The 50,566-nt window shown below is 43.7% G+C and carries 39 protein-coding genes, 1 tRNA gene and 1 pseudogene; 21 read left to right on the plus strand and 20 right to left on the minus strand.

What is annotated here, in order from left to right:
* Nucleotides 1-1,781: tetratricopeptide repeat protein (locus V7K97_RS07790; protein ID WP_334800272.1), on the minus strand; the 1,781-nt coding region annotated here is incomplete at its 3' end.
* Nucleotides 1,782-1,883: 102 nt separating this feature from the next.
* On the minus strand, nucleotides 1,884-2,327 hold the full coding sequence (locus V7K97_RS07795; protein WP_334800273.1) for a hypothetical protein: 444 nt from the start codon (nucleotides 2,325-2,327) through the stop codon (nucleotides 1,884-1,886).
* Between the two features lie 220 nt (nucleotides 2,328-2,547).
* On the opposite strand from V7K97_RS07795, the gene sat reads away from it, so the two are divergent.
* The 5 genes from sat (at nucleotide 2,548) to ureG (ending at nucleotide 8,181) form a co-directional block, all read left to right on the plus strand.
* On the plus strand, nucleotides 2,548-3,726 hold the full coding sequence (sat, locus tag V7K97_RS07800; protein WP_334800274.1) for a sulfate adenylyltransferase: 1,179 nt from the start codon (nucleotides 2,548-2,550) through the stop codon (nucleotides 3,724-3,726).
* A 179-nt stretch (nucleotides 3,727-3,905) separates the two neighbouring features.
* A complete protein-coding gene (locus tag V7K97_RS07805) occupies nucleotides 3,906-6,143 on the plus strand; it encodes a caspase family protein (RefSeq protein ID WP_334800275.1) in 2,238 nt (745 codons plus the stop codon).
* A gap of 197 nt (nucleotides 6,144-6,340) precedes the next feature.
* The gene (ureE, locus tag V7K97_RS07810; RefSeq protein WP_334800276.1) at nucleotides 6,341-6,784 is read left to right on the plus strand and encodes an urease accessory protein UreE; all 444 of its coding nucleotides are present in this window, start codon (nucleotides 6,341-6,343) and stop codon (nucleotides 6,782-6,784) included.
* A complete protein-coding gene (locus V7K97_RS07815) occupies nucleotides 6,759-7,451 on the plus strand; it encodes an urease accessory protein UreF (RefSeq protein ID WP_334800277.1) in 693 nt (230 codons plus the stop codon). The genes ureE and V7K97_RS07815 overlap by 26 nt, the downstream gene beginning before the upstream one ends.
* Before the next feature lie 133 nt (nucleotides 7,452-7,584).
* Nucleotides 7,585-8,181, plus strand: a complete 597-nt coding sequence (gene ureG / locus V7K97_RS07820) for an urease accessory protein UreG (RefSeq protein WP_334800278.1) — start codon at nucleotides 7,585-7,587, stop codon at nucleotides 8,179-8,181.
* Nucleotides 8,182-8,976: 795 nt separating this feature from the next.
* On the opposite strand, the gene V7K97_RS07825 is transcribed toward ureG, so the two are convergent.
* The 5 genes from V7K97_RS07825 to V7K97_RS07845 form a co-directional block, all read right to left on the minus strand.
* Nucleotides 8,977-10,860 carry an ABC transporter ATP-binding protein gene (locus tag V7K97_RS07825; protein ID WP_334800280.1) on the minus strand — a complete coding sequence of 628 codons (1,884 nt, stop codon included), beginning with the start codon at nucleotides 10,858-10,860 and terminating at the stop codon, nucleotides 8,977-8,979.
* Between the two features lie 438 nt (nucleotides 10,861-11,298).
* Nucleotides 11,299-13,533 (minus strand): glycoside hydrolase, encoded by a 2,235-nt coding sequence (locus tag V7K97_RS07830; protein WP_334800281.1) that lies wholly within the window; start codon nucleotides 13,531-13,533, stop codon nucleotides 11,299-11,301.
* A 126-nt stretch (nucleotides 13,534-13,659) separates the two neighbouring features.
* The gene (locus V7K97_RS07835; RefSeq protein ID WP_012408256.1) at nucleotides 13,660-13,890 is read right to left on the minus strand and encodes a NifU family protein; all 231 of its coding nucleotides are present in this window, start codon (nucleotides 13,888-13,890) and stop codon (nucleotides 13,660-13,662) included.
* A 579-nt stretch (nucleotides 13,891-14,469) separates the two neighbouring features.
* Complete coding sequence (locus V7K97_RS07840) at nucleotides 14,470-16,254, minus strand: ATP-binding protein (RefSeq protein WP_334800283.1); 1,785 nt, start codon at nucleotides 16,252-16,254, stop codon at nucleotides 14,470-14,472.
* Between the two features lie 172 nt (nucleotides 16,255-16,426).
* Entirely contained in the window at nucleotides 16,427-16,663 is a 237-nt protein-coding gene (locus tag V7K97_RS07845; protein WP_334800284.1) for a hypothetical protein, read from the minus strand.
* 594 nt (nucleotides 16,664-17,257) lie between these two features.
* On the opposite strand from V7K97_RS07845, the gene lepA reads away from it, so the two are divergent.
* From lepA to V7K97_RS07860, 3 genes are all read left to right on the plus strand, one after another.
* Nucleotides 17,258-19,069: a translation elongation factor 4 gene (gene lepA, locus V7K97_RS07850; protein WP_334800285.1), complete on the plus strand. Its 1,812-nt coding sequence runs from the start codon at nucleotides 17,258-17,260 to the stop codon at nucleotides 19,067-19,069.
* Nucleotides 19,070-19,578: 509 nt separating this feature from the next.
* Nucleotides 19,579-20,766, plus strand: a complete 1,188-nt coding sequence (locus V7K97_RS07855) for a glycosyltransferase family 4 protein (RefSeq protein WP_334800286.1) — start codon at nucleotides 19,579-19,581, stop codon at nucleotides 20,764-20,766.
* A 284-nt stretch (nucleotides 20,767-21,050) separates the two neighbouring features.
* Complete coding sequence (locus tag V7K97_RS07860; protein ID WP_334800287.1) at nucleotides 21,051-22,094, plus strand: cyanophycinase; 1,044 nt, start codon at nucleotides 21,051-21,053, stop codon at nucleotides 22,092-22,094.
* Between the two features lie 823 nt (nucleotides 22,095-22,917).
* Here V7K97_RS07860 and V7K97_RS07865 read toward each other — a convergent pair.
* Nucleotides 22,918-24,180, minus strand: a complete 1,263-nt coding sequence (locus V7K97_RS07865; RefSeq protein WP_334800288.1) for an HhoA/HhoB/HtrA family serine endopeptidase — start codon at nucleotides 24,178-24,180, stop codon at nucleotides 22,918-22,920.
* Between the two features lie 195 nt (nucleotides 24,181-24,375).
* Between V7K97_RS07865 and V7K97_RS07870 the strand changes: the two genes are divergently transcribed.
* Together V7K97_RS07870 and fba are read left to right on the plus strand one after the other, a co-directional pair.
* The gene (locus V7K97_RS07870; protein WP_334800289.1) at nucleotides 24,376-25,278 is read left to right on the plus strand and encodes an ATP adenylyltransferase family protein; all 903 of its coding nucleotides are present in this window, start codon (nucleotides 24,376-24,378) and stop codon (nucleotides 25,276-25,278) included.
* Between the two features lie 288 nt (nucleotides 25,279-25,566).
* The gene (gene fba / locus V7K97_RS07875; protein ID WP_094348068.1) at nucleotides 25,567-26,646 is read left to right on the plus strand and encodes a class II fructose-bisphosphate aldolase; all 1,080 of its coding nucleotides are present in this window, start codon (nucleotides 25,567-25,569) and stop codon (nucleotides 26,644-26,646) included.
* Between the two features lie 298 nt (nucleotides 26,647-26,944).
* Here the strand turns inward: fba and V7K97_RS07880 are convergent, their stop codons facing one another.
* Nucleotides 26,945-27,757 carry a carbon-nitrogen hydrolase family protein gene (locus V7K97_RS07880; protein ID WP_334800290.1) on the minus strand — a complete coding sequence of 271 codons (813 nt, stop codon included), beginning with the start codon at nucleotides 27,755-27,757 and terminating at the stop codon, nucleotides 26,945-26,947.
* A gap of 416 nt (nucleotides 27,758-28,173) precedes the next feature.
* On the opposite strand from V7K97_RS07880, the pseudogene V7K97_RS07885 reads away from it, so the two are divergent.
* Nucleotides 28,174-28,257 (plus strand): annotated as a pseudogene (locus V7K97_RS07885) (MarC family protein); the annotation flags it as partial.
* Between the two features lie 154 nt (nucleotides 28,258-28,411).
* Here V7K97_RS07885 and trxA read toward each other — a convergent pair.
* The 5 genes from trxA to V7K97_RS07910 form a co-directional block, all read right to left on the minus strand.
* The gene (gene trxA, locus V7K97_RS07890; protein ID WP_334800291.1) at nucleotides 28,412-28,735 is read right to left on the minus strand and encodes a thioredoxin; all 324 of its coding nucleotides are present in this window, start codon (nucleotides 28,733-28,735) and stop codon (nucleotides 28,412-28,414) included.
* Between the two features lie 352 nt (nucleotides 28,736-29,087).
* On the minus strand, nucleotides 29,088-30,251 hold the full coding sequence (locus V7K97_RS07895) for a GuaB3 family IMP dehydrogenase-related protein (protein ID WP_334800292.1): 1,164 nt from the start codon (nucleotides 30,249-30,251) through the stop codon (nucleotides 29,088-29,090).
* A gap of 345 nt (nucleotides 30,252-30,596) precedes the next feature.
* On the minus strand, nucleotides 30,597-31,166 hold the full coding sequence (locus tag V7K97_RS07900) for a YdcF family protein (protein WP_334800293.1): 570 nt from the start codon (nucleotides 31,164-31,166) through the stop codon (nucleotides 30,597-30,599).
* A 540-nt stretch (nucleotides 31,167-31,706) separates the two neighbouring features.
* Nucleotides 31,707-31,780: transfer RNA gene (locus V7K97_RS07905), tRNA-Arg, on the minus strand.
* 33 nt (nucleotides 31,781-31,813) lie between these two features.
* The gene (locus V7K97_RS07910; protein ID WP_334800294.1) at nucleotides 31,814-32,902 is read right to left on the minus strand and encodes a tocopherol cyclase family protein; all 1,089 of its coding nucleotides are present in this window, start codon (nucleotides 32,900-32,902) and stop codon (nucleotides 31,814-31,816) included.
* A 32-nt stretch (nucleotides 32,903-32,934) separates the two neighbouring features.
* On the opposite strand from V7K97_RS07910, the gene V7K97_RS07915 reads away from it, so the two are divergent.
* A complete protein-coding gene (locus tag V7K97_RS07915; RefSeq protein WP_334800296.1) occupies nucleotides 32,935-33,564 on the plus strand; it encodes a J domain-containing protein in 630 nt (209 codons plus the stop codon).
* Nucleotides 33,565-34,058: 494 nt separating this feature from the next.
* Nucleotides 34,059-34,253 (plus strand): hypothetical protein, encoded by a 195-nt coding sequence (locus V7K97_RS07920; protein WP_334800298.1) that lies wholly within the window; start codon nucleotides 34,059-34,061, stop codon nucleotides 34,251-34,253.
* Nucleotides 34,254-34,272: 19 nt separating this feature from the next.
* Here V7K97_RS07920 and V7K97_RS07925 read toward each other — a convergent pair whose 3' ends face one another.
* The 3 genes from V7K97_RS07925 to V7K97_RS07935 form a co-directional block, all read right to left on the minus strand.
* Nucleotides 34,273-34,968 (minus strand): LapA family protein, encoded by a 696-nt coding sequence (locus tag V7K97_RS07925; protein ID WP_334800299.1) that lies wholly within the window; start codon nucleotides 34,966-34,968, stop codon nucleotides 34,273-34,275.
* Between the two features lie 173 nt (nucleotides 34,969-35,141).
* On the minus strand, nucleotides 35,142-35,762 hold the full coding sequence (locus tag V7K97_RS07930) for a flavin prenyltransferase UbiX (protein WP_334800301.1): 621 nt from the start codon (nucleotides 35,760-35,762) through the stop codon (nucleotides 35,142-35,144).
* Between the two features lie 17 nt (nucleotides 35,763-35,779).
* Nucleotides 35,780-38,137 carry a ribonuclease R family protein gene (locus tag V7K97_RS07935; protein WP_334800303.1) on the minus strand — a complete coding sequence of 786 codons (2,358 nt, stop codon included), beginning with the start codon at nucleotides 38,135-38,137 and terminating at the stop codon, nucleotides 35,780-35,782.
* Between the two features lie 1,035 nt (nucleotides 38,138-39,172).
* Between V7K97_RS07935 and V7K97_RS07940 the strand changes: the two genes are divergently transcribed.
* Together V7K97_RS07940 and V7K97_RS31965 are read left to right on the plus strand one after the other, a co-directional pair.
* The gene (locus V7K97_RS07940; protein WP_334800304.1) at nucleotides 39,173-40,057 is read left to right on the plus strand and encodes a hypothetical protein; all 885 of its coding nucleotides are present in this window, start codon (nucleotides 39,173-39,175) and stop codon (nucleotides 40,055-40,057) included.
* 73 nt (nucleotides 40,058-40,130) lie between these two features.
* On the plus strand, nucleotides 40,131-40,763 hold the full coding sequence (locus tag V7K97_RS31965) for a hypothetical protein (protein ID WP_442936863.1): 633 nt from the start codon (nucleotides 40,131-40,133) through the stop codon (nucleotides 40,761-40,763).
* Nucleotides 40,764-41,104: 341 nt separating this feature from the next.
* Here the strand turns inward: V7K97_RS31965 and clpP are convergent, their stop codons facing one another.
* Nucleotides 41,105-41,716 carry an ATP-dependent Clp endopeptidase proteolytic subunit ClpP gene (clpP, locus tag V7K97_RS07950; RefSeq protein WP_334800305.1) on the minus strand — a complete coding sequence of 204 codons (612 nt, stop codon included), beginning with the start codon at nucleotides 41,714-41,716 and terminating at the stop codon, nucleotides 41,105-41,107.
* A gap of 441 nt (nucleotides 41,717-42,157) precedes the next feature.
* On the opposite strand from clpP, the gene V7K97_RS07955 reads away from it, so the two are divergent.
* The 6 genes from V7K97_RS07955 to V7K97_RS07980 all read left to right on the plus strand — a co-directional run bounded on the left by V7K97_RS07955 (nucleotide 42,158) and on the right by V7K97_RS07980 (nucleotide 47,947).
* Nucleotides 42,158-42,340 carry a hypothetical protein gene (locus V7K97_RS07955; protein WP_334800315.1) on the plus strand — a complete coding sequence of 61 codons (183 nt, stop codon included), beginning with the start codon at nucleotides 42,158-42,160 and terminating at the stop codon, nucleotides 42,338-42,340.
* Nucleotides 42,341-42,519: 179 nt separating this feature from the next.
* Nucleotides 42,520-44,577, plus strand: a complete 2,058-nt coding sequence (locus tag V7K97_RS07960) for a thioredoxin domain-containing protein (protein ID WP_334800306.1) — start codon at nucleotides 42,520-42,522, stop codon at nucleotides 44,575-44,577.
* 99 nt (nucleotides 44,578-44,676) lie between these two features.
* Nucleotides 44,677-45,279 (plus strand): molybdenum cofactor guanylyltransferase, encoded by a 603-nt coding sequence (locus tag V7K97_RS07965; protein WP_334800307.1) that lies wholly within the window; start codon nucleotides 44,677-44,679, stop codon nucleotides 45,277-45,279.
* A 236-nt stretch (nucleotides 45,280-45,515) separates the two neighbouring features.
* Entirely contained in the window at nucleotides 45,516-46,472 is a 957-nt protein-coding gene (locus V7K97_RS07970; RefSeq protein WP_334800309.1) for an HNH endonuclease, read from the plus strand.
* 524 nt (nucleotides 46,473-46,996) lie between these two features.
* Nucleotides 46,997-47,221, plus strand: a complete 225-nt coding sequence (locus V7K97_RS07975; protein WP_334800310.1) for a hypothetical protein — start codon at nucleotides 46,997-46,999, stop codon at nucleotides 47,219-47,221.
* A 99-nt stretch (nucleotides 47,222-47,320) separates the two neighbouring features.
* Nucleotides 47,321-47,947: a chloramphenicol phosphotransferase CPT family protein gene (locus V7K97_RS07980; protein ID WP_334800311.1), complete on the plus strand. Its 627-nt coding sequence runs from the start codon at nucleotides 47,321-47,323 to the stop codon at nucleotides 47,945-47,947.
* 77 nt (nucleotides 47,948-48,024) lie between these two features.
* Here the strand turns inward: V7K97_RS07980 and V7K97_RS07985 are convergent, their stop codons facing one another.
* Nucleotides 48,025-49,524: a family 10 glycosylhydrolase gene (locus tag V7K97_RS07985; protein WP_334800312.1), complete on the minus strand. Its 1,500-nt coding sequence runs from the start codon at nucleotides 49,522-49,524 to the stop codon at nucleotides 48,025-48,027.
* 456 nt (nucleotides 49,525-49,980) lie between these two features.
* Nucleotides 49,981-50,385: a photosystem II protein Psb27 gene (gene psb27 / locus V7K97_RS07990; RefSeq protein WP_334800314.1), complete on the minus strand. Its 405-nt coding sequence runs from the start codon at nucleotides 50,383-50,385 to the stop codon at nucleotides 49,981-49,983.
* Nucleotides 50,386-50,566 lie beyond the last annotated feature (181 nt).

Below are 50,566 nucleotides of genomic sequence, written 5' to 3' on the forward strand. Positions count from 1 at the left end.
TCATCACGTCGGTCAAGGAACTGCAAAACATCGCCGATAGCTTGTAATGTATTGGCTTCCCCCAAGCGAGCGCCGATGTCGCGGTAAAATGACAAAGCGGTTTCGTAGCGTTGTAATGCTTCATCACGTCGGTCAAGGAACTGCAAAACATCGCCGATAGCTTGTAATGTATTGGCTTCCCCCAAGCGAGCGCCGATGTCGCGGTAAAATGACAAAGCGGTTTCGTAGCGTTGTAATGCTTCATCACGTCGGTCAAGGAACTGCAAAACATCGCCGATAGCTTGTAATGTATTGGCTTCCCCCAAGCGAGTGCCGATGTCGCGGTAAAATGACAATGCGGTTTCGTAGCGTTGTAATGCTTCATCACTGCGTTTGAGGAACTGCAATACATCGCCGTACACCTTGAGTAAATCACTGTAGCGTTTTAATTCATCTGGATTTTCTGGCTGTTGCCACTCTTGATCTAAACGCTTATATAATGTCAGACGGGCTGGATAGTAGTAATTTTTTTTTAAAAATTCGTCGCAGTCATCATGATTGTTTTCACGATCATAAACGCTAGAAAAAGCCTGAACATATTCCCCAAGTTCACAGTGATGATGAAAAACTTCTAGATATTCCGCCACATCATCGAGTTTATCTGTAGATAAAAGTTCCGGTTTCCGGCGTTGTTCGTAATAGGCGATGGCGCATTGATGCGCTTCTGGTGAAGACGAGTTTTGTAAATAGCTTTGAATTAACGGTTGAAAATAAAACTTCCACACCCCTTGCTGTTTCTTCTCTTGTAACAGAGAACGTTTTGCTAGTTGTCGCAGTTGTATTTCTACCTGACTCTTCACCTCATCTGGAGAAGAAGAGGCAAAACCTAACCCTCCACCCCCCTTCCCTTGTAGGGAAGGGGGAGAATTCAAAGCCTCTCTCCTCAGAGGAGAGAGGTTTGGAGAGAGGTTTTCCAAGTCCTGTGATTCTACTTGTTCTTCATTAATGAAGCCAGACATCGCCATTGCTGCTGAACAGTCAAAGGGTAAGCGATACACGCTTAAATACTGCAACAGAGTTTGTAACCTGGGTTCTAAACGCTGAAGACTCGCATCTAAGATTTTAGCAATACTCGCCTCTGGATCATCTCGGTGCAAGCCTAATATCTCGAAAATATCCTGTTTCAAAACACTAATATTCGCCTCTTCTCCCTCTTCAGCTTTCAGCAACCCCGCCACCAGCTTCAATAACAAAGGATGTCCATCAGCACTATTGACAAAATCTGCTAAATTTGAATCTGAACCTTGAATTTCTAAAGCTTGTAACAACGCCACCCCTGCATCTGTGGAAAGTCCATCCAGTTTTAACCATTGACTTTGGTTTAGGGTATTGTTTGGTAGCGTTGGTTGTTCGCGGCTATTCACCAAAATCTTACTTTCACTGCTAGAACCGAACCAACGCCATAAAAATTGATCATAAGCCTGATCTCGCCATTGTCCATCATTGTGCAGCAAAGTTTCCAGGTTATCGAACACCAGCAAATATCGTTCTGTTTGCAAACAATCACAAACCGCAATTAATAAATCTTCTGGTTTTTCCGGCGCTGGTTTCTCCAACTTATCCAATAGCCAGCGTCCCCACACAGCAAAAGGATACGCATCACTAAAAGTTGCCCAAATCGTTTGGGAAAAACTCGCTGCAACTGTTTCACATAATTTAGCAACTAATGCCGACTTTCCATAACCTCCTGTAGCCGTCACACCAATTAGACGCACATTACCTGAATGTAACCATTGCTGCATTTGGTCAAGTTCAGCAGTCCGCCCTTGCCAATAGCTAGTTTCTGGATGCAGTAAGTTAATAATGGGACTTGAATTTATCCGTTGTTTTACGGACGACTCCAGTCAACCCTGTGGCGGAGTGCCATGATAATGTATTGTATTGCCAAATTGATTAGTGTTGTTCTCACCCGTTTTAGTTTGATAATTCTGTCCACCATAGTTGTACTGATTCTGGCTGCTGTTATCTTCCACGCGATGAATATTGATTTCATCAGCAATTTTTTGGACATCTGTGGCAAAGTTGCCGTCAGCTTTCATTACATCCAGGAGATAAACCGCTACTCGCTGTAACGCTTCCTGATTACCTTGTTCAACATCGGTTAAAGCATCCTTAGCGCCAGGATTACCACTGAGTCTTTTCCGAATCGTCTGATACAATTCGTCAATCTTCTTCAGTCCCGTCTCAGTAAACTTTTCACCTAACTTACCTACACTCGACTCAAAGAACTTGCCAAAAGCAACTTTTGCGATCGCTTCCGCTGCTGCTAAAGTAATAAGGCTAACCATATCTTGGTAAATTCCTCAACCAACAACTATATTTTATATTTTGTTCTACGTTTAATTACAGTCTCAAGTATCTAAATTCCACAAATCTTTTAAAACAAACGATAAAGATAAGGGGAATAACTACAAAGCAATGCCCAAAGTCTTTATCTCTACGTACCAGTATTTGATAAGTTAGTACATAATCTGAAACAATAACAGTAAAAGCAAAGAGGGGATTACGTTGAGTCACAATCCAGATGCCATAGCGCCCCACGGTGGACAGTTGGTTAACCGGATCGCCACACCAGAACAAAGAGCAGAGTTTCTCTCAAAAGCCGACTTTTTGCCGCGAGTGCAACTTGACGATCGCGCCGTTTCTGATGTAGAAATGATTGCGATCGGTGCTTTCAGCCCGTTGACGGGTTTCATGAACCAGGAAGACTACGATCGCACTGTGACAGAAATGCGACTAGCTAATGGTATTGTGTGGTCAATCCCCATTACACTATCGGTAAGCGAAGAAGTAGCTTCTCCCCTGAAAGAAGGTGACTTAATCCGTCTGGATAATTCCAGAGGTGAATTTATCGGAGTTTTGCAACTCACCCAAAAATATAACTACGACAAAACCCGCGAAGCAATAAAAGTCTACCGCACTGATGATGTCAATCATCCCGGCGTGCAGGTACTCTATAACCAAGGTACTGTACATCTGGCGGGTGATATTTGGCTACTGGAACGCGAACCTCATCCCCAGTTTCCCACTTATCAAATTGACCCAGTTGCTTCACGGCAACTATTTCAAGACAAGGGTTGGAAAACCATCGTCGGCTTTCAAACTCGTAATCCCATCCACCGCGCCCATGAATATATTCAAAAGTGCGCTTTAGAAATCGTTGATGGTCTATTTTTGCACCCATTAGTCGGGGCGACAAAAGAAGATGATATTGCTGCTGACGTGCGGATGCGCTGCTATGAAATTTTGCTGGAACATTACTACCCCTTAGACCGGGTAACTTTGGCAATAAATCCCGCCGCAATGCGCTATGCCGGACCTCGTGAGGCAATTTTCCATGCTTTAGTCCGCAAAAACTATGGCTGTACTCACTTTATCGTCGGACGGGATCATGCTGGCGTTGGTGATTATTACGGCACTTACGATGCTCAGTATATATTTGAAGAGTTTGCACCAAGTGAATTGGGCATTGTGCCGATGAAATTTGAACACGCTTTTTACTGTATGCGTACTAAACAGATGGCAACATCTAAAACCAGTCCCAGCAGGCCAGAAGAACGCATTCACCTATCGGGGACAAAAGTCAGGGAAATGCTGCGGCGTGGTGAATTACCTCCGCCAGAATTTTCCCGTCCAGAGGTGGCGGCAGAGTTAGCGCGGGCAATGCGGATAGAAGTATCGGTATAGGACATTGGGCATGGGGCATGGTGCATGGGGCATGGGGCATTGGTTATTTCTCCCTCATCTCCCTACTCCCTACTCCCTACTCCCCACACTTTGATCAAGCAAACACCATCTGTAACTTTACACTACAGAGTTCAGCCCTGTAAGCTGCTAGCTAATGGGCTGAAAACTAATAGCTAATTATGAAACGGCGCACGTTTTTACACAGAATTGGCTCAATACTCGCAGTATTGGGGGTAACTGAAGCTGATTGGTTAACTTTGGGAAATCGCTATTACTACGCTTTGGCAGAACCAAATCAGCGCAAGTTGGCATTGCTAATAGGTATTAACCAATACCCACAAATTCCCGCCCTCAGTGGTTGTCTGACGGATGTGGAACTACAAAAAGAACTTTTGATTTATCGCTTTGGTTTCCAAGCTTCAGATATCTTGACTTTAACTGAAGAACAAGCTAGTAGGGAATTCATTGAGGCAGCTTTTTTGGATCACCTCGGTAAGCAAGCTAGATCCGGCGATGTAGTCGTCTTCCACTTTAGCGGCTATGGCAGTCGTGTTAAATTGGAAACATCGCCAGAGACAATGCAAAATGCTCTGGTGCCAGCTAATGGAAGTAAAGATTCACAGAATAAGCAAATAGTCAACTATATATTAGAAGAAACTCTGCTGTTATTATTGCGATCGCTCCCCATAAACCGAGTAACAGCAGTATTGGATACTAGTTATTATGTGCCAAGCCCAATATTAGGATTAAAAAGTCGCGCCCTTCAGGAATCAGTAGAAGCAAAGTTAGCAGCTGAGGAACTCGACTTTCTCCAACAACTTAAAACTCAGGAGTTACTCAACAATCCTGTCGTCTTAGCAGCTACCTCAAATCCCAAGCAGTCGGCGAGAGAAGGACTCTTTTCTGGTTTTAGTGCTGGGTTATTTACCTACGCATTGACACAGTATTTATGGGAATTTACCCCAGCCACGAGAATTCAAGTCGCCCTCTCCCATGTTGAAAATTCTCTATCCAAATTGGGTAGCAAACAGCAGCCAGCGTTATTAAGTAGTCAGAAAAATCCATATCTGGAAAACCTCTCTCCTCTTAGGAGAGAGGCTTTGAATTCTCCCCCTTCCCTAGTAGGGAAGGGGGCTGGGGGGTTAGGTTTCCCGTTAGCTCCAGACAGTATCATTGGTGCAGAAGGGGTGGTGACAGCTATTGAAGAAGACGGCAAAACAGTCCATCTGTGGTTGGCAGGATTACCCCCACAAGTGCTGCTATACTATGGGGTGAATTCTCGATTGACTCTAGCAACAAGAGAAGAATTAGTATTGCGATCGCGGACTGGATTAACAGCAAAAGCGCAAATTGCCAAAATTGAAGGTGCAAATTCCCTACAAGTCGGGCAACTCGTCCAAGAAGCAGTCCGGGTTTTACCCCGAAATGTTAATTTAACAATAGCTTTGGATACTGGATTGGAAAGAATTGAGCGGGTAGACGCCACAAGTGGCTTTGCCGCATTTGCCCGGATGTCTACCGTAGTAGCAGGGGAACAACCGGCTGATTATCTATTTGGTAAGCTACAGCAAACACCTAGTCATTATGGTCTATTTTCTCTTGGTGGCGAGCTAATTCCCAATACCACGGGGGAAGTAGGAGAAGCAGTAAAATTAACAGTGCAAAGGTTAGCGCCAAAATTATCAACTTTGTTAGCAGCCAAGTTATGGCGACTCACAGAAAATCAAGGTTCTTCCCGCTTGGCTCTCAAAGTAACCTTAGAAATAATTAGTGATGTATCGCCTCACGTCGTCATCCAGCGCGAAACAGTCCGAACTTTCAAAACTGAAACTTCGATCAAAAAATCACTCCCCACTCCCCACTCCCCATTACCCCTTATCCCCAGAGGGGACCCCACCTTCCCCACTCCCATTGTCCCTATCGGTAGTCGAATGCGATATCGAGTGGAAAACCAGAGCGATCGCCCAGTATATTTAATCTTGGTAGGATTAAACAATAATCATACAGCGATCGCTTTCTACCCTTGGGAAACCCCTCAAGAACCAAACACTGCGGACACCAAGCCCCTGCTTAAAGAAGTCGTCATCGCTCCAGGTGAAACCCTCACCTTCCCTCAAACTAATGCTGCTTCCCAATGGGTAATTTCCGGGCCAGCTTCTGAGTGCGAACACCAACTGATTTTTACTACCGCCCCCTTTAGCGGAACTCTCGCTGCCTTGAACACTGCTAAGTATTCCACAGCCGAAGAAGGGCCGATTAGCCCATTGTTGAATTCCTTAGAGGTTGCACAAGCCTTGCTACAAGATATACATAACGCTAGCCCCCTCAAAACGGAGATGAACGGCACAGCAGCCGAGTCATATATATTGGATGTGAATAATTGGGCAAGTCTTAGCTTTAGTTTTCAAGTAGTGTAGGCTAAGAGGATGTTTTAAAAGTTCTCTGCTCAGTAGCAAAAAGTTTTAGATTCCCCTAAATCCAGGCCAGATGCAACAAGAGTGGCTCGCTGCCCAACGCAGTGGCTCCCCGATAAATTGGGAGACTTTGATTCTTCCCCCTTTTGAAGGCTATCCAACTGCTTTAATGAAAAGTGGAACTTCAGGCGAAACTTTGTATGCTGACATTTACCCAACTTAAACCACCTAATCAAGATGCCACGGTGACTTTGACTCTGGCGCTGACAGCAGAAGAACGCACCCGCAGTCGTCATCGCTTTGAAGCAGATGGTAAGGTTGTGTTTTTACATTTACCTAGAGGAACTGTCTTACACGATGGCGATATTCTGCGAGAAGAAACCCATAGCAGTTTAATCAGAATTACTGCCAAACCAGAACTAGTGCTGACTGCCTTTGCCCAAGCTCCACTATTATTATTACGGGCGGCATACCATCTAGGAAATCGCCATATACCTGTAGAAATTACTCCGACTTATTTACGTTTGTCCTCAGATTCAGTTTTACGCACGATGTTGGAACAATTGGGGTTAGAAGTGAAAGAGGAAATTTTACCGTTTCAGCCAGAACTGGGAGCTTATGGACAACACCATCATGCTCAGTGATAGCCATTTTTTGAGTATTTTACAACTGGCTAGCCCCGCTTTACCTGTGGGAGCATATAGTTATTCTGAAGGCTTAGAAATGTTGGTAGAAAATGGTACGATCGCTAACCAGATACATCTCAAACATTGGCTAGAAGCAGAGTTGCTCTACGGGGCAATTCGGTTAGAGGCGGCGGTGATGGTACGATCGCAGCAAGCGGCAAAAATAGGTGATGTTGATTCGCTATGCCGTTGGAATCTGTGGTTATCGGCTGCTAGAGAAACAGAAGAGTTACGCGCCTCTAGTTGGCAGATGGGGCGATCGCTCATCCAATTACTTGGTAAACTAGATACACAGATTGTGCCTATTGTCAATGCTATTGGTAATCCTTGCAATTATGCGATCGCTTTTGGCATTGCCATTGCCCATTGGCAAATCAGCATTAAAGCCGCATTACTGGGATATCTGCATAGTTGGGCAAGTAATTTGATTACTGCTGGTGTGAAACTTATTCCCCTTGGACAAACAGCAGGACAGCAGTTATTGCTAGATTTGCAACCATTATTTAGTGCTGCGGCGTTAGAAATTCTCGCGTTGGAGGATGATCGACTCGCCTGCTGTAGTTGGGGTTTGTCACTGGCGAGTATGCAGCATGAAACGCAGTATACAAGGTTGTTTAGGAGTTAGTCATTGGGCACTTGTACTGAGCGTACCCCTGCGGGGATCTTGCTACGCGTAGCGTCTCCAAGAGTTGCCGTTGGCGCAGCCTAAGAAGAGAAGTATTGGGCATGGGTCAGAGTAGACAAGGATAATATAAATAATGAATGCATTTAGAGTGGGGGTTGCTGGACCAGTGGGTTCGGGGAAGACGGCTTTGGTGGATGCTTTGTGTAAGGGGTTGCGTGAGCAATATCAGATTGCGGTGGTGACGAATGATATTTATACTCAGGAGGATGCTCAGTTTTTAGTGCGTTCTCAGGCGTTGGCTAGCGATCGCATTTTGGGTGTCGAAACTGGTGGTTGTCCTCACACTGCCATCCGCGAAGATGCTTCGATGAATTTGGCAGCAATTGAACAATTAGAAGAACGTTTTCTTGATTTGAATTTAGTCTTTTTGGAAAGTGGTGGCGATAATTTGGCTGCTACTTTTAGTCCCGAATTAGTAGATTTAACGATTTACGTCATCGATGTTGCAGCAGGCGATAAAATTCCCCGCAAAGGTGGTCCCGGCATCACTAAGTCTGATTTGTTGGTAATTAACAAAACTGACTTAGCACCCTATGTTGGTGCAGATTTAAGTGTGATGGAACGAGATGCTAAAAAAATGCGCGGCGATAAACCTTTTATTTTTACTAATTTAAAAACTCAGTCTGGGCTTGCAGATGTAATTAACTTTGTTTGCACAAATATCTGTTAAGGGACTGACAATTAACAATTCCAAATTCCAAATTCCAAATTCCAAATTAAAGACATTTCAGACGAACGCGAGTGCGTCTCCAAGAGTTGAGGAGTGCGGTCTTCTCCCTTGGCGCTAGCCTCTCCCAATGTGAGAAGACCGCGCTGCCTTGTCTCTATGATTCGTTTCTTTGGATAATTTATTTCTTGGAAATCCCTAAAAAGAATTTTATAACCCAATACAATTCAGTTAAGCAATTTTTTCCTCCTCCTTCTTCTCTCTCCGTGTCGCGCCAGTTGCTTCAAGTCGGGGAACCCGCCCAACGCACTGGCTTCTCTGCGCCTCTGCGGTTCGTAAAAAAAATGACTTTGACTCATAGTACTAGTGGTCTGTCCCATTAATTTTGCGGGGTTATAAAAGTTCGTAGTAAGGACTTTAGTCCTTGATTTAAGCGATAAATCGCTCACTACAAACCCTTCATAACTAAGGGGATAGACTACTAGCCTTAACCCAAGCGTATTGTTTTATAACCCACGAAAAATTAGATCCCCGACTTCTTTGAGAAGTCGGGGATCTGGACAATGGGAATTTTCACAACTCATTTAGGATTGCTATAGACACGGTTTATCAGCCTTTTTACTCGACAGTTGAGGCTTAACTCTTTGTCAAAGTCAATTTTTTTAACGAACCACATTCGCGTTAGCGTCTCCCCTTCTCCCAAAGGGAGAGGCTAACGCCAAGGGAGAAGGACGCAAAGAAAGAGAAGAAACAAATGCTTAACTGAACTGTATTGGTTTATAACCGCCCTTTTAACTATCAAGTCCGTAGATGACGACTTCGCACACGTTCGGCACTACCAGTAGGAATTGCAGCAATTAATTTTTGCGTGTATTCCTCTTTGGGTTCCAGGTAAATGCTTTCAGCTGTGCCTTGTTCAACAATTTGACCGCGATTCATAACTAAAATGCGATCGCTCATAAATTTCACCACACTTAAATCGTGAGAAATAAAAATATAAGTAAGCTGAAACTCTGACTGTAACTCTTTGAGGAGATTTAATACCTGCGCCTGTACTGAAACATCCAGCGCTGAAACTGATTCATCGCAGATGATAAACTTAGGATTTAATGCCAAAGAACGGGCTATACAAATCCGTTGGCGTTGACCACCAGAAAACTGATGAGGATAGCGGTTAATCGCATCTGCACTCAACCCTACCCGTTCTAAAAGTTCAACAACTCGCTGGTGTCGTTGTTGCTTGGTTTTACCAACAGCGTGAATTAACAACGGTTCCATCACCGCATCCCCAACCTTCATTCGTGGATCTAGTGAACTAAAAGGGTTTTGGAAGACTATTTGCATTTCCCGCCGCAGTTTTTGCAACGCTTCTCCTTTGAGGCTAGTAATATCTTGTTTCTCAAAGATAATCTGACCACTCATCGGTTCAATTAATCGCAACAAGGTTCTGCCAAGGGTGGTTTTACCACAACCAGATTCTCCCACTAAACCTAGTGTTTCTCCTGGTTTGACATCAAAGGAAACGCCATTAACAGCCATATTGTAGCGTTTTGTTCCACCAAATACCCCACGCACTGGAAAACCAACTTTCAAGTTGCAGATTTGCAACAGGGGTTCCAATTCATTAAAGTTTGCCAATCTTGCAGCAATCTCTTCAGTGGTGACTTCTATGGGTTGTGCGGGTTCTTTCGCCTGAATTATTACTTGTCCCGTTGGTGTCTCTTCTGCACTCATGTAGTCGGAAACGGTGAGTAATTTTTGGGGACGGCGGTCAAGTGAGGGGCGACAAGCGATCAAACCCTTAGTATATGGATGTTGGGGACTGCTGAAAATTTGCTCAGAAGTGCCGGATTCGACAACTTTGCCTTTATACATCACGGCTACTTCGTCAGCAATTTCCGAAATTAGCCCCAAGTCGTGGGTGATGAAAATCATTGCCATATCACGACTTTGTTGTAATTCTCGAATTAACTCTAAAATTGTGGCTTGTACCGTCACATCCAAAGCTGTAGTTGGTTCATCGGCAATTAAGATTAATGGGTTGCAAGAAATTGCCATTGCAATCATCACCCGTTGCAACTGACCCCCAGAAAGCTGATGGGGGTAACGTTCTAGCATGGCTTCTTTGTGTTCTTTAACCAACTGTGGCAACTTTGATGCATCTAGTTTCGAGGAATTGCTGTTGGTTTGATGCCAAGTTTCGATATACTGTTGCTGGATCTCTTCATCGCTAGGTAGAAGTTTAACCTCTTGTAGACCTGCGATCGCAATTTGTCGTGCTTGGGCTGCTGACACATTTTGATGGCGCATAATTGCTTCTGTTAGCTGAAACCCGATGTTATAAACCGGATTGAGCGAACTCATCGGTTCTTGAAAAATCATGGCGATGTCGCCACCCCGATGTAACTGCATTTGCTCAGGAGGCAATTTTACCAAATCAATGGCGTTACCATTCTCCTGGGGGCGAAACCAGATTTCACCGCCAGTCACTATACCGGGAGTTTGCAATAAACCCATCACAGCTAGTGCTGTCACTGATTTACCACTCCCCGATTCTCCTACTATTCCTAGAGTCTCACCTCGATGCAGCACAAAGGAAATACCATCTAAAGCTCTGACGCTATTGCCATCACTGGGAAATTCAACTTGTATATTGCGAACCTCTAGGACAGTTTCTCTCATAGGAGTTTGGTATGAATCTTAACTTAAAATTATTTGGATTTTAACAATAGTTTTGATATATATGTAGGTGAATTTGGTTTTATACTCGTTGGCAGTTTTTCACTGCTTAGACCTTAACTTATATCTTGCACCTAGCCCTGGCGATTAGAAATCGCGGCTATACAAACTTTCGTCCGCCTACACGGACTAACGCAAAATTAAGGGTTTGAAACCCGCGTAGGTGGTCACTGAGCTTGTCGAAGTGCGGGTTTTGCTTGTGTAGCCGCGACTTCTAGTGCAAGAGTACAAGATATGAGTTAAGCACAATTGACAAATCATATACTTCCACTATGTGCTTTTCAAAAATCTTTGCAACAGATGAATCGGCTTGAGGGGCGTACATCTATACGCCCCTAATAAATATTTCGTGAAATGGTATAACCCCAAAAATATTAAGTTCTAAGGCACCTCAATGGGAATCAAAGCATTTTCTGGCAAATAATTGCAAAAACGCCCTTCATCTGCCAGCACCAAAATTAGGCGCAGGGAATAATCAGGTGGAACTTGCAAATCTGCCCACGGCACTGCCAACTCTAAACAATTATTTAAAGCTACTTGAGCGCGGCTGAAACGTGGCTGCCATTGATAATTGTCTCCAGCTTCCCGAAACTGAATCGATTGTGTCAACAAGTTAACTTCTAAAAGATGGTGGAAAAGGTAATTGAGTGGGGCTGCATCTGGTACATCTGCCAAGGGAACTGGGCTATTGACCATTGTTTTTTCGGGATAAAACCACAGCAAATTCAACTCTGCTGGAAAACCCCGTCCTGGTGCAACGCCACTTTTAAAGTCCAGCCGCAAATAGAAATTCAGGTGATCCACTCCATACCAAAGTCGTTGGATGACGCTGCTATTGTGCATTGTCCCCCGCGCCCCACCGATTTCTATGCGTCCAGCTTTATCCCAATCTTGTTCATCACCCTTACCATCGATGACGGGATGAATAAACCCTTGTGGTACATGGTTTGGCTGTGCTTGGTGGCTTTCAACTGGTTGCTTGAGATAGGGCGGTACAGGTTCATTTAATGCCTTGTAAATGCCAAATAAGTGTTCTCGAAACAATCGGTCAAAAATAGCATCTTGATTTGAGGAGTGTCCTGCACCAAACCACCAAAACCAGTCAGAACCCTCTGCGGCATACAATGCTTCCCACGCTTCTGGGTTGTTTTCTTCCGTCGCTTCGGGATGACTTGCGAGGATTTTCCTAGCTTGTGTCAAGTAATCCCAAGCACGATTTTTGGCCGGATCGCCGATCCAAGTGGTGAAACTGCCATCCACCCAAGAACCACTATGTAGTTGCTCTCCGGCAATGGTGGCTGTGGCTGGAAATTCTTCCAGAAATTCGGAGACAGTAACGAGTTTGAGGTGGGGTTCATCACTCAAACTTTGATATAAAGCTTCTAGGAAGGGTTTGCCATCTTGGGGATAAAATTCCCAGCAATTCTCCCCATCTAAGGCGATGGTAACTAGCCAAGGTTGTTCACTTTGACTCTCTCTTTGCATTTTAGCGATCGCTTGCAAATGTCCCACTAAGTCTGCTGCTGCCTGTTTTGCTGGCATCGAACTATAAGTAAAGCCAATCAAATCTGATAATCTGTGGTCACGAAATACAATTGACAAATCACCCTCTGCGGTTTGCAGGCGATAGGGTCGATACAACAGTTCTGGTTGCTGCACATTCCCCGCCCCATCCCGATGAAAAAAGTGTTTTAGCGTCCACCCTAGAACGGCTTCATCTGAGCATATCCACTTAAATCCTTGGTTAATAATATGTGGCAGTATTGCCGGACTTACTGATTGTTCCGAAGGCCACAAACCACGAGGTATCTGTCCAAAGCGTTCTTGATAAAAGTTCCAAGCTTTTCGCAAGTGGCGGGGAATATCTTCTGCCCACTGAAAACGCTGCTGAGGTAGTGTCATATTAGGCACAGCTACCCGACCGGAATTAGTATCAGCTAGCAAGGGTAAAATCGGGTGAGTGTAAGGGGTGGTGGTAACTTCTAACTGCCCCGCCTCCTGCATTTTTCGATGTTGGGGGATAATGCGGCTGAGGATTTCTCGTTGTTTGGAATAAATGCGCTGGCGATCGCTTAAAGTAAAATTCCGTCCCTGTTTTAACCAAGTAGCAATTTCTGGGTCATCCCAAAACAACGGATCAATCCAAGCCAAATTGTGCCAAGCTAGCAAATCACCATAATCTGGCAATTCCCAATTTGCCAAACACCAAGCTTGCCCTTTTTCCTGCCTTTGCTGATATAACTCAGAATAGCGGGGATGAGGGTCAATCAGGGTATGGTGATTGGCATCGAAAAAGTGTTGGATAATAAACTCACGCTGTTGCTGGGTGAGTTGTTCATCTGGTGTCAAGCTGGCTGTGAGATAAGGGTCAAAAGCAGTGCCAGCAACATAATCTTCCAGTTGCAATATCAGCGATGGAACTAAATTCACCGTTTGGTGTAACTTAGGATAGCGCTCTAAGAGCAATACCAAATCCAAATAATCTTTAGTCCCATGCAAACGCACCCAAGGTAGACGGTAGTGCTGACTCGAAGATAGCGAAACGTCACTACCAGGAGATTTGTAAAGTGGCTGATGTTGATGCCAGATAAAAGCAATGTAGAGAGGATGGGACATAGTGAGTGATCAGGGGTTAGGAATTGGGGATTAGGTATTAATGATAAATTATGAATGAAAAAATCCATTCTTCCCTAGTCCCTAGTCCCCAGCGATGCACTGAGCTTGTCGAAATGTCCCCAGTCCCTAGACTACTTGCTCAATTTCTGCAATTTCGGGAATCATTTCCTTCAGGCGGCGCTCAATACCCATTCTCAGGGTCATTGCCGAACTGGGACAAGAACCACAAGCACCTTGCAACCGCAGTTTTACCACAGGACCATCAAGTTCTACTAGTTCCACATTGCCGCCATCAGACATGAGATAAGGGCGCATTTCATCTAAGACTGTTTCAACGTTGTCAATTGTGAGTTCCATAGTTTTAGACCTGCTAAGTTAGTGACGGGCATTGGGAATGGGGCATTGGGCATTGGGCATTGGGCATTGAATAATAATCATTCCTGTGCCAGATGCGCCGTTACTCATTAACCATTATCCAAAATTTTATTTTCCAGCTTTGTTAAATCGATCCTAAATCTAATTGCCGCTAGATAGTCAGATGTCAGTTTTTAATGACTTTTGACTAAACTACTACTGGTTTTAGCAACTTGATATTAGATTCACTGAAACAAAGTTTTCGTGTGAGCCTCCTACTCTACTCTAGCCTTTAGGTTAGGCTTTGCAGTCCGACAAAAGGCAGGATTTAACGCTCGTAAGTACATATCCGTAAAAAAGGGTTAAATATCTATTTTTCGTAGATTGAGTAGAGCAGAGCAAAAGCCAACATTTAGGCGTTTCTTATGTTTTCTTCTTTAACCCAATCTCTAATTATACAACACTTTGGGCTAGAGACAGAATTTTTCCCAATCTCCAATGCCAAATTTAGTTATTAAAGGAAAAATCTAAATCTAAAATCGTTCGACTGAACGCTTACGCCGAAATCTAAAATCCAAACTCCTAACTCCTAACCCCTAACTCCGTACTGTTTGTTGAGTCGCTATCGCCAGATGAAACCATGACTGGTTGTTGATATAGTGGCACTGTAAATGTGACTGTTGAGCCAAGTCCTTCGCCCAGACTATAAAAATGTACCTCGCCGCCCATTGCCTCCACTAGCTTTTGGGATATTGCTAGTCCTAAACCTGTACCACCGTACTGACGAGTGCGGGAGCCATCCACCTGAGAAAATAATTGAAACAGTTTATCTTGTTTATCTAAAGAAACACCTATACCAGTGTCTGCCACACGTACTTTCACCATCCCAGGAAATTCCTGACCTTGAAAGTTCGGCTTCGCTTTTTTGAGTACTAAATCGGCGCTGACGGTGACACCGCCCTCATGGGTAAATTTGATGGCATTACCTACTAAATTGATCATCACTTGTAGCAACCGTTGGTAGTTACTTTGGACAATGATTTCATCGGAGGTAGCAGGCATTTGCATCCGAAAGCTGAGGTTTCTCATTTCTGCTTGGGGACGCATGAAACCTTCTACATGACTGAATAGCTCATCTAACTTGACTGGAGCGTAAGCTAGCTCCATTTTGCCAGCTTCGATTTTGGCAATGTCCAAAATGTCGTTGATGATATTCAGCAGATGTATCGATAAGTTGTGAGCTTCTGCCAAAAATTGGTTTTGTTCTTCTGGGTCATCTGCCATCCCTTCCAAAATCAGCTTCAAGAAGCCAATCATCCCGTTGAGGGGGGTACGAATTTCATGGGATACATTAGCCAGAAACTCGCTTTTGAGACGGGAAGCTTCTTCGGCTTTTTGACGGGCTGCTTCTAATTCTTTATATAAAGTAGCATGTGCGATCGCAGTTCCCAACTGATCTGCTGCTTCTTTTGCCAGTTCTAATTCCGATTCTGTTAATGTGTAGCATTCATCCTGCCAATTCAAGGCAATCAATCCATTGGCTTGGTCTTGATAGCAAGTCGCAACCACCAAAGTTTTCTCCCGTCCAGACCCCATATATCCAGGCACTTCCATTACAACTGGTTGTAGGGTTGCCAAGGCTTGAGCAAAGGCAGGCTCAGAAGCTATATCTATGTCTGAGCCAAGCATTGATTTCAGTTCTGGCTGGTGATACTCAGCCATCACTTTCACTTTTGAGCTACAGGGTTGATCGGGACGACAAATAACGCAGCGCTCTAGCCGCAGTGCTTTCCCCAAACTGTCAACTGTTTGCTGCCAAATAATATCTAAATCCAATGTCCGGCGAATATTTCTGGTAATGCGATTTACCAGTTTTTGGTGTTGCTGCGATCGGATTGCCAACTCTATTTGTGTGGGCGTTTTTGATGCTACACGCACTTGTTTTTTGTTGAGTGTCGCTTGCACTAAACGTCCCATCACTAAAACTGTAGTGGCACTGGTTCCCAAACTCGGCATAATCGGACTAATTACTAAGTCCAACTCAAATAATTCCTGGTGGTAACTAAACCAACACTGAAACCTTTCTGGCACTAAACTTGTCAAAATTCGGTGCAATCGTTCCAAATAAGTAACCTTATCCACAGGGGCAAAGGTTTGGGTCTGGTTCAGTTCATCAACTATTTTTTCAGTATTTAACCCCAGGAGTTCGCTGTACTGCCAATAAAAGGTCAGATAACACCCTGCCCCATCTTGCATATACACCAACTCGGCTCCTAGAGTTGGTAATGAGCCATCAGTCTTACTGGTAAGAGATTCCAGATTTTGGGAAAATACATTCGTCAATTGGGAATTGGCAGTAATAGTCATTAATTGAGTTGGATAGACAAAGGGTATCCGACCGTAATTTTACTAGAGCCGCTCAAATTTACACATAAATTTTTACAGCTTTTTTGTGTTTTATTTGTTAATTCTTCGTGTTCTGAAATCCAGATTGGCAAACTTGACTTTTTTTACTTGCATTGACAGCTGACAGATCGCGTCAATCGTTCCATTCACCCCGAGGAGGAACGGGGGTCCGTACAGGGGTGCGCGTCAATTCATCATCTCTGAGGATTTCACCGCGCAACCACTGGCGAATCGCCACCTCAATCACTTTACTTGGGTCATTAGTGAGGTGCTGAATTTGCTCTAATAACTCGGAGTCAAGGCGGACAGCAATTTCTACCTTATCGGCTGGTGTGTTTTCCGCTTCGGTAGTTTTCTCTTGCATATTCATAGGTTTATATACTCTGAATTCTCTGAATTGGTTTTGTCTAAAGTTTTGTAAAGTAGTTATATTGATCATCTGGGCTAATTCACTGAAAAATCTTCAAGGGCATATTTACATACTTCCCCGAAATAGCACCAAAGTAACAGCTTTAAGTTTCAAATCGCATTTTTCATATAACTAACTAGACAATGGCTCTAGAGGTTTTGTCGCTAAATCAGTGATTATGGGTAATTAGAGGTCGTAATTGCCCATGATCCCTACATGATCCCTACATGTACTTATTTACATTTATTGTACGCTCCTAGCTGTTGAATACTTGCAGCGACAAATAGACTTTCATAATATTCTTAAAAGTCCACCTATTGAGATCGAAAGTTAAAGATGGGGCATGGGGCATGGGGCATGGGGCATTGGGCATTGGGTATTGGGCATTGGGCATTGGGAAAGAGGAGGCAGAAATAAATTCTTGAATTTTGAATTTTGAATTGATTTCTCCCCACTCCCCACTAAAAGCAAGCAGCGTCTTGGCTAAGAAAGCATTAAAATACATTAAGTAAATTGCTCTTTTAACTTTGGTTGCTGCTAAGGCAAAGATAGTATATGACTGACGTTCCCGCAGTTCGCATTCGCAATTTTTGTATTATTGCTCACATCGACCACGGGAAATCAACCCTCGCCGATCGCTTGCTACAAGCTACTGGCACTGTTGAAGACCGACAGATGAAGGAACAGTTTCTCGACAACATGGATCTGGAACGGGAGCGCGGCATTACGATTAAGCTGCAAGCGGCCCGGATGAATTACACAGCCAAAGATGGTCAGCAGTATGTGCTGAATTTAATTGATACTCCAGGTCATGTGGATTTCTCCTATGAAGTCTCGCGTTCTCTTGTTGCTTGCGAAGGAGCGCTATTGGTAGTAGATGCGTCCCAAGGTGTGGAAGCGCAAACTTTAGCAAATGTATATTTAGCGTTAGAGAGTAACCTAGAAATTATCCCGGTTTTGAATAAAATTGATTTGCCTGGAGCAGAACCAGAGCGGGTAATTGGCGAAATCGAAGAAATTATCGGTCTAGATTGCAGTGGTGCGATACTGGCCTCTGCCAAAGAAGGAATTGGTATTGATGAGATTTTAGAAGCGGTTGTTGAGCGGATACCACCACCACCGAATACCATAAATGAACGCTTGCGAGCGTTAATTTTTGATAGCTATTACGATAGTTACCGGGGAGTAATTGTGTATTTCCGGGTGATGGATGGCACAGTAAAAAAAGGCGATCGCATCCATTTAATGGCATCGGGTAAAGAATTTGAAATTGATGAGTTAGGTGTTCTTTCTCCGACTCAAAAGCAAGTTGAAGAACTGCACGCAGGGGAAGTAGGCTATTTGGGAGCGGCAATTAGAGCTGTAGCTGATGCACGGGTAGGAGATACAATTACCCTCAGTAAGGCGAAAGCGGAGACACCTTTACCAGGTTACGCAGAAGCGAACCCGATGGTTTTTTGCGGGATGTTCCCCATTGATGCCGATCAATTTGAAGATTTGCGGGAAGCCTTAGAAAAGCTTGAACTCAACGACGCAGCGCTGCACTACGAACCAGAAACTTCGAGCGCGATGGGATTTGGCTTCCGTTGTGGTTTTTTGGGTTTGCTGCACATGGAAATTGTTCAGGAACGCCTAGAGCGAGAATATAACCTAGATTTGATTATTACAGCGCCCTCGGTGGTTTATAAGGTGATCACCCTGAAAGGTGAGGAACTGTACATCGATAATCCCAGCCGCTTACCTTCTCCCAACGATCGCGAAAGAATTGAAGAACCCTATGTCAAAGTAGAGATGATTACGCCGGAAACTTATGTTGGCGCTTTGATGGAGTTGTCACAAAATCGCCGTGGTATATTCAAGGATATGAAATATCTTGCCCAAGGACGAACCACACTTACATACGAGCTACCCTTGGCGGAAGTTGTGACTGACTTTTTTGATCAGATGAAATCGCGATCGCGCGGTTACGCCAGTATGGAATATCACATCATCGGCTACCGTGAAAATCCTCTGGTAAAGCTAGATATCATGATTAACGGCGATCCGGTGGATTCCTTGGCGATGATTGTCCATCGGGATAAAGCTTACAACGTCGGGCGAGCAATGGCAGAAAAACTCAAAGAGCTAATTCCTCGCCATCAATTTAAAGTGCCAATTCAGGCATCTATTGGTAGTAAAGTTATCGCCAGCGAACACATCCCCGCTTTACGCAAAGATGTACTGGCTAAATGCTACGGTGGTGACATCAGTCGGAAGAAGAAACTTTTACAGAAGCAAGCCAAAGGTAAAAAGCGGATGAAATCTGTAGGTACAGTAGATGTACCCCAGGAAGCTTTTATGGCTGTACTGCGCTTGGATCAAAGCTAATTTAATCCTCAGAAACGATTGGCTGGTTGCGGCGACATCTCAAGAGAGAAAAAACATCAAAGACCTAACCCCCCCTGCATCCTTCCTTACAAGTGATAGCTACGGTGTCTACACAAGTCTTGGAAAGTTACCCCACAGCCTTTTGATCCCCCCAACCCCCCTTAAAAAGGGGGGCTAAAAATTCTCAAAGTCCCCCTTTTTAACGGGAGCCACTGCGTTGGGCGGCGAGCCACTCTTGTTGCATCTGGCGTGGATTTAGGGGGATCTGACGATGTGTAGGAGTATGTCACAGCCTGAGTTGCAAAACGGACGCTCAATTGTCCGAATTACGAATTATACCTTACTTTCTATCCCTAGCCTACAGTTGATAACCTTTGATAAGCTTTAACAAAATCACTGTTAAAAAATCTAAAAATTTTAGTAAAAGTACTCACTGCATTCGCCAGACTTGTATTTTTAGGTAAATGTAGTTATTTAGATATTTGTAAAGTGTCGGGGAGTCTAAATAGATGAAGATATTGGTACTGAGTTGGGAGTTTCCACCCAGGATAGTTGGGGGAATTGCGCGTCATGTAGCGGAGTTATACCCGGAATTGGTAAAGCTAGGGCATGAAGTCCACCTAATTACAGCAGAGTTTGGTCAGGCATCGATGTATGAGGTGGTTGAAGGAGTAAAGGTGCATCGGGTGCCAGTGGCACATAGTAACGACTTTTTCCACTGGGTAGTCAATCTCAACCTGAGTATGGGAGATCACGGTGGTAAGTTGATCTTAGAGGAAGGTGCCTTCGATTTAATTCATGCCCATGATTGGTTAGTGGGAGATGCTGCGATCGCTCTCAAGCATAATTTTAAAATACCACTAATTGCCACAATTCACGCTACTGAATACGGACGCTACAACGGTATTAACACAGACATCCAGGGCTATATAAATGGCAAAGAAATCTTGCTAGCTTACAACGCTTGGCGGATTATCGTTTGTAGCGACTATATGCGCCAAGAAGTAGAACGAGCGCTACACAGTCCTTGGGACAAAATCGATGTCATTTATAACGGTATCCGAGCCGAAAAGAAACAGCATCACGTAGATTTTCATGCTCTGGATTTTCGCCGTCAATTTGCCACAGACAATGAGAAAATCGTTTACTACCTGGGTCGTATGACCTACGAAAAAGGTGTACCTATATTGCTCAATGCGGCACCCAAGATCCTTTCCCAAATGGAAGGTAATGTTAAATTTGTGATCGTCGGTGGTGGGAATACTGAGCATCTCAAGCGCCAAGCCTGGGATTTGGGAATTTGGCATCATTGCTATTTTACAGGTTTTCTCTCTGATGATTACTTAGATAAATTCCAAACTGTCGCTGACTGTGCCGTTTTTCCTAGTCTTTATGAACCCTTTGGGATTGTGGCCTTAGAAAGCTTTGCTTCTCGTGTCCCTGTAGTAGTTTCTGATACGGGTGGATTTCCTGAAGTGGTGCAACATACCAAAACAGGTGTTGTAACTTGGGTAAACAATCCCGATTCTTTAGCTTGGGGAATTTTGGAAATATTGAAAAATCCCGGATATCGGCAATGGCTGGTAGATAATGCTTATGAGGATTTAGAGCGACGCTTTAGCTGGCCGAAATTAGCCAAGCAAACAGAGCAAGTTTATCAGCAAGTTGTCCAAGAGCGATCGCAAATTGCCTGGTAAAAATTTTATTTGAACTTGGATAATTTAATCGGCGTTCCCAGTTAATTTGCGTTAAAAAACAGTACAAGCCCTGTACGCTGGAAATTTTCCCCACTAAGGTGCCACAGTTAAGCTAATGCGCGTCTCAATTGCATATTTTTCGTTAAGACTGTCATTTGTTATTGATTATTTACAAAAGACGACCGATAAATGACTAATGACAAAGGACAAATTTCACGAATAAATAAGCAATTAAAATGCGTAACAGCCTAGCAATAATTGCAGTTTGCTCCAGAAAGCTTAGTATGACAAAGGCATTCCCAAACGTAGCATGGCGCTTGAAGAGTACAGCAATCCAGTTGTTGAAGATGGGAAGCTTCCTCATAACCCGTTTTATCGCAAACTGGAAACGCTACTTCCTGGGCGACACTGTTGATATCCACCCCTCCCCCTCTTTCGAAGTCCGTCCCACTTTAGCCGGTCCAGTCCTTAGCTTAGGTGGGGGTGGACCCGATGTCGATGATGCCATCCAGTGGATGATTAACCAAGTTAGGGAAGGTACGAACTCTGGCACTAAAGTTAATGTTGTAGTTATCCGCACTAATGGTAATCACGATTACAATCGGCTAATTTATGCCATGAAGGGCGTAAACACTGTGGAAACTCTTTTGGTTAGTAATAGACAAGAGGCAAACAAAGCCGAGATTTTTGAAAAAGTCAGAAATGCTGATGTGATTTTCTTTGCTGGTGGCGACCAATGTCAATACATCCGCAACTGGAAAGATACCAAGCTTGAAACTGCCGTTAAGTCAGTTTACCTTAAGGGAGGTGGGATTGGTGGCACTAGCGCCGGTGCAATGATCCAAAGTGAGTATGTTTACGATGCTTGTGCTTCTTCCGAAAAAGGCATTGAAACTAGAGACGCACTAGAAGATCCTTACCGGGACATTACTTTTACTTACAACTTTTTCAATTGGAGTAATTTGAAGGGAACTATCGTAGATACACACTTCGACAGGCGGGAAAGAATGGGTCGAATTATGACTTTCATTGCCCGTCAAATTAAGGACGGTGTATCTAGCAGTGTTTTAGGTATAGCGGTTAGTGAAAGTACATCGGTTCTTGTGGATAAAAACGGTTTGGTAAAAGTTATGGGTAGGGGTGCGGCGTACTTTGTACTTGGAAATCACATACCGGAAGTATGCGAACCCCGAAAGCCTTTGACCTTTTCCAATTACAAAATTTGGAAAGTTCGCAGTGGCGACACCTTTAATCTTAAAAACCGACCAACCTCTGGGTATTATCTCAGGAGTGTCAACAGGGGACGGATTGATTCAAATCCCTATTGAGAGGGGAGTGGGGCAATACAGTTCAGTTAAGCAATTTTTTCCTTCTCCCTCTTCTCTCTCTGTGTCGCGCCAGTTGCTTCAAGTCGGGGAACCCGCCCAACGCACTGGCTTCTCTGCGCCTCTGTGGTTCGTAAAAAAAACGACTTTGACAAAGAGTGCTAGCCTTAACTGAACCGTATTGGGGAGTGGGGGAGATGAGGGAGAAATCAATTCAAAATTCAAAATTAAAGAATTTATTTCTGCCTCCTGCCTCTTCTTTCCCAATGCCCCATGCCCAATAAGAGCAGATCCCGTGAAAAGTATTTAAAGCCGTCCTACTAATAGCAGGACGGCTTTATTTTGAGCTTTTCTTGTTTTCTTCAATTTGGTCATAAACCAATACTGCGTAGGTTTTGGTGCATAGTCATTAGAGATCCCCCTTAGTCCCCCTTAAAAAGCAGGGCTGATTCATTCCCTAAAAGGCTCTGATTTACAAGCGTTTCAAGCAAAAAAGTCAGGTGACTAAAAAATCTGATTGGGCGAGAAAATCGCGTAGGCGTAGCCCGTCGTAGACATCGCACTGAAATTTACTCGTTGAGGTGGTATCTTTTCGATAACCAAATCAAGCAAATTTCTGACTTATACTATTGACAAAATCTCTAAGAGATCGAATGAAACAGCCCTGCCCTTAAAAAGGGGGAAAAATAAGCCATTCTGAGCAAGCCTTTTTAAGGGGGATTGGGGGGATCGATTCTTAACCGAGCAGAATTTGGTCAGAAGCGCCAGATTTTTAAGACTACTCAAAAATCACTCAAAAATCGCTCAAAACCGCTGACTACAGAGCTTATTGTACTTGTGTGGGGAAAGCACCAGGTCGTACAGCTATGTCAATATTCTGCCCATTGCGGCGTAATTCCATACGTAAATCGCCCCCGACTTGGCTACTTTCTACTACCTTTTGGACACTGCTGGCATCTGTGACTGCTTGACCGCCAAGCTTTTGGATCACATCACCAGCACGTATCCCGGCTTTAGCTGCTGGTGAATTTGGGACAACTTTTACAACCAATACACCTTTATCTTCATCCACACTCAAACCACTATTAGGATCTGAGTTGATAGTTTGTTTGAGCTGAGGCGTTAACCCCACCATCTGAATTCCCAGATAAGGATGTTCTACTTTGCCTGTAGCGATTAGTTGACTGGAAATGCGTTGTGCTGTGTTGATGGGAATAGCAAAACCTAATCCTTGTGCCCCTTGGATAATAGCTGTATTCATGGCAATTACCTCGCCACGGTAATTTAGCAGGGGTCCGCCGGAGTTACCGGGATTAATCGCTGCGTCAGTTTGAATATACTCTACTCGCTTATCGGGAGCGCCGATTTGATTACTACTGCGTCCGGTAGCACTGATGATTCCGGTAGTTACTGTATTATCTAGTCCCAGAGGGTTGCCGATCGCGATCGCCCATTCTCCCGGTTGCAATTTATCTGAGTTACCCAAGGCCACTAACGGTAAGTTGTCTGCCTGAATCTTGACAACAGCAACATCGGTCAAGTCGTCTTTTCCTAACACTTTACCTTTAAAGGTACGCCCATCCTTGAGTGTTACCGTCACCGTATCAGCACCATCAACTACGTGGGCGTTGGTGAGAATACGACCATCAGCACTAATAATAAAACCTGAACCAGTACCCCGTTCTACCCGATTCTGTTGTTCTGGTAGTTGAGAGCCAAAGAAGCGTTGAAAAATTGGATCGTTAAATTGATCTGGTATCTGGGCTTTGATGGTTCGAGAAGAGTCAATTCGCACCACGGCTGGTCCGACCTTTTGCACCACCTGGATAACAAAGTTAGGATCTGTACCTGCTGCTAATGGAGGAGCGGCACTTACTCGACTGACTGCCAAATTAGATGCGCTTTCAGACACTTGCTGAGAATGTCCAGCCATATACCCACCGGCCAAGGTCATACCCGATCCCAGTAGCACCAGCGATAGAGAGGCGGCAGCCTTTTTCCAGGGTGTTCGATTATGGTATTTGGTGTCAGCAGTGTTGGATAAAATGCTATTTGATGGGTGTTCTCCATCGCGAGGTTGGTTTTGCATTGCTGTCTGGAAGGATATTTAGATGTATTACTAATGTAGATATTATTTATGACAGTTTTGTTGCAGAAGTATTGCGCTATTGTGAAAGGTTTGGTATTTTATCTATCAAATCCCACCTTAACTGAACTGTATTGGAATATAGTCATTCGTAGGGGCGCAGAGATTGCGTGTTTCATCTATGTCTGAAGGGATAAAATGACACAGGGTAAAATCTTACTTCAGCCTGGTACTTTATGGACAAGTGTCAAAAAACAGACTGAATATGCTTTAGGATGTGGGGCGCTGCTGTCGATACCGACGGAATTTGAATTTGTCGAAGAGGATAACGTGCGCTTTTTAGTGCGGATTTTGTCTAACCTGAATCGCAAAAAAGCTGCCAAGGAGAAACAGGAAAAACAATCTGCTACCTCTGGTGAAGAGTTTAATCCTTTCTTGCCCTACGAAGAGGATTTATTTGTGGCGGATATCTCCGATACCCACCTATGTATTTTAAATAAATTCAACGTCGTTGATGATCATTTGCTAATTATCACCCGTGCTTTCGAGGAGCAGGAAAGCTTACTCACTCTGGAAGATTTTACGGCTATGTGGGCGTGTTTAGCTGATTTTGATGGTTTAGCATTTTACAACAGTGGCAAAAGCGCAGGTGCTAGTCAGCGACACAAGCACTTACAATTAGTTCCCCTACCACTTGCACCTTCAGGGTCGCAGATACCTATTGAACCTCTGGTAACATCAGCACAATTTCAGAACTCGAACGGAACTTCAGTAAAACTTCCTTTTATACACGCTTTCGCTCCCTTAAATTCCAATTGGGTGCAGTCGCCATTGACAGGGGGACAAGCAACACTAGAAGTTTATCTGACTTTGCTAAATGCCGTGGGTTTAGATGCCAAGCAATGTGGTGCTTACAATCTGCTAGTGACACGAGAATGGATGTTAATCGTACCGCGATCGCAGGAACATTTTCAGTCTATCTCAGTGAATTCATTAGGATTCGCCGGTGCCCTGCTAGTGAAAAACGCAGCAGAAATGGAGATTCTTAAAGCCCAAGGTCCGATGACCATCCTCAAGAATGTTGCTATTGAGCATTGCTAAACCCCTACTGCGTGAATCTACTTGCCAAAAGTAAAGTATAAAAATTGGCTAAGATTGACCATCTTGGATACAGGGCTACCAAAGTCCTTAGCCATGAGGTAGCTCACTATACAGCAGTATAGATCAACCATAAGGCATATTTATATGAACTATGCCGTAAACTTTTTCAACATAGATACACGACACTAGTTATAATTTCCTATAAGTTGAAAAAACTCTTAAGATTTAGCGTGATTATTGCGCTTCTCTCACACCGACTAGCTGACAACCACATTAGGAGGACTATCTATGGCGCTTGTACCACTGCGGCTGCTGTTGGATCACGCAGCTGAAAACGGTTACGGCATCCCAGCTTTCAACGTTAACAATTTGGAGCAGATTCAGGCAATCCTGAAGGCTGCTGTGGAGACAGATAGCCCCGTAATTTTGCAAGCTTCGCGTGGCGCTCGTGCTTATGCAGGAGAAAACTTCTTGCGCCACCTGATTTTGGCAGCAGTAGAAACCTATCCTCACATTCCCATTGTCATGCACCAAGATCATGGGAATGCACCTGCTACCTGCTACTCAGCAATTAAGAACAACTTCACCAGCGTGATGATGGATGGTTCTTTAGAAGCTGATGCTAAGACCCCTGCTAGCTTCGAGTACAACGTCAATGTTACCCGCGAAGTTGTAAATGTAGCTCATGCTTTGGGTGTCAGCGTTGAAGGTGAACTCGGTTGTTTGGGTTCTCTAGAAACTGGTGCTGGCGAAGCTGAAGATGGTCACGGGTTTGAGGGCACACTCGACCATTCACAACTGCTAACCGACCCCGATGAAGCTGTTGAGTTCGTAGAAGCAACCCAAGTAGATGCCTTGGCTGTTGCCATTGGCACAAGCCACGGTGCTTACAAGTTTACCCGCAAACCGACTGGCGAAATTTTGGCCATCAGCCGCATTGAAGAAATTCACCGCCGTCTACCTAACACCCACTTGGTAATGCACGGTTCTTCTTCTGTACCTGAAGATTTGCTTGCACTGATTAACCAGTATGGTGGTGCAATTCCTGAAACCTACGGTGTACCTGTAGAAGAAATCCAAAAAGGTATTAAGAGTGGTGTACGTAAAGTAAATATTGACACCGACAACCGTTTGGCTATTACTGCTGCTGTACGTGAAGCTTTAGCTAAAAAACCAGAGGAGTTTGACCCCCGTCACTTTCTCAAGCCTTCTATTACATATATGCAGAAGGTTTGTGCTGAACGCTATCAGCAATTTGGCACTGCTGGCAACGCAAGCAAGATTAAGCAAATTTCTTTGGAAGATTTTGCTGCTAAGTATGCTAAAGGTGAACTCAACGTTGTTACCAAAGCAGCAGCTAAAGTTTAATTTTGACAACAAATAAATAGAGGCATAGCGGTGCTATTTTTCTAAAAAACTGAGATTTTAACGTTGTCAGAAACCGGGTAAACACCCGGTTTTTTGTTTTATAGCAGTTCTCAATTGCATGGAATACAGACCTAACCCCCAGCCCCTTCCCTGCAAGGGAAGGGGAGCAAAATTCAAAGCCTCTCTCCTTTTAGGAGAGAGGTCAAAACTGTACTGCACCCAAGCGAGAATCGCTATATTCATAAGGGCTGGGCATGGGGCATTGGCCATTGCTCTCCTTGTCCCCAATCGCCAACCCTTAGAATACCCGATGCTGTAAAGAGGGCATTTGACGGCGGACTTGTTCGAGCCTAGTGGGGTTGATTTCTGCGATCGCAATTCCCGGTTTTTCCCCAGCATCGGCTAAAATTACACCCCAAGGGTCAATAATAACGGCGTGTCCATGAGTTAGACGGCGGGCGTAGTTATTACCTGTTTGGGCAGGAGCAATGACGTAGGCGGTATTTTCGATGGCTCTAGCTTGTAGTAGTACTTGCCAGTGATCTTTGCCTGTAAAGGCGGTAAAGGCGGCGGGAATAAAGATCACATCGGCTCCCTTATCTGCCAAATGGCGGTACAGTTCAGGGAAACGGACATCATAACAAATAGAAAGTCCTAAATTACCAAGTGTTTCTGAGAAATAGACGGGCGGTAATTGTGTACCAGCTACAACCGTGCTGGATTCACGATAGGTGTTGCCGTCGGGGACATCAACATCAAATAGGTGTACTTTGTAGTAGCGGGCAAGTTCTTCACCACTGGGATCGATGAGTAAAGTGGTGTTATAAACTTTGCCTGTATTGTCTACCGGAAGGGGAAAGCTGCCACCCAAGATGGTAATTTGAAAGCGTTGAGCCATTTTTTTGAGAAATTTTTCACTTTCAATAGCGATCGCATCACCTTGTGCGAGTTTATCTTTTTCTTCTCCCATATAGGAAAAATTTTCTGGCAAACCTACCAATTCTGCACCTTGACGCACGGCAAGCTCTATTAATTCTTCTGCCTGTGCCAAATTTTTATGTAAATCGGGCACACTGGTTAATTGAATAGCGGCGGCTAAATAAGACTTCATAGATTCAACAACGAATAGTTCATTTATTGAAGATAGATTATCAAAATATATCGCTACTTCAACATCTGTGGAACTTAATTAGAAATTTATCAGCCAAGATTTTCTTCTAAGAGACTTGTTTGATTGCTGATTTTAATCTTCCTCTGGGTTCTAGCAAACTGAGCAATGTGATTAAACCCTGATAAAAGCTGTCTGATGTGAATATTTCTGTATTACTAAATTTATAAAAAGCGGCGGGAAACTCCACCCCAGGTGTCTGTAGAGGGATAGCCGCCCCGCCGCTTTAGTCATTAGTCAAAAGTCATTGGTCATTGGTACTAATGACTAATGACTAAAAACTCCATCCCGCAAGTGGCGTGGAGTTTTTTATTTATGGAGATTGTAATGAGTGAATTTTTAATTTTTAGAGAGGCGACGTGACTCAGTTTCTGGGTTTTCTGTTGACAGCACTAGCGGTGGAAATTCCTATTGCAGGAATTAGGGAGTTATTTTTGAGGTAGAAAACTCCTAAAAATATTCACAATCGTAAACTGTATACAGATGTAAACAAGTTTGAGATACGAGAAATCCGCCACTCTCAAACTTGTTTATAAAAATTAACCTAAAGTTAGAAAAACATGGATAACTCAAGAGGATTTTATTGCCGATTGAGTTTCAAAGATACTTTTCGAGAGTGGAAGCTAATGTACTTTTAGGCACAGCGCCGACCACCATATCCACTTTTACCCCAGCCTTAAAAATCATCAAAGTAGGAATGCTGCGGATGCCATACTGACTAGCAACATTAGGATTTTCATCTGTATTGACTTTTACGACCTTTATTTGACCTTTGTACTGTTCGGAGATTTCATCGACAACAGGAGCTACCATACGGCATGGTCCGCACCAGGGTGCCCAAAAGTCAACTAAAACTGGTACTTCGCTGTCGAGTACTTCTTGCTTAAAACTAGAATCGGTAACTTGTGCGGCTGTTGACATGCCTAAAACCTTCGCCAATAATAATATCTGAGCTTGGTGAAAATTCTACCATAGCAAAAACCTCAGCTTGGGAGTAGAGGATGTACATTTGCAAAGAAGCTCTAAAATTTATTTATAAACATAAGGAACCGCCCGAACAATAGTCCGGGCGGAGTGTGGTGTGAGGAGTGAACGGAAACATGCGTCTCCGCTATCTCTATTGTAGGTGACATATCGGATTTTTCCAGCAATTGTTTAGGGGCTGGAAAAATTTCTTAGGGATTGGGGATTGGGGATTGGGGATTGGGGATTAGGGATTAGAATTAAAATAACTTTTTCCCACTCCCCAGTACCCAGTACCCAGTACCCAGCTTTATTTCCCCATCCCTAACTGTTGAGCTTTTTGATAAACTTTACCCTCGGTTAATAAAGAAGGTGCAATTACAACTTCCACTTGCTGCATTTCTTTAATATTTTTCACTCCCAAGGTGCCCATGCTCGTCTTTAAGGCTCCTAAAAGATTGTGAGTGCCATCATCTAGTCCTGCTGGACCAATGAGTATTTGCTCTAGGCTACCAGTGGTGCCAACACGAATCCGGGTGCCACGGGGCAAGACTGGGCTGGGAGTAGCCATACCCCAATGATAACCTCGTCCTGGGGCTTCTGCGGCTCTGGCAAAGGGGGAGCCAATCATCACGCCATCGGCACCGCAGGCGATGCATTTACAAATATCGCCACCAGTGATTAAACCGCCATCAGCAATAATGGGAATATAGTTACCAGTTTCCTTGTAGTAATCATCTCGTGCGGCAGCACAATCAGCGATCGCAGTCGCCTGTGGCACACCCACACCCAACACCCCACGAGAAGTACAAGCGGCACCAGGCCCAATTCCTACCAGTACCCCAGCCGCCCCAGCTTTTAACAAATTCAAAGTGACTTCGTAAGTCACGCAATTCCCCAACACCACGGGAATGGGCATGGAACGGCAAAATTCTGCTAAATCAAGTGGTACTAAAGACTCTGGTGACAGGTGTGCAGTAGAAACTACCGTAGCCTGCACAAAAAATAAATCTGCCCCAGCTTTTGCCACCGCCTCACCATATTTACTAGCACCGGCTGGTGTTGCACTCACCGCCGCAATGCCACCTTGTTGTTTAATTTCCTGAATACGTTGTTCAATTAATTCTGGTTTTATTGGTTCGGCATAGAGTTCTTGCATCAAGGCAACAAATTCATCTTTCCCCACAGAGGTAATCCGATCTAATATTGGCTCTGGGTCAACATAGCGAGTTTGAATCCCCTCTAAATTGAGGACACCTAAGGCTCCTAACTGTGACAAACGTACAGCCATACGAACATCTACTACGCCATCCATTGCACTGGCAATTATCGGGATTTCTCGCTCAATATTGCCAATCTGCCACTTAGTATCTGCCAAACTGGGGTCTAGTGTTCTGTTACCAGGGGCTAGAGCAATTTCATCTATTCCGTAAGCTCTGCGAGCTGTTTTTCCCCGCCCAAGTTGAATTTCCACGCTTTAAATTTTCTCAAATCTGTTTAAGCTAGGGTATCAAATTGTGGGATAACTTGGGGCGTTTTTTTCTGGAACTACACTAGACTAGTCCGAATAAGCTGTTGCGCCTTTAATTTGCACTAATATTTTTTCAAGATGATTGTGGGGTGGGCATCCTGCCCGCCCTGATCATGCAAGTTGTATATATACGTAACAGCTTAGTACAAGTTGCTGTTCAGAACTTTGGTAAATGCAAAGTAAGCAAATGAGGAAAAGTTGTTAATTGGTTTGGACGTTCTATTGTTGGAAATCGATAAACTTCTGAATCGGAAGATTTTCAATTCCAAAATCGAAAATTGATTTGATTTACCGTTTATTTTTAGCGGCATCGACACCAGTGTAACCAGTTGCTAACCAAAGTATTGCTCTAGCTCCATCACGAATAGATTTTTCGATAGATTCAGGCGGTTTTTCTGAAGGAACTGGCACTGGTTTTAAATAAATACCTCGACTACCCAAAATAATTTCGCCGATGACACAAGCCCGGCGCATGTGAAAGTCTGAAGTAATCAAATAAACGCTCTTGATACCGCGACCTTGCAAATCATCCACCAACGTAGTAAAATTAGTAACTGTATCTACTGCTTGATAATCCAAGTGTAAACGGTTGGGATCAACACCAGCCTTGATAAACACTCGTTGGGTGTATGTCCGTGGACTACCGCCCGTAATCCAAATGGGTATATTTGGATGCTCACGAACGAATTTTGCTGTAAACTTCTCTCGCTCTAAATGTCTCGTTGAACCACCTAACACGACAACAGCTTGCGGCTGTACAAATTGGTTTTGTACTTCTTTGTATCCCCACCAGGTGATTAGCGGTAGGACAAAAGCTATCAAACGAAAAGATTTACCTGTAAAGAGTGGCTTATTCAAGGCTCAATAACTTAATTTACTTAGTCCAAAATTTTCTCTAACTAGAAGAAAAAACAATTGATAGTAGAGTAGCAAACTTCCAAGGAATCTGCCCAAATTTATATTTGGTTGATTTTTCGGTGACAGCGCGATTAAGCGTGCTTGAAGTTTTTCCCCTAATTGATGGATTATCCTAACCTGTATCGGACGATTCATCAAAGGGTTTTAGCCACTTTATATAGTAGCTTCTCGTTTCAATTGGTACTTGGTGGGTTAGTACGGCTTTGTGCCCCGGCAAATTGCTATATATTAAAGGACTATAAAAAACATCCTAAACTTTCTACTGGTACGCGCGTCTTTACCCACACCAGATTCAGGGCGGGCAGAATGCCCACCCCACAAGATGGATAATTTATTTCTTATACCAATTCTATGTGAGGCTGCGCTTTATTCAGGTAGGGGCAATTCATGAATTGCCCCTACAGCGCGGTTTTGGGTAAGTCCTACAAGCGCATCTTCATCAAGAAATGGTATTACAAGTCCCTAATTGTCTGAATATAACGGGACTGGTGCGACTTGAACGCACGACCTGACGCTTAGGAGGCGTCCGCTCTATCCAACTGAGCTACAACCCCAACTGCGAAGCATACATAATTATAGCAGTACTTTTAGCGAGATTGCCAAGAATTATCCCAAGAGCCGCCGCCTACTTCTAAACCACAAAGAAGACTTTCTGCTTTTAAGATTATTTGAGATTTGCTCCCATTTAGTTCTCGTAACTCTAAATTTAGTTTTCCTTGCATAGTGTCGCGGCAACAGTATCTTAAACCTTCTGCTGTGGGTGCGCGTAGAGGTGTACCAGCTAGATGGGTGGTTCCTGTCAATTCAATTTCGTAATTGGAGTTACTAGCTTTCATTTGCCATCTACCCCAAGGCTGAATTTCCCACTCTACTTGTGAATTCCAGGGAACGAATTCATAAAACTTGCCTTGATAGTGTAAGCCAATCATTGCTACAGATTCCATCCACCACAGCACACCCCGCCGTCCACCGCCAGCAGTTAATGCTAAGTCGGGTTCGCCTTCAAAGCAATTACAATTTATCCAAAACCATTTTTCAGGAAAAGCACCACCCCAATTTTTCTCTCCGTAGGCTGGGGCGTTGGTGAATTCGTAGATTTTGCCATTCCAGTCAATTTTTCCACTGGCTAGACCGTGAGCCATCAAAATTTGCCATCCCGGTTCAAAAATCTGCAAGAATGAAAGCCAGCCGGCGGTTGATTGCTGAATGCTATTTTGATTACCCCAACCGTATACTGGTTGAATTTCATACTGCCAACGGCAATAATTATTGGTGGCGCGTTCGCAAATTATTCCCTGATTTAAGGTAGCTGTGGCTTGATATCCCTCTTGAACATGATGCTCAAACTCTGCTGGGAGCAAGTATAGGGGAGAAATTTGCAAATCAGTCTTACCCCAATGACCTAAACCCAAAACATCGCAGCTACCCCAAAATTTCTTCACATCAGGGAAAGTCCGACATAAATATTCATCATCCGGGCCAAGGATTTGGGCTGCACCGCCACTGTGGGGTTTACCGCCGATGGGATCTTCAATAGAGTACATAAAGGCGAATGTTTGCCCAATTTCCGGTAGCGTAATGCGGTAATACCAGCCTTCAAAGAAGCGGCGATTACTAGCATCCCAGTGATAACCAGAATGGGGTGTTTGGAGAGGATTTACGGGAATAGTTAACATAGATATAGTTGCCGATTTTTTCAGTATGCGCGATGTTTAACGACAAGCCGAAACGTCTATGCTTCGATATAAATGATGCTTATGAAATTCTTGGACTGGAACCCGGTGCATCTCAAGCACAGGTGAAGCGAACTTACCGTCAACTGGTGAAAATTTGGCATCCCGATCGCTTTGTCGATCAAAAGCAAAAACAGGAAGCTGAAGAAAAAATTAAATTAATCAACGCAGCTTACAACAAGCTTAAATCTGAAACTCTATCTGAGCCTCCTATTCCTGAAAATCCATCTTCATCTTCGCCTAAAAATCCCCCAAAAATATCTGTCAATCGTTGGGATGCAGAAACTTTCTATACTTTAGGAGTAGAGAATGCTACTAGAGGAAGATATGAAGATGCGATCGCCGATTTTACCCACGCAATTCGTCTGAATCCTTACTACATTGACGCATATAAATATCGTGGGCTAGTTTGCTCTCAACTAGGATACGAATATAGAGCCGCTTCAGATTTAAATAAAGCTACACAAATAGAACAAGAATTAAAAAATCCTGGGGCGGCGCGGACATTCTGCTCACCTAGATATGTATCAAAACCTAGACCTCTGGTAAAAAGATTTTGTCAATGGATAAAAAGTTTACTGCGGCTAAATCGGCGTTGGAGATAAGAAGCACACCTCCTATGAAAGATCCAGTTTTCCGCCATTTATATTTAGTATTTTCTGTCAAGGTGTAAGTACTACTTATGTGAAATTACCATCAGTAATAAACTATAAATTTATCAGGAATGTGGCAACTTTCCTCAAGTAACCTGGTAATTGCCGCATAGCAATCGCTATCCTTAACAAAAAAATTAACGTAACTTGTTTGAAACTTTATTCAAACAATATCTGTCTATCTAAATAATCAGGATTTCTACTCTGGTGGGTAATTTTAAGTATACACAATACTGTGTTCGTAATAGTACGTGGTCGCTATTCTAAAAGTTCAGTTATAACAAGCCCTACTCAATTAAGTGTTTCTAACCAAGGTGTAAATGATGACTTATTTGCTGCGATCGCCAAAAAACCCTTGCAAAGTTGAAGTTTCGACACAAAAGCTACTGCATATTTCACCCCAATAAGCCTGAATGAATAAATATAGTATGAATGAGGTGTCAACCATGACTCGAATTCGTGACGTTGTACAAAGAGCTCTAGCAACTGGCTATTTGACAGTAGAAGCTGAAGATCAACTACGACAACTGTTGACTACCCGATATGACTTGGAAGATTTTAATGCTTTCATGACTTTGCAGGAAGCTGCCATGACTGGTAAGGTCAAGCAGGAGTCTAGAGAGCGGTGTGGCATCAAGTAGAGACGTAGCCTGCTACATCTCACCGACGGGGGCGTTTACCATCATCTTCCAAATCATCATCATCCTCAAAAAATTCCCAATCATCATCATCCGCTTTGGTAGTCGGCGGCTGATAAGGGGGGACGATTACTCGGTAATCAGCATCATAAACGGATTCAGTTTTTCCCGCGGCCGTATTTTTTGGCTCGCGGTAGCTGTAGGAGTAAACTGAACCAGACTGAGAACTACTTTTGGCTTCTGATTGACGTTCGTAAGTTTTAGAGTCTCTCGGCTGTTGAGCTTGAGGATTAGGGGTAGGTGTTCCCTCTGACTTTTCATCAAAGTTCCAATCATCTCCACTGCCATTTGTCTCCCAATCATCAAATACATCACTGCTAGGCTCTTCTCTTTTACTAGCTGGTGGTGGAGGAGTGACAGGGCGAGATGTAGGTTCTTCTCTCCGGGTTGTCTTTGCACGAGGTGAAGTGGCGGTTACTCTGTTAGGAGTTTGTCTTTGTCCTGTGACAAAATAATTGGATAAGTTAAACAACGTAGCAATCAATATAGATGTAAAGCCACCAGTGGCAGTACTGAACAAAATCCATATCGCTAGTGGTAATGGTTGAGTTCGCACGCCCAAAAATACTAGCGATAGGGCAGGTGAGAAATTTTGAACTAACAACAGCGTTAGTCCTCCCAATACCGCCACCAATAGAATTAAGCGAATTACAGCCATAGCAATTTTGTCAGTTGTCAGTTATCAGTTGTTAGTTGTCAGTGGTCAGTTGTCAGTTATTAGTCTGATTACTCTTCACTAATTACTGTTCACTGACTACTGACACTATCAGCCATCTCTATCATTACCCTTTTAAGGGTATTGTGAAACTGATGATAGATCCACTGAGGCCATTAACGATGACCTTGCCATCGCTGAATGGGGATGCAGTCAATATCTAGTTGATCTAAAGCACGGGCAACTACAAAATCAACTAAATCCTCGATGGTTTGGGGATTGTGATACCAGGCGGGGATAGCGGGGACAACTCTAACTCCAACTTCTGCTAAAGAGGTTAAGTTACGTAGGTGAATGAGGCTAAAAGGCGTTTCACGTGGGACAATGACCAGTTTTCGCCCTTCTTTGAGTTGGACATCCGCCGCCCGTTCTAGTAAATCGGAACTCAAGCCAACCGCTAGCTTTGCCACTGTACTCATACTGCATGGAATGATCATCATTCCCAGAGTGGCAAAGGAACCACTAGCAATCCCGGCTCCGACATCGCTCCAAGGATGACAGCGTAGTTTACCGTCAAGGGCAACTCCAGCTTGCTCTCGCCAGAATTGTTCTTGCCCGGTTGGTTCTGGTGGCATCCGAATTTCCTGTTCTGACTGCCAAACCATGTAAGTTGATTTAGAGGCGACCAATTCAATACTATAATCCGCTTGTAACAGAAATTTGATCGCGCGAACAGCGTAAATCAGACCAGATGCGCCCGATACGCCTAAAATTAGAGGTTTTGTGTTATTTGACACGTAGGTTTTACTTGATTTTACTCATCATCAGAGTAAGGATCTAGGTCATCAGGCTCAATGTCATTTGGTAAGTAGAGGTCTGAAAGCTCCTCATGGGAATCATTGCCGCTTAAACCTTTAGCTACGCCATCGCTGCCGACTGTTACTAAATCAATTTGCTGACGGTAGTAATCGACACTCTTAACTTGGACGGCAACGCGATCGCCTAATCGATAAGAAGCGCGATTTTTGCGCCCAAAAAGTGCTTGTTGTCTGGCGCGATATTCATACCAATCATCTTTGAGAGAACTGACGTGTACCAATCCTTCCACCCGCAAAGGCACACCAGGATTACTGCTGGACTCCACCTCGGCGGCTGGTACTTCAATTTCCACAAAGAAACCGTAGGATTGAACCCCGGTAATTACGCCTTGAAATACCTGACCAATGCGTTGCTTCATCAGTTGGGCTTTTTGCAGTCCAGCTAAATCGGCTTCGGCTTCTTGGACTTCTTTTTCTCGGTCGTTAATTTGGACAATTACCCTAGTCAAATCGCTTTGGAGTTCTTGTTGCAATTCTGGGGGTAAAACGTTCCAGTTAATTTCCTCGTGGCTGGAAGAGTGGCGCAGGTTAACGCGCTCTCTGACACGGGTATTGCGGCGATCGCGTCCGTTTTCGAGTAGCGTGTAATACACTCTCTGCATGAGCAAATCTGGATAACGCCGCAAGGGGGCGCTAAAGTGGACATATTGCGGTAGTGCCAGACCAAAGTGAGATCCTTTGGTGGTGCTGTACGCAGACGGCTTAAGTGTATCTTGTAATAAGTAGGTAAGAACCTGCTCCGAGGGAGATTCTGCAAAAGCTGTGGTCAAATGTTGATAATCTAAGGGTTGGATATCGACTTCGGGATCTAGTGTGAGGTCAACGCCTAAATTGACAGCCAATTTCAGCATTTCCTGAACATCTTCAACATCGGGAGTACCTTGGACTCGCCAGATAGCGGGAACCCCAAGGGCATTTAAGTGAGTTGCGAACAGTTGATTAACTAACAGTACCAACTCCGTGAGTAGCGATCGCACTGGTAAATCATTCACCACCACAGCGCCTAAAATCCCCTCATCATAATAGGCGTTTTGACTAGGCGGCAGATTCAGCTGGAGGCTACCACGAGTCAAGCGTACCTGTTTGACGGCTGTTTGCAAGGCTTGGAGGTCTTGCAATATTTGGACGACCTGTGGAGATTGATTGTGAGCTTCACCTGTGAGAATTGCTTGAGCTTGTTCTGTAGTCAGTGCAGTCTCTACATTGATTACACTGGATTGGATTTCCCACTCCAGCACTTCTCCCGATTGGGGATCAATGGTAATTAAAAAAGAGATGGTTAAGCGATCGCTTCCAGGTATTAAAGAACAGCGTTCTGCCACAGCTGCGGGCAAAATTGGCAGCACCAATTCTCCTAGATACACTGATTTACCCCGTTTGAGCGCTTCTCTATCAAGGGCTTCATCAGGTTGGACATAGTGACAAACATCAGTGATATGAACGCCCAAAAGCCAATTTCCGGCTAAGTTTTTTTCTAAACTAAAAGCGTTTTCGATAACTTTGGTATCGCCGCCATTTACCCCTTCAATGGTGAGAGTAAACAAATTACGCAAATCTAGGCGATTTTTCAGGTCTGCTTTTAGCAGCTTTTTGGGCAACTTAGCGGCGGCTTCCAGGACATTATCAGGAAAAGTCCGGGAAAGGTCGTGTTTGCACGTAACTAAATCTATATCAGCAGCAGCTTCGGCATCGCTACCGAGAACTTGCACCACTCGACCAAGGGGAGGATATTGTGCCAACGGGTAACGCAAAACTTCCACATGAACCAGGTGATCGATCGCTTCTTCTAACTTTGCCTCATTAGGTTGAATCTTCAGTTCAAACAGCAATCGATCGTCTAAAGGCACAGCCCGGAAACCAGTTTCCACCTGCTTAATTCGTGCCAGTAACGTGTGGTTGGAACGTTCGAGAATCAGCTTCACCTCCCCTTCAGGAGAGCGACGGCGACTGCCTTCTTTGAGAACTCTCACCAAAACGCGATCGCCATTCCAAGCATTACTCAGATGACTTTCGCGGATGTAAATATCCTCAGCACCTTCCACATCTTGAATCGCAAAGCAAAAGCCCTTACTAGAACAACGGAGTTTTGCCTCGATTATTCCCTCTTCTGAGACACGGCGATACTTGCCCCGTTCCTTCACTAAAATACCGATTTTTTCCAGAACATCTAAGGCGATGTGAAGTTTTTGTAAACTTTTTTCATCTTCACAGCCAAGTTTCTTTTCTAAAACCTTCCGAGCTACCAATTTATCATCGGTGAAATTGGCAAGGAGTGTAGCGATTGAAAATTCCATGCAGTGAACCGACCTTTGGTCAAAACATCATTTGTTGTTTAATCTGGTTCTTTTCTGTATACCCTCACGGCTTACAGAAACAAGCTGGAAACTAATTGCCCTGAAGCAAGCTTCCTAAGTTCTAAGGAAAGGAAGCCCGACCCAGCAAGAGCGGGAAACTACTCCCGCAGTTCCTTTGCAAAGAAGCCGACCCACGGACAACTCTGGGTGTCTACAAACTTCTGACTGCACGATGCTCTCAGAATTCGCCTGCGTTCAACTCCCTTCACCTAACCAAACTTCAGATTGCACGCCTGATTAAAATTTAGCCCCGCTAGGTAATTACGCGACGGGTTTTTGAGAAGCTGGGTTTAGAGAACTCTCCATGCTGCCCAAAAGCGCTATGCAGGGGAGCCACTGCGGTGAGGCAGCCCCCGTCTTGGCGGTTGCCGTCGATAGCGCAGCGTTAGCGAGTCTTCTCCCTTGGCGTTAGCCTCTCCCTTTGGGAGAAGGGGAGACGCCAAGGGCGAACGAGCGTCTGGAGGACTGCCTTTCCCGAAGGGTCTTAGGGTCACCCCAAGTGGATCAAGTGGCGTGGAAACTACAGATGTTTGATTGTCTAGAGTGAAGGTAATTTTACGCCATTAGACTCTGATTTTTAACTAGGAGGAACTGCCGGTGAACCCAATTTTCCCACATGTAGAATCGGTAACAATTAGGTAAGCAGCTTAATAAGCAGCGAGGGCGAACCTTATCTCCATTATTGTAGATTTAGAGCGCACTTCCAGAAAATAGTTGTAGATATCGAGTTGGGTAATCAGTATAGCATTCCAAGCAAGACTACCCAGATAAGTTAGCACTAGCTAAAAATTTAGTCAAAAAACACCTACTGCTACAATTAGGACATAAGGCAAAGCAAGAATATTACTTTAAAAGGGACTGGGCATTGGGCACTTGTACTGAGCGCAGTCGAAGTATGGGGCATTGGAAAACTCTTACCTAGTCCTTAGTCCCCAGTCCCTAGTCCCCATTTCCCTTTAGATTGGTAGCAGTATTATGTTGGCTCAATTCCAGAGCTTGTATCCCAAAGGTAGTCTGATTTCTGAATTAGTGCAAATTTTTCAAGGAAAATATATTGTCCGGGCAAGCGTGCAAATTGAAGGCGTAACCCGTGCTACGGGTATGGCAGCAGCCGAAACAGTAGAAGCAGCAGAAGACCAAGCCAGAACCAGAGCGCTGATAGTTTTGGGTATTACAAATGCGCCACAAGATTCAGTGGCATTTACCTCAAATCCAATTTCCCCGGCACAGCTAAATCCTTCCTTGAATACCAAAGGTGGATTGAATGAGCCTGCTGCCTATTCCTCTGCAAAAGATGAGGATTTTGTTAGTAGTCAATGGCCAGTGGTCAGCGACAAAGAAATATCTATCCCGCCTTCCAGAGTCCGCAATATCAAACCAGAAGTAGTAACAAGTAACGAACAGTACGGCTACAGCAACACTGCGCCCCTCCTAAGCGATACCTATAGCCAGGATTTAGGTCAAAACTTCCCTGTGAGTACCAACCAAGAACTAGAATTTGATCCTCCAGTTGAAAGCTTGGAAATAACCTTTGATAACCAGATAGAAAATCAAACCTTTCCCGCAATTTCTGCCAATAATGTCACACCATTTACACCCCGAAGTTACAGCCCTCAAGAGGATGTCGCCACCCCGACTGTGACAGGAAAGAGAAAGAAGAAAGCTGAACCCGTTGATTTATCTGATGTCATTGCGAAAACAGATGTCGAACTCCAGCGTTTAAACTGGACACCAGAACAGGGACGGGAGCATCTGATTAAAACCTACGGTAAACGCGGGCGTACTTTGCTCACTGAAGAAGAATTACACGGATTCCTCAAATACTTACAATCGCAGCCTGACCCAATAGCGGGATTTTGATTAGTCATTAGTCATTGGTCATTTCTAAGGACTAATGACAAAAGATGTAGGCTGTTGAAACAGTAACGAAGCTATGGAACCTGTGAATTTTTCTGAAGTAATTGCTCAAACCGATGTCGAAATGCAGCGTTTAGGGTTGACAAAAGAACAGGGACGGGATCATCTGATTAAAACTTATGGGAAGCGATCGCGTTTTTTGCTGACAGAAGTAGAATTATTAGACTTCCTCCAATACCTTGTATCTCAACCGACACCAACATTACACGAAATTCTGATTGCCAAAATTAATGTTGAAATCGAACGGTTATGGTGGACACAAGAGGAGGGACGGGAACATCTCAAAAAAACTTATGGGAAGCGATCGCGTTTTTTGCTGACAGAAGTAGAATTACTAGACTTCCTCCAATACCTTGTATCTCTACCGACAATAGAATCCCCCGCGGATTTTGACGCGGAATATGAAGAGTTCCAAGATTTCTCTACATACTCAGAAGAATCAGACAAGGTAATTACTAGAATATCTTCTGAGGATTTATCTCGGATCTTGGCTAAGACCGATGTCCAAATGCAGCGTTTAGGCTGGACAACAGAACAGGGACGGGATCATCTGATTAAAACTTATGGGAAGCGATCGCGTACCTTACTGACAGAAGTAGAATTATTAGACTTCCTCCAATATCTCCAATCTCAACCAGACCAACCTTGATGGATGAATAAGTTCGTAGTAAGGACTTTAGTCCTTGATTTGAGCGCTAAAGCGCTCACTAAGAACCAAGCAAACTTGACTTGACAGAGTACTAGCGGGATTTTAGTTAGTCATTTTTGCAAATCGGTATTACAGCAGTTTTCGTGTATTTGAACCACATCTGTCGTAGGGGCACAGCATTGCTGTGCCCCTACCGCGTGGTCTATTTACCTGAAAATAGCTGTAAGTACTTGAGCAGACCACCTATTCCCAAAATAACCCCTCTTTACTTATAAAGAGGGGTTATTTTTAGGGCTTAAAGGAATTTAAAGTGGTAAATCACCATTTACCAATCATGACTATTAATTAACAACCGCAACTGCTGGACGGCTACCGGCGGCGTGACGGTCAATCACTTGGTCAATCAAACCATATTCCCTGGCTTCCTCTGGCGACATGAAAAAGTCACGTTCAGTATCTTCAGCAATCCGCTCAATTGGTTGACCAGTATGGTCAGCTAAATAGTCATTTAGCCGCCGCTTGTGGTACAGAATTTCCCGCGCCTGAATTTCAATATCAGTCGCCTGTCCTTGAGCGCCGCCTAGAGGTTGATGAATCATAATCCGAGAATGGGGTAGACTCATCCGCTTACCCTTAGCACCAGCACTGAGGAGGAAAGCACCCATACTCGCCGCCAATCCGGTACAAATTGTACAGACATCAGGGCGAATATGTTTCATAGTGTCAAAAATGCCCATACCAGCCGTCACCGAACCACCGGGAGAATTGATGTACATATATACGTCTTTCTCCGGGTCTTCAGCATCCAAATACAGCAGTTGGGCAACAATCAAGTTAGCAATGTTGTTATCAACTTGTTGTCCCAAAAAGATGATGCGCTCACGTAACAGCCGTGAGTAGATGTCAAAGGCGCGTTCACCTCGACCCGATTGTTCAATAACGATAGGAATCATGGAAGCGTGTTTGTGGCTACTTTAAATACATTTTATCGGTGACAGCACGAAACTGGGGTTGATCTCTACTCTTCCCAGGTAGATGGAAGTAAATCTTTGCCAATTCTGTCTTATCCAACAAGGGAGCAAAATGTGCTTTTGCAATAGATTCAACCTCTAAGGGCACTTTTTAGCGGCAAAAGCTGTCTCAGAAAATTAGGGAAGAACAAATCAAAAAACTCCAACTATCGCCAATCTGATGTTTTGGCCTTTGCTGCATAACCTTGGCGAAGTGGTAATTAGACCAATAACTGAAATCCGACTTGCTTAGGGAATTATGTTAATTTTCAGTAACATTTTAAATATTTTTTAGGATTTCCCTCAGCAATTATCAAGTTATTTTTGTTAAATTCGGTAAGTCGATAGTACGAGGTGTATTTAGAATAACCAGTCCTAATTGAAATGCTATCCACCAGAGAGAGACGTGCCATGCTGGAAAAACTTATACAAGCCGCCATCATCACCTTCTTGCTGCACCTGATAGCAGGACTTAGCCCAAATACTATAATTCAGACAAAGACAGCATCACCTATGCAAGAAACACCACCAAGCATTGTCAGCTTGCTGTTGCGATCTTTTCAATAAGAATGTTTCATAAGTTGCACAGGTGTAAGTAAGTCGGCGCAAATAAACTCAACTATAGCGTTTCTTTGTTGAGTCCAATACAGACCTAACCCCTAACCCCTTCCCTACTAGCGTTGGGAAGTAAGATTCCTGGGAACAGGGTAGACTGAGCAAAGAAGGCAACTTAATTGCGTTTGATTATGACTAATCGCCTTGCTGAAGCTAAGAGCCTCTATCTCCGTAAACACGCCGAAAACCCCATTGATTGGTGGCCTTGGTGTGACGAAGCACTTGCAACTGCAAGGGCGCAAAATAAACCGATTTTTCTCTCCATTGGCTACTCTAGTTGCCACTGGTGTACTGTCATGGAAGGCGAGGCTTTTTCTGATATTGCGATCGCTGATTACATGAATACCAATTATCTTGCCATCAAAGTAGACAGGGAAGAAAGACCTGACCTCGATAGCATCTATATGCAAGCTTTGCAGATGATGAGCGGTCAAGGGGGTTGGCCTTTAAATATTTTTCTTTCACCAGAAGATTTAGTGCCGTTTTACGCTGGTACTTATTTCCCTGTAGACCCGCGCTATGGTCGTCCGGGATTTTTGCAGGTGTTGCAATCCCTTCGCCGTTATTACGATACAGAAAAACAGGATTTACAGCAACGCAAAGCCCTAATTATTGAGTCTCTGCTGACATCTGCGGTATTGCAAGATGGTACAACAACTGAGCTTGAAGACCATGAATTACTCCGTCAAGGTTGGGAAACTAGTACAGGTATAATTACTCCTAATCAATCTGGTAACAGTTTTCCGATGATTCCCTACACAGAATTAGCACTGCGGGGAACTCGATTTAATTTTGAATCTCGCTATGATGGCAAGCAAGTTTGTACCCAGCGAGGATTAGACTTAGCACTGGGAGGGATTTATGACCATATAGCCGGTGGTTTTCATCGCTATACTGTTGACCCGACTTGGACAGTACCGCATTTTGAAAAGATGCTCTACGACAATGGACAAATTGTGGAGTATCTAGCTTCTCTGTGGAGTGCGGGAGTACAAGAACCAGCATTTGAGAGGGCGGTTGCTGGTACTGTCCAGTGGCTGAAGCGGGAAATGACCGCGCCTGAAGGTTACTTCTATGCTTCTCAAGATGCCGATAGCTTCACCCAAGCCACGGCGGTAGAACCAGAAGAAGGAACTTTTTACGTTTGGAGTTACAGCGAATTACAAGAACTATTAACACCTGAAGAATTAACGGAATTACAACAACAATTTACTGTTACCCCTAACGGCAACTTTGAAGGAAGTAACGTTTTACAAAGAAGGAATTCAGGTCAACTGAGTGTAACCCTGGAAACGATACTGAGTAAGCTGTTTACCGCTCGTTATGGCGTTAGTTCGGAGTCACTAGAAACTTTTCCCCCGGCTCGTAACAACGAGGAGGCAAAAACCATTAACTGGCCAGGTCGGATTCCTTCGGTAACAGATACGAAAATGATTGTCGCCTGGAATAGCTTGATGATTTCTGGGCTGGCTAGGGCTGCTGGGGTTTTCCAACAACCGTTATATCTGGAATTAGCAGCACAAGCGGCAAATTTTATTTGGGAAAATCAGTTTGTCGATGGGCGTTTCCAGAGACTCAACTATCAAGGAGAACCGACGGTTTTAGCGCAGTCTGAAGATTACGCTTTCTTTATTAAAGCTCTGCTAGATTTACAAGCTTCCAACCCTGACCAGGAGCAATGGTTAGAAAATGCGATCGCTATCCAAGATGAATTCAACGAATTTCTTTGGAGTGTAGAGTTAGGGGGTTATGATAACACATCGAGTGGCTCTAGTCAAGATTTAATTGTCAGAGAGCGTAGTTATGCTGATAATGCTACACCCTCAGCTAATGGAATTGCGATCGCTAATCTTGTCCGTCTGGTCCTACTCACCGATAATCTAGATTATTTGGATTTAGCGGAACTTGGTTTGAAAGCTTTTAAGAGTGTAATGCATCGCGCTCCCCAAGCTTGTCCCAGCTTGTTTACAGCTTTGGATTGGTATCGTAATTCTACTTTGATTCGCAGCACAACCGAGCAAATCAATACTTTGATCCCCAAGCATTTGCCGGCGGCTGTGTTTGCCATCACATCTGATTTACCAGAGGGAAGCGTTGGGTTAGTTTGCCAAGGTTTGAAGTGTCTGGCGCCAGCAGAAAGTGTAGAGCATTTATTGCAGCAAATCCAGAAAAGTCAGGTTAGGGCGTGAAATAAGCTAAAACACATCTAATTTGCATATTATATTCTACTTTCAGCGTCAGCGGTTCATTTAGTTTGACTCGTTTTTTACCCTCTGTTTTTTTGACGAATGACTATTAACTCATGTAGCGAATTAACTGCAATTGTATTAGCCGGCGGTAAGAGTTCTCGGATGGGTCAGGATAAAGCCTTGATTCCCATTCAAGGAGTGCCGTTGTTGCAGCGAGTTTGTAGCATTGCTCAAAGCTGTGCTGATGTTGTTTATGTCGTCTCTCCCTGGCCGGAACGCTATCAAGATTTGCTTTTGCCTGGTTGTGAGTTTATCCAAGAAGTACCTTTATCTGGAGAATCCCTCGCCCACGGTCCTCTCGTTGGATTTGCTCAAGGACTAGCCGAAGTACAGACAGAATGGCTGCTGTTGCTAGCTTGTGATTTGCCGAGGTTGCGGGTTGAGGTGTTGCAAGATTGGGTAACTAGACTTGATACTGTGGGAGATGATGCGATCGCAACTTTAGCCGATCATCCTAAAGGCTGGGAACCTCTGTGTGGTTTCTATCGCCGTCGCTGTTTGCCACAACTCTTAGAGTTTATCAACCAAGGGGGGCGATCGTTTCAGCAGTGGCTTCGGCAATATCCTGTAGAAGTTTTGCCTTTACCAGAACCAGGAATGCTGTTTAACTGTAATACACCAGAGGACTTGGCTTTAAGTTAATCTTTATATCTGATGGTATTAGGAAATAAATATAGCGTTTCTCAATCTAGTAAGGTACATCTTAAGCCCCCTCTTCGCTTGCGGGGAGGGGGTTGGGGGGTGGGGTTCTTGTACCTCACTCAACCGAGAACCGCTATATACTAGATTATGCTTTGTAAAATTTCGGCAGTTTTATAGTTGGTGTCACCAAGTGCCAAGTTCATATAAATTTATATTCAATTTTATTAGCAAAAATTATGCAATGTATTATTTGTAAAGAAAATAAGTCTGCTACTAATTTTAGTAAAGAACATATATTTCCTGATAGTATAGGAGGAAATATTACTTTAGATTGTGTTTGTAAAATATGTAATGATATCCTTGGTTCCTCAATAGATTCAAAGCTTACTAACCATGAGTTTGTACAATTAATTCGTCTGGCATTAAAAATTCCTGGAAAATCAGGAAAAATTCCTAATCCGCTTTACGAATCTTATATCGCTGGTACTCAAGAAAAAATTAGATATATACTTGATAATTTTGGTAATCCTAAAGAACTACAACAGGTTTCTTCAAAAGTTGATATTGAATTTGAAGATGATGGTGCATTAAATATTCATATAGAAGCTTGTACAAAGCCAGGTGATGAAGCAGACAGAAGGAAACTAATAGATATTACCAACAAAAAATTAAAAAGAAAGGGTTTAACTTTATTATCTGAAGAACAAGAAAAAAAAATTTTAAATGCTCAACCTATTAGTAGTGAACGACCTCTTATACATAAACAATTGAAAATAGATACAATTTTTTATAAACGTGCAATTATAAAAATTGCATATGAATTAGCTTATTATTGGCTGGGTTCAGATTATCTTAATGATAATATGGGAGAATTATTACGATTAATCATTTATCAAGATTTTCAAAAAGAGCGTTGGCATAATAAATCAATCGATTTTAATATTGATTTATATGGAGAAAAATCTTGGTTTCCCTATTTATATGATGATCATTATAAAAACAATATTCATGTTGGCAGTTTATTAAAAGTTAATAACTATTTGAGATGTTATATAAAAATTTTCGATATTTTTCAAGGTGTAATTACAATTAGTAATGATGCCTCATTATATCCTAACTTCGTGAATAAATTGATAGCTATTAATTCACAAAAACAAACATCAGAACAATTTGATCTGGAATATAAGTTTTGAGTTTTGAGTTTGGATTTATATATATTGGGACTTTACTTATTTATGTTATTTCAAAGTATTTTATTCCTCTTCTAAGAGGATGTTTGAAAAGTTTTTTTGTATACGCCTAACCCTTGGAGATCCCCCTAAATCCACGCCACGTGCTTCAAGTCGGGGAACCGCAAGGGCGCAGTGGCTCCCCGATAAATTGGGGGACTTTGACTCCGGTTCCCCCCTTTTTAAGGCAGGGCTGATTCATTCCCTAAAAGACCTTAATTTACAAGCGTATCAGTCAAAAAAATCAGGTTTTTAAACACTCTAATTGGGTCAAAAACCAGGCGATCGCACTTAAATTTACCGATTGAAACAGTAATTTTTCGATTACCAACTCACTAAATTTTCTGGTTGATACTCTTGACAAAATTCTGATCTGAACGAATGAAACAGCCCTGCTTTTTAAGGGGGGTTAGGGGGGATCACTAAGTGCCTAAAATCACAGCTAACCACTTTTCAAACAACCTCTAAGAAACCAGATTTACTGCGGGTTGAGAAATAAACTCAAAACCAAAAGCCTGAGCTTTTTAGTGGGCGCTAGCGATCCGATGGTTAGTGTTAAAGATGCCCGTGCTTGTGCTGGACGCTTTCTGGATGGTGACTGTTATATTGTTCCTGGTATGGGACATGGCACCTACAAATGGAGGCCATTATTCGTAGAGTATGTGCGCTATTTCCTTGCAACACAATTGGGTGATTGGCGAAATCAGTCATGAGGCATTGGCTGAGGTAGAAGCATTTTCAATTGCCTATTCAACGTTTTAGCCGTAACGTGGAACTGCTAACTATATTTATTAAGAATCGGAGGAGTGATTATGGGGCAGACACCGGAACTAGGACAGATTATCATCCTGAATGGTGTCCCGCGATCGGGGAAATCAAGCATTGTCGCAGTGATCCAAGAGACATTTGATGGACTGTGGATGAACTTGGGTGTCGATAGGTTTATGCAAATGACTCCCGCACGATACCTGCCTGGGATCGGTCTACGACCAGGGGGAGAACGCCAGGATATTGAACCCCTGGTTCCCATTCTGTACAGCGCCATGTATGAGTCTATTGCCGCCCACAGCCGCTTGGGTCTGAATGTGGTGGTTGATGTCGGACACCATGATGCCTACGTAATGGAGCGGGGCATTCTAGCTGATAGTGCCCGACGTTTGAACGGATTGCCGGTTTTGTTCGTAGGCGTTTACTGCCCCATCGAGATTATTATGGAACGACGACAAAACACGGGGTGGAACGTGGGAAGTACAGCCGACTCCCCGATGCCACATCCGGTTCAGTTATGGCAAAGTGAAGTCCACATCCCTGGTATCTATGACCTTGAAGTTGATACCTCGTTGTTAAGCCCCGGTGCTTGTGCTGAGGTGATACGCCAACACCTTGCAGATAGTGCAGCACCGTCGGCATTCCAACGACTTGCTGCACATGATCCTTAAGCTGTAGTCATAACTGTGTGTGATTGTAATAAGTTGAAAGGGAAATTCAATCGCTTTTCACTACTTCTGCAAGAAGTCTACTTAACTCGACAGAATTTGCGATCGCTATCACTTTCAGGATATTGCCAAGAATAGGCAAAATGGCTAACTCCCTTCAGTTGGGGGGCAAATTGTCGGAGTGCCTGCATTTGCACTTCTAGGGATGGACGATTACTGACGGATTCTCCCCATTTACCTGCTAAAGCCGGGATTATCTGTGTACCCGGTTTTGCCATACTCAAAACCCGTTGCACTTGCGCCACAATACAACTGACATCACCGCAAGTGCCATAAGCCATAGGATGCCACTCTAATGTGCTGGGGAACCGATCCCAAGGTTGTAAACGGGAATCATACCCTTGTCCGACAGTTTGGTTGCCATCAGGGAAAAACACCACTCCTGTAGCAATACCTAGCTGCTTTGCTGGGTAACTAGCTATGGTGACAAAATCTAGAATTCCTTGCATGGCGTGGGCAACGGCAAGCTGCCACAGCTCCCATTGTAAAAGCGGCTGTCTATCAGTTGCAGGCAGGATTGATTTTTCTGCTGGTGGAAGAGGCCGTCCTTGCCAGAGGGGTTCTCCTTCTTGAGGATAAAGTTGATCAACTTCCGCTATATCTCCACTAGTGACAAATCCCTTGGTCAAAAAGCGCCGAATTAAGTCCAGCCCTTTGTAATTCTGTGCCCGTTTAAATAAAGCTTCTTGGGTTGCGGGACTAAATAGCCATAAATCTGAAACTTTGGTGGCGATGGAATCACTTCCAGCTTGTCGGGGATAACGCACGTAGTCCAATAACAAACCATCTGGGCGACGGCGTAAAATTTCTTGTACTAATTGGTAGTAGTCGCGTTTTGCTTGCAGATTATAAGGGTCGATAAATACTTGAGAGCCGTTATCTACCACATATAAACTCGTTTGACCTTTGCCATTACGAGCGATCGCATCTTTTCTGTCTGGACGCTGGGCATAAGTATATCCGAAATTTGCGGTAAACATCCAGGCGTAGACCTTCAAACCACGTTGCCGACCTTTTTTAATTGCTGTGGCGAGTATATCGGTGTTTTCTGCCCCTGGAGTGCGAATCACAGCCGGCCAAACCGTCGGGTTAGCTCTTGCTGGCAATAATACCTGCCCGTCGTAAAATACTTCTAAATAAACTTGGTTATAGCCTCGGTTAACAATCCGATCCATAATCTGATCAATTGTTCCCGGCTTAATGTCACAGGGATACAAGCGCAACCAAATGGCTTGGATTTGTGGCCAAGTCCGAGTGCGGCATTCTTGTAATTCCTCTGCCTGTTTTTGTACTATGTTTTGGTAGAGCGTTTGAGCATCTTGATCGCCTTTGAGGGCTGACAAACGTAAGTTTTCTTTTTCTTGCACCGTCGCTGATGATAACTGACAATACTCAGTTACTTGCGCCCTTGCTGGTTCGCTGCCAAAGTTGGGGAGCAACGAACTACTAGTGAAAACAACAGCCAATAGGCGTTGCCAAAATAATGTTGATCTTGCAAAGTTCAAGGGACGATTAGACATACCTACCAGTAGATGAACAAATTCAAAAGAGTTTTAGTCTGAGTTTAAATCTCCGTCTGTAGCTTGGTTTCCCCAGATTAACTGGGCAAAGACGGAGTGGCTCCGACTCTGAGCTACGTGTTAACGTTCGTTCGATATTAAACCCTCTAATTTGCGATCGTCATCGATTCCAACTTAGATAATTTTGGAAAAAGTGTATCAGCTTATACTTTTAGCTAGCAAGGGTTTTAAAACCTATTTTTTCAAGACTCTTAAAGACCTATTTCTGTTGCCGTATTCTTTTACAAACACATAAACATATAAATGGCAGTTTGACATCCTGACTTTTAGTTTGGAGAGTATCAATCAGTTTAGTTGAAAATTTAAAACTCAGGTTTCAATAAAGTTAACAAAATAGTCAAGAGTCATAATTTTTGACTCCTGACTATTGATGATGGAGCAGGCAATAGTTAATAGTTAACCGCCACGCTTCAGCGCCGTCTCTACCTGCTGCAACTCCTTCTCTAGACGATTTTTGAGTTTTTCGGGTACGGGACGATTTGGGTAAGAACTGTAATGTCCAGCCAGAGAGTTGAGGGCTGTTCGTATGGTTGTAAAGGAGCCAAGACCAGAAACAGAGTTAACTCGCTGGTAGCGAGCTGAAAAGTCATTAATTTTTTGACGCGCTTCTGCTTGAACTGCTGCTTTATCTGGTGAATCTTGTGATATATCCAGAGCTTGTCTCATAATATTGACCACAGCTAAGGTATCTTGACGATAATCCCCACTCAAACTATCTGGACTGCCAGAACAACCCATTAAGCCGAGAGATACAACCAAAACCAGCGCAAGCAAACGCGACCAATAGCGCTTCATATGCATTAAGTAAAAGAATACGTAAATCAACGTCCATCCTATCTTGGATTGGTAACTTGGGGATCAATTGAGTGGTGAACTACCTACACCGACTGAGTACAGGTCGGTGTAGGCTTCTGGTACATTCTTAATGTTGCCAGAACTTCCTTCGAGGTACTATTAGTAGTAGAGTCACCCACTACCGGAT

The sequence above is a fragment of the Nostoc sp. genome (assembly GCF_036917815.1).
In the GTDB taxonomy this organism is placed as follows: domain Bacteria; phylum Cyanobacteriota; class Cyanobacteriia; order Cyanobacteriales; family Nostocaceae; genus Nostoc.

Excerpts from the sequence above, each read along its gene's own strand:
- clpP (WP_334800305.1), bottom strand. The coding sequence starts at position 41,716 with ATGATTCCTATCGTTATTGAACAATCGGGTCGAGGTGAACGCGCCTTT.
- V7K97_RS07880 (WP_334800290.1), bottom strand. The coding sequence starts at position 27,757 with ATGAAGTCTTATTTAGCCGCCGCTATTCAATTAACCAGTGTGCCCGAT.
- V7K97_RS07955 (WP_334800315.1), top strand. The coding sequence starts at position 42,158 with ATGCTATCCACCAGAGAGAGACGTGCCATGCTGGAAAAACTTATACAA.
- V7K97_RS31965 (WP_442936863.1), top strand. The coding sequence starts at position 40,131 with ATGGAACCTGTGAATTTTTCTGAAGTAATTGCTCAAACCGATGTCGAA.
- V7K97_RS07940 (WP_334800304.1), top strand. The coding sequence starts at position 39,173 with ATGTTGGCTCAATTCCAGAGCTTGTATCCCAAAGGTAGTCTGATTTCT.
- V7K97_RS07965 (WP_334800307.1), top strand. The coding sequence starts at position 44,677 with ATGACTATTAACTCATGTAGCGAATTAACTGCAATTGTATTAGCCGGC.
- V7K97_RS07815 (WP_334800277.1), top strand. The coding sequence starts at position 6,759 with ATGGACAACACCATCATGCTCAGTGATAGCCATTTTTTGAGTATTTTA.
- V7K97_RS07830 (WP_334800281.1), bottom strand. The coding sequence starts at position 13,533 with ATGTCCCATCCTCTCTACATTGCTTTTATCTGGCATCAACATCAGCCA.
- V7K97_RS07835 (WP_012408256.1), bottom strand. The coding sequence starts at position 13,890 with ATGGAACTCACAATTGACAACGTTGAAACAGTCTTAGATGAAATGCGC.
- V7K97_RS07860 (WP_334800287.1), top strand. The coding sequence starts at position 21,051 with ATGACAAAGGCATTCCCAAACGTAGCATGGCGCTTGAAGAGTACAGCA.
- V7K97_RS07925 (WP_334800299.1), bottom strand. The coding sequence starts at position 34,968 with ATGGCTGTAATTCGCTTAATTCTATTGGTGGCGGTATTGGGAGGACTA.
- V7K97_RS07970 (WP_334800309.1), top strand. The coding sequence starts at position 45,516 with ATGCAATGTATTATTTGTAAAGAAAATAAGTCTGCTACTAATTTTAGT.
- V7K97_RS07870 (WP_334800289.1), top strand. The coding sequence starts at position 24,376 with ATGACACAGGGTAAAATCTTACTTCAGCCTGGTACTTTATGGACAAGT.
- psb27 (WP_334800314.1), bottom strand. The coding sequence starts at position 50,385 with ATGCATATGAAGCGCTATTGGTCGCGTTTGCTTGCGCTGGTTTTGGTT.
- V7K97_RS07865 (WP_334800288.1), bottom strand. The coding sequence starts at position 24,180 with ATGCAAAACCAACCTCGCGATGGAGAACACCCATCAAATAGCATTTTA.
- V7K97_RS07825 (WP_334800280.1), bottom strand. The coding sequence starts at position 10,860 with ATGAGAGAAACTGTCCTAGAGGTTCGCAATATACAAGTTGAATTTCCC.
- fba (WP_094348068.1), top strand. The coding sequence starts at position 25,567 with ATGGCGCTTGTACCACTGCGGCTGCTGTTGGATCACGCAGCTGAAAAC.
- V7K97_RS07855 (WP_334800286.1), top strand. The coding sequence starts at position 19,579 with ATGAAGATATTGGTACTGAGTTGGGAGTTTCCACCCAGGATAGTTGGG.
- V7K97_RS07845 (WP_334800284.1), bottom strand. The coding sequence starts at position 16,663 with ATGAATATGCAAGAGAAAACTACCGAAGCGGAAAACACACCAGCCGAT.
- V7K97_RS07805 (WP_334800275.1), top strand. The coding sequence starts at position 3,906 with ATGAAACGGCGCACGTTTTTACACAGAATTGGCTCAATACTCGCAGTA.
- V7K97_RS07920 (WP_334800298.1), top strand. The coding sequence starts at position 34,059 with ATGACTCGAATTCGTGACGTTGTACAAAGAGCTCTAGCAACTGGCTAT.
- V7K97_RS07935 (WP_334800303.1), bottom strand. The coding sequence starts at position 38,137 with ATGGAATTTTCAATCGCTACACTCCTTGCCAATTTCACCGATGATAAA.
- trxA (WP_334800291.1), bottom strand. The coding sequence starts at position 28,735 with ATGTCAACAGCCGCACAAGTTACCGATTCTAGTTTTAAGCAAGAAGTA.
- ureE (WP_334800276.1), top strand. The coding sequence starts at position 6,341 with ATGCTGACATTTACCCAACTTAAACCACCTAATCAAGATGCCACGGTG.
- V7K97_RS07795 (WP_334800273.1), bottom strand. The coding sequence starts at position 2,327 with ATGGTTAGCCTTATTACTTTAGCAGCAGCGGAAGCGATCGCAAAAGTT.
- V7K97_RS07840 (WP_334800283.1), bottom strand. The coding sequence starts at position 16,254 with ATGACTATTACTGCCAATTCCCAATTGACGAATGTATTTTCCCAAAAT.
- lepA (WP_334800285.1), top strand. The coding sequence starts at position 17,258 with ATGACTGACGTTCCCGCAGTTCGCATTCGCAATTTTTGTATTATTGCT.
- V7K97_RS07910 (WP_334800294.1), bottom strand. The coding sequence starts at position 32,902 with ATGTTAACTATTCCCGTAAATCCTCTCCAAACACCCCATTCTGGTTAT.
- V7K97_RS07985 (WP_334800312.1), bottom strand. The coding sequence starts at position 49,524 with ATGTCTAATCGTCCCTTGAACTTTGCAAGATCAACATTATTTTGGCAA.
- V7K97_RS07915 (WP_334800296.1), top strand. The coding sequence starts at position 32,935 with ATGTTTAACGACAAGCCGAAACGTCTATGCTTCGATATAAATGATGCT.
- ureG (WP_334800278.1), top strand. The coding sequence starts at position 7,585 with ATGAATGCATTTAGAGTGGGGGTTGCTGGACCAGTGGGTTCGGGGAAG.
- V7K97_RS07980 (WP_334800311.1), top strand. The coding sequence starts at position 47,321 with ATGGGGCAGACACCGGAACTAGGACAGATTATCATCCTGAATGGTGTC.
- V7K97_RS07960 (WP_334800306.1), top strand. The coding sequence starts at position 42,520 with ATGACTAATCGCCTTGCTGAAGCTAAGAGCCTCTATCTCCGTAAACAC.